This window comes from Acinetobacter sp. (assembly GCF_036666595.1).
Lineage (GTDB): Bacteria > Pseudomonadota > Gammaproteobacteria > Pseudomonadales > Moraxellaceae > Acinetobacter.
Window position 1 is genome coordinate 1 of record NZ_JAVWVO010000013.1, and the last position, 57,202, is coordinate 57,202.

62 protein-coding genes and 1 pseudogene (1 of these 63 cut by a window edge) are annotated in these 57,202 nt (G+C 39.5%); 53 read left to right on the plus strand and 10 right to left on the minus strand.

What is annotated here, in order from left to right; genetic code table 11:
- From RR876_RS14375 to RR876_RS14395, 5 genes and pseudogenes are all read left to right on the plus strand, one after another.
- A pseudogene (locus RR876_RS14375) lies at positions 1-389 on the plus strand (helix-turn-helix domain-containing protein); the annotation flags it as partial.
- Positions 386-643, plus strand: a complete 258-nt coding sequence (locus tag RR876_RS14380; protein WP_332477817.1) for a hypothetical protein — start codon at positions 386-388, stop codon at positions 641-643. The pseudogene RR876_RS14375 and the gene RR876_RS14380, both read left to right, overlap by 4 nt.
- 32 nt (positions 644-675) lie before the next feature.
- On the plus strand, positions 676-1,053 hold the full coding sequence (locus RR876_RS14385) for a DUF559 domain-containing protein (protein ID WP_332477905.1): 378 nt from the start codon (positions 676-678) through the stop codon (positions 1,051-1,053).
- A complete protein-coding gene (locus tag RR876_RS14390; RefSeq protein ID WP_332477818.1) occupies positions 1,050-1,547 on the plus strand; it encodes a hypothetical protein in 498 nt (165 codons plus the stop codon). The genes RR876_RS14385 and RR876_RS14390 overlap by 4 nt, the downstream gene beginning before the upstream one ends.
- 112 nt (positions 1,548-1,659) lie before the next feature.
- Entirely contained in the window at positions 1,660-3,219 is a 1,560-nt protein-coding gene (locus RR876_RS14395) for a DUF3883 domain-containing protein (protein WP_332477819.1), read from the plus strand.
- On the opposite strand, the gene xseB is transcribed toward RR876_RS14395, so the two are convergent.
- Complete coding sequence (xseB, locus tag RR876_RS14400) at positions 3,220-3,414, minus strand: exodeoxyribonuclease VII small subunit (RefSeq protein WP_332477820.1); 195 nt, start codon at positions 3,412-3,414, stop codon at positions 3,220-3,222. It lies immediately after the preceding gene.
- Positions 3,407-4,669, minus strand: a complete 1,263-nt coding sequence (gene xseA, locus RR876_RS14405) for an exodeoxyribonuclease VII large subunit (protein WP_332477821.1) — start codon at positions 4,667-4,669, stop codon at positions 3,407-3,409. The genes xseB and xseA overlap by 8 nt, the downstream gene beginning before the upstream one ends.
- 507 nt (positions 4,670-5,176) lie before the next feature.
- Between xseA and RR876_RS14410 the strand changes: the two genes are divergently transcribed.
- From RR876_RS14410 to RR876_RS14515, 22 genes are all read left to right on the plus strand, one after another.
- Entirely contained in the window at positions 5,177-5,761 is a 585-nt protein-coding gene (locus tag RR876_RS14410; protein ID WP_332477822.1) for a hypothetical protein, read from the plus strand.
- Positions 5,762-5,881: 120 nt separating this feature from the next.
- Positions 5,882-7,153, plus strand: a complete 1,272-nt coding sequence (locus RR876_RS14415) for a hypothetical protein (RefSeq protein ID WP_332477823.1) — start codon at positions 5,882-5,884, stop codon at positions 7,151-7,153.
- A 99-nt stretch (positions 7,154-7,252) separates the two neighbouring features.
- Positions 7,253-7,690, plus strand: coding sequence for a hypothetical protein (locus RR876_RS14420; protein WP_332477824.1), 438 nt, complete (start codon positions 7,253-7,255; stop codon positions 7,688-7,690).
- On the plus strand, positions 7,650-8,291 hold the full coding sequence (locus RR876_RS14425; protein ID WP_332477825.1) for a putative metallopeptidase: 642 nt from the start codon (positions 7,650-7,652) through the stop codon (positions 8,289-8,291). Before RR876_RS14420 ends, RR876_RS14425 begins: the two co-directional genes overlap by 41 nt.
- Positions 8,292-8,886: 595 nt before the next feature.
- A complete protein-coding gene (locus tag RR876_RS14430) occupies positions 8,887-9,393 on the plus strand; it encodes a DUF2280 domain-containing protein (protein WP_332477826.1) in 507 nt (168 codons plus the stop codon).
- The gene (locus RR876_RS14435) at positions 9,390-11,066 is read left to right on the plus strand and encodes a terminase (RefSeq protein WP_332477827.1); all 1,677 of its coding nucleotides are present in this window, start codon (positions 9,390-9,392) and stop codon (positions 11,064-11,066) included. The genes RR876_RS14430 and RR876_RS14435 overlap by 4 nt, the downstream gene beginning before the upstream one ends.
- Before the next feature lie 12 nt (positions 11,067-11,078).
- Positions 11,079-12,545 (plus strand): DUF935 family protein, encoded by a 1,467-nt coding sequence (locus RR876_RS14440; protein WP_332477828.1) that lies wholly within the window; start codon positions 11,079-11,081, stop codon positions 12,543-12,545.
- 26 nt (positions 12,546-12,571) lie between these two features.
- The gene (locus RR876_RS14445; RefSeq protein WP_160362338.1) at positions 12,572-12,808 is read left to right on the plus strand and encodes a hypothetical protein; all 237 of its coding nucleotides are present in this window, start codon (positions 12,572-12,574) and stop codon (positions 12,806-12,808) included.
- Positions 12,809-12,859: 51 nt separating this feature from the next.
- The gene (locus RR876_RS14450) at positions 12,860-14,065 is read left to right on the plus strand and encodes a phage minor head protein (protein WP_332477829.1); all 1,206 of its coding nucleotides are present in this window, start codon (positions 12,860-12,862) and stop codon (positions 14,063-14,065) included.
- Positions 14,066-14,084: 19 nt separating this feature from the next.
- A complete protein-coding gene (locus RR876_RS14455; RefSeq protein ID WP_332477830.1) occupies positions 14,085-14,612 on the plus strand; it encodes a hypothetical protein in 528 nt (175 codons plus the stop codon).
- Between the two features lie 183 nt (positions 14,613-14,795).
- The gene (locus RR876_RS14460; RefSeq protein ID WP_332477831.1) at positions 14,796-15,764 is read left to right on the plus strand and encodes a hypothetical protein; all 969 of its coding nucleotides are present in this window, start codon (positions 14,796-14,798) and stop codon (positions 15,762-15,764) included.
- Positions 15,764-16,147, plus strand: coding sequence for a hypothetical protein (locus tag RR876_RS14465; protein ID WP_332477832.1), 384 nt, complete (start codon positions 15,764-15,766; stop codon positions 16,145-16,147). The genes RR876_RS14460 and RR876_RS14465 overlap by 1 nt, the downstream gene beginning before the upstream one ends.
- 3 nt (positions 16,148-16,150) lie before the next feature.
- Positions 16,151-17,224: a major capsid protein gene (locus RR876_RS14470; protein ID WP_332477833.1), complete on the plus strand. Its 1,074-nt coding sequence runs from the start codon at positions 16,151-16,153 to the stop codon at positions 17,222-17,224.
- 10 nt (positions 17,225-17,234) lie between these two features.
- Positions 17,235-17,591 (plus strand): hypothetical protein, encoded by a 357-nt coding sequence (locus RR876_RS14475; protein ID WP_332477834.1) that lies wholly within the window; start codon positions 17,235-17,237, stop codon positions 17,589-17,591.
- An 8-nt stretch (positions 17,592-17,599) separates the two neighbouring features.
- A complete protein-coding gene (locus tag RR876_RS14480) occupies positions 17,600-18,055 on the plus strand; it encodes a DUF1320 domain-containing protein (RefSeq protein ID WP_332477835.1) in 456 nt (151 codons plus the stop codon).
- A gap of 8 nt (positions 18,056-18,063) precedes the next feature.
- Positions 18,064-18,612 carry a phage virion morphogenesis protein gene (locus RR876_RS14485; protein WP_332477836.1) on the plus strand — a complete coding sequence of 183 codons (549 nt, stop codon included), beginning with the start codon at positions 18,064-18,066 and terminating at the stop codon, positions 18,610-18,612.
- Positions 18,605-19,057 carry a hypothetical protein gene (locus tag RR876_RS14490; RefSeq protein WP_332477837.1) on the plus strand — a complete coding sequence of 151 codons (453 nt, stop codon included), beginning with the start codon at positions 18,605-18,607 and terminating at the stop codon, positions 19,055-19,057. Before RR876_RS14485 ends, RR876_RS14490 begins: the two co-directional genes overlap by 8 nt.
- Before the next feature lie 8 nt (positions 19,058-19,065).
- Positions 19,066-19,245: a hypothetical protein gene (locus RR876_RS14495; RefSeq protein ID WP_332477838.1), complete on the plus strand. Its 180-nt coding sequence runs from the start codon at positions 19,066-19,068 to the stop codon at positions 19,243-19,245.
- Positions 19,238-19,981, plus strand: a complete 744-nt coding sequence (locus RR876_RS14500) for a hypothetical protein (protein ID WP_332477839.1) — start codon at positions 19,238-19,240, stop codon at positions 19,979-19,981. Before RR876_RS14495 ends, RR876_RS14500 begins: the two co-directional genes overlap by 8 nt.
- 70 nt (positions 19,982-20,051) lie before the next feature.
- Entirely contained in the window at positions 20,052-20,618 is a 567-nt protein-coding gene (locus RR876_RS14505) for a hypothetical protein (RefSeq protein WP_332477840.1), read from the plus strand.
- A gap of 70 nt (positions 20,619-20,688) precedes the next feature.
- A complete protein-coding gene (locus tag RR876_RS14510) occupies positions 20,689-20,967 on the plus strand; it encodes a DUF2845 domain-containing protein (RefSeq protein WP_168159651.1) in 279 nt (92 codons plus the stop codon).
- A 9-nt stretch (positions 20,968-20,976) separates the two neighbouring features.
- Positions 20,977-21,555 (plus strand): hypothetical protein, encoded by a 579-nt coding sequence (locus RR876_RS14515; protein WP_332477841.1) that lies wholly within the window; start codon positions 20,977-20,979, stop codon positions 21,553-21,555.
- A gap of 31 nt (positions 21,556-21,586) precedes the next feature.
- Here the strand turns inward: RR876_RS14515 and RR876_RS14520 are convergent, their stop codons facing one another.
- Positions 21,587-22,438, minus strand: a complete 852-nt coding sequence (locus RR876_RS14520) for a hypothetical protein (RefSeq protein ID WP_332477842.1) — start codon at positions 22,436-22,438, stop codon at positions 21,587-21,589.
- Positions 22,439-22,623: 185 nt separating this feature from the next.
- Between RR876_RS14520 and RR876_RS14525 the strand changes: the two genes are divergently transcribed.
- The 11 genes from RR876_RS14525 (at position 22,624) to RR876_RS14575 (ending at position 35,378) form a co-directional block, all read left to right on the plus strand.
- Entirely contained in the window at positions 22,624-25,734 is a 3,111-nt protein-coding gene (locus RR876_RS14525; RefSeq protein WP_332477843.1) for a tape measure protein, read from the plus strand.
- Between the two features lie 2 nt (positions 25,735-25,736).
- Positions 25,737-26,078 carry a hypothetical protein gene (locus RR876_RS14530; RefSeq protein WP_332477844.1) on the plus strand — a complete coding sequence of 114 codons (342 nt, stop codon included), beginning with the start codon at positions 25,737-25,739 and terminating at the stop codon, positions 26,076-26,078.
- 21 nt (positions 26,079-26,099) lie between these two features.
- The gene (locus RR876_RS14535) at positions 26,100-26,513 is read left to right on the plus strand and encodes a hypothetical protein (RefSeq protein WP_332477845.1); all 414 of its coding nucleotides are present in this window, start codon (positions 26,100-26,102) and stop codon (positions 26,511-26,513) included.
- Entirely contained in the window at positions 26,503-30,114 is a 3,612-nt protein-coding gene (locus tag RR876_RS14540; protein ID WP_332477846.1) for a hypothetical protein, read from the plus strand. The genes RR876_RS14535 and RR876_RS14540 overlap by 11 nt, the downstream gene beginning before the upstream one ends.
- Before the next feature lie 52 nt (positions 30,115-30,166).
- Complete coding sequence (locus tag RR876_RS14545; RefSeq protein WP_332477847.1) at positions 30,167-31,420, plus strand: hypothetical protein; 1,254 nt, start codon at positions 30,167-30,169, stop codon at positions 31,418-31,420.
- Positions 31,410-31,718: a carboxypeptidase regulatory-like domain-containing protein gene (locus RR876_RS14550; protein ID WP_332477848.1), complete on the plus strand. Its 309-nt coding sequence runs from the start codon at positions 31,410-31,412 to the stop codon at positions 31,716-31,718. Before RR876_RS14545 ends, RR876_RS14550 begins: the two co-directional genes overlap by 11 nt.
- Positions 31,715-32,107: a hypothetical protein gene (locus tag RR876_RS14555; protein WP_332477849.1), complete on the plus strand. Its 393-nt coding sequence runs from the start codon at positions 31,715-31,717 to the stop codon at positions 32,105-32,107. The genes RR876_RS14550 and RR876_RS14555 overlap by 4 nt, the downstream gene beginning before the upstream one ends.
- Positions 32,108-32,120: 13 nt before the next feature.
- Complete coding sequence (locus RR876_RS14560) at positions 32,121-34,130, plus strand: hypothetical protein (RefSeq protein WP_332477850.1); 2,010 nt, start codon at positions 32,121-32,123, stop codon at positions 34,128-34,130.
- Positions 34,123-34,353: a hypothetical protein gene (locus tag RR876_RS14565; protein ID WP_004980417.1), complete on the plus strand. Its 231-nt coding sequence runs from the start codon at positions 34,123-34,125 to the stop codon at positions 34,351-34,353. The genes RR876_RS14560 and RR876_RS14565 overlap by 8 nt, the downstream gene beginning before the upstream one ends.
- A gap of 63 nt (positions 34,354-34,416) precedes the next feature.
- A complete protein-coding gene (locus RR876_RS14570) occupies positions 34,417-34,788 on the plus strand; it encodes a hypothetical protein (protein ID WP_087010935.1) in 372 nt (123 codons plus the stop codon).
- A gap of 11 nt (positions 34,789-34,799) precedes the next feature.
- Complete coding sequence (locus RR876_RS14575) at positions 34,800-35,378, plus strand: lysozyme (protein ID WP_332477851.1); 579 nt, start codon at positions 34,800-34,802, stop codon at positions 35,376-35,378.
- Between the two features lie 161 nt (positions 35,379-35,539).
- On the opposite strand, the gene RR876_RS14580 is transcribed toward RR876_RS14575, so the two are convergent.
- Together RR876_RS14580 and RR876_RS14585 are read right to left on the minus strand one after the other, a co-directional pair.
- A complete protein-coding gene (locus RR876_RS14580) occupies positions 35,540-36,022 on the minus strand; it encodes a hypothetical protein (RefSeq protein ID WP_332477852.1) in 483 nt (160 codons plus the stop codon).
- Positions 36,019-36,243, minus strand: coding sequence for a hypothetical protein (locus RR876_RS14585; protein ID WP_332477853.1), 225 nt, complete (start codon positions 36,241-36,243; stop codon positions 36,019-36,021). The genes RR876_RS14580 and RR876_RS14585 overlap by 4 nt, the downstream gene beginning before the upstream one ends.
- Before the next feature lie 362 nt (positions 36,244-36,605).
- Between RR876_RS14585 and RR876_RS14590 the strand changes: the two genes are divergently transcribed.
- The 4 genes from RR876_RS14590 to RR876_RS14605 all read left to right on the plus strand — a co-directional run bounded on the left by RR876_RS14590 (position 36,606) and on the right by RR876_RS14605 (position 40,510).
- Positions 36,606-38,354 (plus strand): alginate export family protein, encoded by a 1,749-nt coding sequence (locus RR876_RS14590; RefSeq protein ID WP_332477854.1) that lies wholly within the window; start codon positions 36,606-36,608, stop codon positions 38,352-38,354.
- 25 nt (positions 38,355-38,379) lie between these two features.
- Positions 38,380-39,360, plus strand: coding sequence for an SDR family NAD(P)-dependent oxidoreductase (locus RR876_RS14595; RefSeq protein WP_332477855.1), 981 nt, complete (start codon positions 38,380-38,382; stop codon positions 39,358-39,360).
- Positions 39,361-39,492: 132 nt separating this feature from the next.
- Entirely contained in the window at positions 39,493-39,750 is a 258-nt protein-coding gene (locus RR876_RS14600; RefSeq protein WP_332477856.1) for a hypothetical protein, read from the plus strand.
- Positions 39,751-39,934: 184 nt separating this feature from the next.
- Positions 39,935-40,510: an Ail/Lom family outer membrane beta-barrel protein gene (locus tag RR876_RS14605; protein ID WP_332477857.1), complete on the plus strand. Its 576-nt coding sequence runs from the start codon at positions 39,935-39,937 to the stop codon at positions 40,508-40,510.
- Between the two features lie 78 nt (positions 40,511-40,588).
- Here RR876_RS14605 and RR876_RS14610 read toward each other — a convergent pair whose 3' ends face one another.
- From RR876_RS14610 to RR876_RS14620, 3 genes are all read right to left on the minus strand, one after another.
- The gene (locus tag RR876_RS14610; RefSeq protein ID WP_332477858.1) at positions 40,589-41,089 is read right to left on the minus strand and encodes a ricin-type beta-trefoil lectin domain protein; all 501 of its coding nucleotides are present in this window, start codon (positions 41,087-41,089) and stop codon (positions 40,589-40,591) included.
- A gap of 246 nt (positions 41,090-41,335) precedes the next feature.
- Complete coding sequence (locus RR876_RS14615) at positions 41,336-41,674, minus strand: DUF6616 family protein (RefSeq protein WP_332477859.1); 339 nt, start codon at positions 41,672-41,674, stop codon at positions 41,336-41,338.
- 2 nt (positions 41,675-41,676) lie between these two features.
- Positions 41,677-42,168, minus strand: a complete 492-nt coding sequence (locus RR876_RS14620; protein ID WP_332477860.1) for a MarR family transcriptional regulator — start codon at positions 42,166-42,168, stop codon at positions 41,677-41,679.
- 348 nt (positions 42,169-42,516) lie between these two features.
- On the opposite strand from RR876_RS14620, the gene RR876_RS14625 reads away from it, so the two are divergent.
- The 4 genes from RR876_RS14625 to RR876_RS14640 all read left to right on the plus strand — a co-directional run bounded on the left by RR876_RS14625 (position 42,517) and on the right by RR876_RS14640 (position 46,419).
- On the plus strand, positions 42,517-43,524 hold the full coding sequence (locus RR876_RS14625) for an NAD-dependent epimerase/dehydratase family protein (protein WP_332477861.1): 1,008 nt from the start codon (positions 42,517-42,519) through the stop codon (positions 43,522-43,524).
- 111 nt (positions 43,525-43,635) lie between these two features.
- Entirely contained in the window at positions 43,636-45,030 is a 1,395-nt protein-coding gene (gene fumC, locus RR876_RS14630) for a class II fumarate hydratase (RefSeq protein WP_332477862.1), read from the plus strand.
- 107 nt (positions 45,031-45,137) lie between these two features.
- Positions 45,138-45,629, plus strand: coding sequence for a hypothetical protein (locus RR876_RS14635; RefSeq protein WP_332477863.1), 492 nt, complete (start codon positions 45,138-45,140; stop codon positions 45,627-45,629).
- A gap of 187 nt (positions 45,630-45,816) precedes the next feature.
- On the plus strand, positions 45,817-46,419 hold the full coding sequence (locus RR876_RS14640) for a nitroreductase family protein (RefSeq protein ID WP_332477864.1): 603 nt from the start codon (positions 45,817-45,819) through the stop codon (positions 46,417-46,419).
- 58 nt (positions 46,420-46,477) lie between these two features.
- On the opposite strand, the gene RR876_RS14645 is transcribed toward RR876_RS14640, so the two are convergent.
- A complete protein-coding gene (locus RR876_RS14645; RefSeq protein ID WP_332477865.1) occupies positions 46,478-47,032 on the minus strand; it encodes a thermonuclease family protein in 555 nt (184 codons plus the stop codon).
- Positions 47,033-47,372: 340 nt separating this feature from the next.
- On the opposite strand from RR876_RS14645, the gene RR876_RS14650 reads away from it, so the two are divergent.
- The 5 genes from RR876_RS14650 (at position 47,373) to RR876_RS14670 (ending at position 53,713) form a co-directional block, all read left to right on the plus strand.
- Positions 47,373-50,000, plus strand: a complete 2,628-nt coding sequence (locus RR876_RS14650) for a type VI secretion system Vgr family protein (RefSeq protein ID WP_332477866.1) — start codon at positions 47,373-47,375, stop codon at positions 49,998-50,000.
- A complete protein-coding gene (locus RR876_RS14655) occupies positions 50,001-50,906 on the plus strand; it encodes a DUF4123 domain-containing protein (protein WP_332477867.1) in 906 nt (301 codons plus the stop codon).
- A gap of 159 nt (positions 50,907-51,065) precedes the next feature.
- Complete coding sequence (locus RR876_RS14660; RefSeq protein WP_332477868.1) at positions 51,066-51,494, plus strand: hypothetical protein; 429 nt, start codon at positions 51,066-51,068, stop codon at positions 51,492-51,494.
- Between the two features lie 116 nt (positions 51,495-51,610).
- Positions 51,611-52,027 carry a hypothetical protein gene (locus RR876_RS14665; protein ID WP_332477869.1) on the plus strand — a complete coding sequence of 139 codons (417 nt, stop codon included), beginning with the start codon at positions 51,611-51,613 and terminating at the stop codon, positions 52,025-52,027.
- 12 nt (positions 52,028-52,039) lie between these two features.
- On the plus strand, positions 52,040-53,713 hold the full coding sequence (locus RR876_RS14670; RefSeq protein ID WP_332477870.1) for a DUF2235 domain-containing protein: 1,674 nt from the start codon (positions 52,040-52,042) through the stop codon (positions 53,711-53,713).
- Between the two features lie 296 nt (positions 53,714-54,009).
- Here RR876_RS14670 and RR876_RS14675 read toward each other — a convergent pair whose 3' ends face one another.
- On the minus strand, positions 54,010-54,927 hold the full coding sequence (locus RR876_RS14675; RefSeq protein WP_332477871.1) for a LysR family transcriptional regulator: 918 nt from the start codon (positions 54,925-54,927) through the stop codon (positions 54,010-54,012).
- 94 nt (positions 54,928-55,021) lie between these two features.
- Here RR876_RS14675 and RR876_RS14680 point away from each other — a divergent pair, with 94 nt between their 5' ends.
- Both RR876_RS14680 and RR876_RS14685 read left to right on the plus strand, forming a co-directional pair.
- The gene (locus RR876_RS14680) at positions 55,022-56,263 is read left to right on the plus strand and encodes an acyl-CoA dehydrogenase family protein (RefSeq protein WP_332477872.1); all 1,242 of its coding nucleotides are present in this window, start codon (positions 55,022-55,024) and stop codon (positions 56,261-56,263) included.
- 96 nt (positions 56,264-56,359) lie between these two features.
- Positions 56,360-57,202 carry the 5' portion of a phosphotransferase family protein gene (locus RR876_RS14685; RefSeq protein ID WP_332477873.1) on the plus strand. 279 nt of this gene lie beyond the right edge of the window, so the window shows 843 of its 1,122 coding nt (coding positions 1-843); its start codon is at positions 56,360-56,362; its stop codon lies beyond the right edge, outside the window.

Consider the following 57,202-nt stretch of genomic DNA (forward strand, 5'->3'; position numbering starts at 1 on the left):
TGACAGCGAAATGGCTGGAACGAGAAAAACGCGCTTTTGAGATTTACAACCAAGACAAAACCATTTGCGATGAACTTCTGAATTTCTACTTTGCCGATTGGCTGCTGCATGCATACCGAACTAAGTACTCTCAAGAAACCAAAATGGGATACGGCAAAAAACCTGCAGCAGAACCGAAGCACCTCACTGACAAACAAATCTCGGCGTTTGCATTAAAACTTGCACATCACCCAGAGTTTGCGAGTAAACACAGTGCTCCGGGTGACTCATACGAGCAACTGGCATCAAGAATCAAAATCAAACTGATGAACCCAACTCAAGCGAAGAAATGGGAACCATACCTCAAGCAAGTTGGGTTTACTGGAACGCTTATGGGGGCTACAGCATGAAACAACAAAATTTCAGCGCAAGGCAAGCTGTAAGACAAGGTGAACGAATGATCTTGGTTTTACAGGAGATGCTGGCTAAACGGGGTAAGACCAGTGTTGTTGATGTACAGGGCATGATGGGGATGACTACACGTACAGTCCAACGCTATTTAGATCAATTGGTTCAAGCTGGATACATTTTACGTGATGACGCGACACCTGCAGGTTTTATCCCATCTGAGAAGGCTAAACAGTTGTTTGAGGTAAAAGTGTGAGTAGCAGCTACTCCATTGCTGAATACAAAAGGATGATCGGAGCCAATAAACCCAAAAGAGAATCTAAGCGTCCAAAGGTTAAAGGTGAAAAGGTACAGAGTGAGGGAGAGGTGATATTGGCCACATCTCTTAGAGCCTTAAAGATTGAGTTTGAGCAGGAGTTTAAGTTTCACCCTACACGTAAATGGAGAGCTGATTTCCATTTGAAGGGCAAAAAGATATTGGTCGAGGTAGAAGGTGGGATCTGGAGTAATGGCAGGCATACAAGGGGTAAGGGGTACTTAGGGGATTTAGAGAAATATAACGAAGCAACAATGATGGGTTATCAGGTAATACGGTTTAGCACCGAGCAAGTGAAAAGCGGCAAAGCGATTGAGCAAATAGAGAAGATGGTAGGGGATTTGGGATGACGGCAGCAGTAACGATTATGCAAGTAGTAGATTGGACACGTTTTGATTTAGAGGGATGGTTATATCAGTTTGGTGCTTGGATGAATACCGTATCTGGTACATGTGGGAAAAGTATCAATCCAATCGCTGTAGCAATGGATAGTGCTGTGAAAGCTCAAAAATATAAGAAGCTGACCAAAGAGCAACAACAGCAAATTATTGTGGATTACTTAACAGGTGACTTTGAACCGCCAAAGTCTAGACGTAGCAAGTTGGCCTGTCAGATTGATGATAATGAAGCCCGCGCTGTACAGCGTTTGATTCTAGATATGCAGGGTCAATCTGAAGTTTTAGATGATTGGTTGGATGCCATCATTTGCCGTTATTTTTATAACAATTCATGGGCTGAAATGAAAAACTCAACCCGTACCGAAATGGATGCTAAATTTGATGTTAAGTGTGGTTTGGCAGCTTTGCATGTTCGGTATGGGTTTATTGGATTATTAAACAAATAATGTTTTTGCTCAAATCTTATAATCGTAAATGCTTGTGAATTTAAATCTAAAGCATTGTTTTAAAATAATAATGCACTAAGATAGGGCGACTTTATGATTATAAGAGGGTGTTATGGCAACGATTTTATTCTTATGGAACCCTAAAAAATGGGCTTGGACTAATTTAGAGCTTCAAATAGAAGATTTGAAAGAGGGTAAAATAGTAAAAGAGCCATGGTCTACTGGTAATAGAAAAAAAGGAATTAAGGATGGTGATAGATTTTTAATGATGAGATTGGGACAAGAGCCCAAAGGAATCATGGCTTACGGTACATTTAATAATTTTAGAAACAGACCTCATTGGAATCCAGAAAAGGCAAGTTTAGGCAAGGAGTTGCTTAACGTCGATTTATGTTTTGAATTTTTAAGTTCTCAGCCTTTAATAGGAGAAGAGGAGTTAAATAGGAGATTTGAGGGAGAAGTTTCTGATTGGACTCCAGGTGGAAGTGGAAATACAATTCCAGAACATGTTGCAGATAATATTATACAAATTATTAATTCCAGAAACCTAAATGTAACTAAGCCTATTGAGCAGCCTGTATTATTTGCTCGTATTGGCTATATGGAGTATTACCAAGGCGCAATGAATGGTGATTTTCCTATTGGTGGAGGTAGTTATAATAAAGATAATACAGGCTTTGAGGCATGCAATTTTTTAGATGTCGGTGGAAAAGTATATGGTTATTATCAGCCATCAATGAATTCAGGAAAGATCAACCTTGAAAGAATTAATCCTAAAAAAACAGGGCTGGATAAATTAGAAAATGTATTAGTAATCTTTTTCTCAACCTTGCCTAAAGCCCTAGTGCAACAAAACCTTACTAACGAGATAAATAGCTCATCGGCTGTAATTGTCGGCTGGTATAAAAATGCTACGGTCTTTAGAGATGCACAACAAATAGATAGAGAAATTCATGGAATAGAACAAAATATTTATTTTATTGAAGCGAAAGCAGCTGATTCGTATTTGCTACCAGTTGATAAGCGAGTATACAAAATTGGACATGGAATAAAGGGTGAAAAAGAGGGTAACCCAGGGCAATCTAATAGCTTTTATATTTATGATAAAAATAAAAATATTAAGGACTTAAATACATTACAGAATAATTGGATTAGTAAAGCAATCGAGTATGTGAAAGCGTATTCAGGTGAATTCATTAATTCTGACCAAGAGCGGGCAGTACAGAATGCTATTACAAGCCAATTTAGATCAAATCGTAATGGTGGTGCTGGTTTTCAGAGTAATGCGTTAGTGAGAGTTGCGGTTGAGCAGCATGCAATGAAAAAGGCTGAAGATGCTTTAACTAAAAAAGGTTACGAAGTTAGATTAACTCATAAAAATGGACAAAGTATTTGTGGAAACTCTCCATTTGATATGATTGCCTATAAAGATGGGGTTGAGCATTTTGTTGAAGTAAAAGGAACGCAATCTAATGGTTCATCGGTAATTTTTACCTACAATGAAGTCGAATTGTATAAGGATAAAACCAAGAAGGTAATCTTGTGTGTTGTTCATTCTATTCAGCTGAAAGATGACAAAGTAAATATAAAAACTGGAGATGTGATAATTCACGATCCTTGGATTATAGATACTTCGAAACTCAAAGAAATTTCATACTTTTATTCATTTTAACTAATCCTTAAACGTCTCATTCAGAGCCTGCTGAACTGCATCTACACGTGTTTTACAGGCTTTGTATGCCACCATAGACTCTTCAACGATTTTCATTAAATTATCGATGTCTGGTTCTTCCTGTGACTCCAATAGCTCAGCATTCTTTTTTAGGACTTCATATCCTTCCTTGAAAGAGAGTTCTTTTTTATTCATTACTAATTACCTTCGTTACATTCGCTTGAATGGTACCATCTTGTAATTCGACCTGGATGTTATTACCTGAAATCTGTTTAATAGAGCGCATAGCTTTTCCTTCACTACGAACAATTCCGTAGCCTTTAGCCATCACGTTTCGTGGATTCTGGATTAAGGTTTCACGCATCAGTGATTCGACTTGATTCGTTGCCAGTTTGATCTGTTGCTGGGCTAAGTAATGTAGGGTGCTTCGCATCAAATCTACGCTCTTATTTGCTTCATTGATCTGCCCATGCGCAAGCGTCTTAATCACTCTCATGTATTGATCATTTTGGCTTTGGTACGCCGTGATTTGATGTTGAGATAATAGCTTGATGGTTTGAAATGCATCTAAGACGTCCTGCGTCCGTTCAGCGATAAGATTACGAATACCACCAATCACTTTACTTGGTGTATCAAATGAACGGTTTGCAACTTCATCTAGTATCGTACGGTCTTTTTCGTGACCAATGCCGACCCAAATCGGAACGGTTCGTTTGGCCAACAAGGCAGCCAGTTCGTAATCATTTAAATAGGCAAGATCGTTTACAGCACCACCACCGCGGATAATAACGATGAGATCAGGCGGGGTACTGAAATCAGTAGCCCATTGTCTGAGACCATTACTTAGAGAGGTGATAATACTCTGTGCTGCTGTGTTCCCTTGAAATGTGGCTGAATAGTATTTGAAATGACATACACCAGCTTTTTCTAAAGCATCGGCATCTTTTTTGAAGTCACCTAGACCTGCAGCATTTTCAGGAGCAATTACCAGGACATTCTGAATATCAAAGGGAGCAGGGATGAGCTTATTTTTATTTAATAGGCCTTCAGAGGTAAGTCTTTCTAAAATCTGTTGATAGCGCCGTGCAATATCTCCAAGGGTATAGCTTGAATCAATATCTTCAACATTCACTGAAAAGCCATACTGAGGATCAAACTTGGCTCTGACTTTTACCAAGACATTTAAATCCTTTGAAAGCTCTACGCCGCTTTCTCTTTCAAACTTAAGCACCATTTTCTGAGCTGTAAATTTCCAGATGGTTCCTTTACAACTTGCTATAACTTTGTCGGTGCTTTCATCCTTTTCAGCTAACTCAAGATAGTAATGTCCGCCCTTAATATTAAGATTACGGATCTCAGCTTTCACCCATACAGGATCATTGAAAGTAATTTGAATTACTTCCTGTACGGTGGATAGATAATCACTAAGAGAAAACTGAGGTTCAGACATTAGATCAATTATTTTAAGTGCTTAGGTGAATAGTATTAAAGCAAAGCTATAAGTGCAAATTGAGAATATGCTAACTTGACCTTGATCAAGGTATATGGCATATTTCTGCTATAGTGGACGAAGTTATAGTAATTCACTTTATAAACTTAAAGATTTCTTAGGGAGCTAAGCTTCGGTTTGGGATTCCTTGACATAACCTTATTACTTTTTAAAGCACTTTCATTTTTTTTAGTACTAATTTTTCTTTGTTTATTAAAAGATCCAAATTTCACTAAAAGTTTATTTAATGGAGGTATATTTATGAAAGAGAACTTGTCGAAGGCTATAAGTGCAACAGCTGATGCTATTTTGATTGTGTTGGGCGGTGCTTTGGGTAGTAAGATTGTTGGTTATCTCGCCTAAGAGATTTTTAGTTAAAGCTCATCATATGATGAGCTTTTTTATTGCAATGTATATCAGTTGTTTTTTGATATATAGTTCTTAAACTTTATTTATTTTTGTTAAAAAATGTTTGAAATTGACATTGGATTTGCTGGAACCCTTCTTGGTGCTTTAATTGGAGCTCTTGCTTTATTAGTAACAGTTAGAAAAACTGCTGAAAAAGTACATGATAATTTCAGAGCTGATAAGCTCGCTGAAGCTAAGAGAGATGTTTATTTAGAGCTCGTAGATGCATGGATGATTTTTATATTGGATATAAATAGTTTCCGAATAATGCCTGAGAAAGATTTTCACATAGTTTTTTTTCAATCAAATAAGAGATTAGTTTCCTCTTTACACAAATCTAGTTTTATTTCTGAACCAGTTACAAAGAAAGAAATTATGGATTTTACATTTGAACTAAGTCTCAAGACTAAGTCAATTAGTGTGGCTATAAGAAGTTGGTATGAAAACGATGGACAAGATCGAGTTCCAGAGGAACAGTTATTAATTAATCTGATGGAAGATTTAGGCTTCAAGGCTTTAAATCTTCAAAATAAATTAAGAGAGGAATTGGGTATTATTAACGATCAGAAAATTGATGAGTATATTTTTAATAGGCAAGTAGTCTTTTCAAGACAAATTAAAACCCAACTTTTCAATAGTAGATAAAGAATAATGCTTTCGATTATTGATGTGTAGTCAAAATTAATTATGAATTTTATAATTTATAAGTTTTCAATTGCTTAGATAAATGATAAATTTAAAAAAGCGCAATAATTAAGAATTTTTATGTACACACCGAAAACTGTAGAATATTTATGTACATTTGACTCAAATCTAGGTATTTGTAGCTCAGTAACAAATTTTAAATCGTTGTTGAGTGCGTCTGGGTATATTACTTTCGTTAAACAAAATATTAGATGGAAAGATAAAGTATTTGGTTTTGATGTATCTAAAGGGGAAATTTCTGGTGATACTAATAATAATTTTTATCACCTTACATTTACTAATTCTAATGAAGATGAAAGTAACAGTTTTCAAGAATTACTTAAAGCTGTAAGAACAATTTTAGCCAAAGTTGCAAATGAGAAAGAACCTTTGGTTTTAAGAGATGATATAAGTAGTGACTATGCCATAAAAGCATACCCAATAATTCATGAACTTGAAAATTCAATGCGTAAACTTATTACAAAGTTTATGATAACTAAAGTGGGTAAAAATTCTATAACCTATAATTTACCATTAGAGGTATTAGATTCCGTAAAGAGTGAAACTAAAAAAATAGAAAGTCAGAATATCTTATATAAAACTGATTTTATTCAATTATCTAATTTTTTGTTTAGAGAGTTCTCAACGGATAAATCGAATAGTATTTTTGGTTTTATTAGTCAGGCGGAAGAGATATCTCTAGAGCAGTTAAAAGATTTAAAAAATAAACTTCCGATGTCAAATTGGGATAGGTATTTTAAACCTATAATAAATTGTTCTTCTGAAGAGCTTAAAACCAATTGGGAAGAGTTATATAAAATTAGGTGTACAGTTGCACACAATAATTTTCTTACTAAAGAACAATATGATAATTTATTTAATAAGTCGGAAAAGATTCAGAAAATTATCATGTCTGCTTTAGAGAAATTGAGTGATGTGGAAGTAAAAGAAGAAGAAAAATATGATATTTTAGACAGTGTAAATATAAATATAAATGAAAAATATGGAGAATTTCTGCTGCTATGGAAAAGCATAGAAAGCTCTCTATTTAAAATCACTAAATTATTGAAATATAGTGACAATATGGACTCAAGGCTCATGAATAATATGAGGCTGGCTCGCCATATGCTTTCTAGAAAAATTATTGAACCAAAAGTATATTATTCCCTCCAAGTGCTCAGAGAATATAGGAATCAATTGATACACATTGAAGACTTTGAGCAGAGTGATCTTGAGCAAAATATTTATAAGGCTCATGAAATAGATAGAATTTTAAAATCTTTAATTAGCGATATGCTTAAAGAGGAGTCAGATCAATCTTCTCTCGATGATCAAAATGGTGAGGTAAGTTAATTTAAATTTCCGCTATTATTATAGGAAAAGATGGAATAGTATTAATTTCACAAAACCGCATTAATTATTTTCAGTGCGGTTTTTTTATGGGCGCAATTTATGAACGCAGATGACTATTTCTGGAAAACCAACAAGCGTCCACCTAAAACGAAACTACGCACTAAACCTTTACCGAAAGCAAAAGAAAAATACTTAGAGGCTGAGGAAACCCTATTCCAAGAATTAGAAGAACACCTGATTGGCTATGAGCGCAAATTTCAATTTGAATCCACTAAAAACTGGCGATTCGATTTTTATATTGTGAAGCTGAGGCTTCTTATTGAGATAGCTGGTAGTCCCTGGGCTGTCGGGCGTGGTGGAAAAAAAATAGCGAATGCATTTAATAAATATGATCTGGCTGAAGATATGGGTTACAAGATTCAGCGTTTTGAGCCGCATGCGATTGAGTCGGGTTGTGTGATTCGTTGGATTAAGTCGAAGTTAGAGAGATTAGTAGATGGAACAGATCAGACCATTCCCACCGACGGATCTCATTGATCAGGCTGAGGAAGAAGATGCTATTCGCCTTGCGCCCGCCGTGGAATTAAAAGAATGGGTGATTAAAAACTTTCTAACCATTGGTGGCCAGCTCCACAATCCAGATCATGACCATATCTCAGAGCTACTGCACGATGATGAAACCTTCTTAGCATTTGCTTGGGCATCATCTGCATGCCAGTCAAAAAAACGCATGGTTCTAGGCCAATGTGAAAAAGTGATGTTTAACCAGGGCGGATGGAAGAAAGCCCGGCAGGAACAGCAGATGCGAGATTGGTTTGGTTGTGTACCTGTTTATCTAATTACCATCGATGCATCATTCTGTGAGCAAGCTTCAGATCATGATTTTTGTGCTCTTATAGAACATGAGCTCTACCACATAGGCGTAGAACGTGATCAAGACGACGAGATTATTTACAGCGACAATACTGGCTTACCTAAGTATTATTTAGCTGGTCACGATGTTGAAGAGTTCTATGGTGTAGTCAAGCGTTGGGGTGCAAACGAGACTGTTAAGCGCTTAGTCGATATCACAAAGACTGCGCCGTTTGTATCTGATTTTAATGTGTCTGCGTGTTGTGGGAACTGTGTGATCAATTGAGCCTGAGGGCTCTTTTTATTTGGCTATCTTGTTTGACGCTACCAGCCTTTAAGGGTATAAATAACTCATAACATAATAATATTATGAGAATTCTATGTATAACCCAACGTCGAAAAACCTTCGTAAAGTGATGAGCAAAATAGTGATCTATTTTTTTAATACAAGTTGATCACTATTTTTGTAATTCTAAAAGAGGTTTTTAAAAATGAGTGGAATTCTGAACGTAACTCTAATTAGTGCTACGACAATCTTGGTCGAAGTTTCTTTTCAAACTTTTCAGTTATTAAGTGGACTTGTAGCATCTTCGTATAATGAGCATGGATTTAATTTGCGATTATTTCGAATTTTTTTATTTGAGCACTTACCAGTAGCTGCTAAATTTTTTGTTAAGACATTTTTCAAAAAGCTCAAAGATAGTTTATTTGATGCCTTCATGAATCTTTTCAAAACAAAGTCACTCAAGTATTTACTTGCATAGTCATAAGAATCTAGAAAGAACTCACCTTAGGGTGAGTTTTTTTATTGGATAAAGTTTTTATAAAATGGTGAATTTTTTTGCCCACTTACCTTGATGTACCTTGATGGATAGTGAGTTATGGCAAGGCTTAAAAAAGCAGAAAAAGTCTTTATTGTTCGGTCACTTGCACAGTTTATGACACCTACTGAGGTGGTAGTGTCCATCAAGGAAAACTTTAAGATAGATGTTTCCCCACAACAGGTGGAATCATATGACCCAACAAAGACTGCAGGTGCAGATCTATCGCAAGAGTTAGTGGATTTATTCCATGAGGCTCGGCAGAAATATATTGATCAACCGATCTACAACATTATCGGTGCAAACGACATTATTCAATTGCAAATCTTGAGTGACCTTTTGGTTTCGAAGAAAGGCAATGTGGTGATGTCGATTAAGCTGATTGATCAAATTCAGAAGATCGTGAAAGGCCACTACGAGCGCAAGTTGGAAATTACAGGCAAAGATGGTGGTGCGATTAAAACTGAAACAGAGCACAGCCAGCGCCCCCCTATGTATACCCCTGAGCAGCTTGCTGGGATGTCAGCACAAGAACTATCTCGCTTAGCAATTAATGGCAAATTATGAGTTACGCAATTGAAGAAATAGCGCCCCTCATCAAAGAGTGGACGATTAGCATACGTTTGCCTGAAGTCATTGCTGAGATGACTAGACGTTACTATTACCGAGCCGTAATAGAGCAAAGCGAACTCAGCATTCAGGCTGAGATCTACAAGTGCAAGAATGATCCAGCACATTGGTTTAATCATTGGGTGTGGACCTACGATCCAAGGGGGATGCCTTTTGGATTACCGGCAAATATTCCGTTTGTACTTCGCCCTGGTCAAGTCGAATTGGTCGACTGGTTACTTGAGCGTGAAAGCACTCAAACTCACGGCCTCATTGAGAAGAGTCGTGATGAAGGTATGAGCTATGTTGTACTGGGGTTTTATCTGCACCGGTGGCTATTTGTAGAGGGCTTTGCTGGTGGTGTGGGTAGTCGTAAAGAGGATCTAGTTGATAAGAAGGGCGATCCTAAAACGCTGCTGCACAAGTTTCGAGATATGTTCTCAAAACTTCCTGATTGGATGAAGCCGAAAAGTTTTGTCGAAAAGGTCCACGACAACTACATGCGTATTATCAATCCTGATAATGGTGCAACGGTTACGGGTGAGGCTGGAGACAACATTGGCCGTGGTGGACGTACCACAATGTACTTTCTTGATGAATGGGCATTCGTAGAGCGTCAAGAAGCTGTAGATGCAGCTATATCGCAGAACACAAACGTTCATATCAAGGGATCAACGCCAAACGGTATTGGTGACAAGTTTCACCAAGATCGCTTCAGTGGACGTTACGCCGTGTTTACGATGGCATGGCGCGATAATCCAGATAAAAACTGGACTGTTTCACTCCATGGGAAGTTGATTCATCCATGGTATGAAAAGCAAATTGCGACGCTTGACGATATTGTCTTAGCCCAAGAAGTTGATATTGATTACGCCGCTTCAGTTGAAGGTGTATTGATTCCATCAGCATGGGTTGAAGCTGCAGTAGATTTGCACATAAAACTCGATATACAGCCATCAGGTGAGCGTAATGGTGCACTTGATGTGGCAGATGAGGGTAAGGATAAAAACTCCTTTGCCTCACGTCACGGCATTGTTCTGCAATATTTGGATACGTGGTCAGGCATTGGTGATGACATCTTTGGAACAACCCAAAAGGCGATCGATATCTGCTTGGAGCAAAAACTGAATTTGTTCTTTTACGATGCAGATGGTTTGGGAGCTGGTGTTCGCGGTGATGCCCGAGTCATCAATGAGCAGAACAGCGGAAAAGGAATTGATGAGATCCAAGCAGATCCGTTCAGGGGCTCGGGTGCAGTACATAACCCAGAGCTTGAGATGGTAGAAGCTCGGAAGAATATCGATTTCTTCGCAAATCTAAAGGCTCAAATGTGGTGGAGTTTGCGCATGCGCTTCCAGAACACTTACAGAGCACTACAAGGCATGCAATACGATCCTGACTCACTTATCTCGCTATCGACTGAAGATTTGGATAAGCGCGAACTAGAGCAACTTAAGCGTGAGTTATCACAGCCGACCTACAGTAAAAACGGTGCTGGCAAAATCCTTGTAAATAAGCAACCCGATGGTGCTTTGTCACCTAACCGGGCTGATAGCGTCATGATCTGTTTTAGTGATATCAAACCACCTGCACGATTAAGACCAGGAGGGGGAGGTTCACGAAGTTTCTAAAAGGTTTTTAAGATGGCAAAGAAGTCAGAAAGTAAGAAAATAAAGCCTAAATCAGCTGGTTTAATGACAGAAGTTGCTGTTGAAAACCTTGCATTCACTTTGGGTCGCAAAGCTGATATTGACGAAGTACTTCGTCAGGCTGGGCTAACCCGGCAACGATTATCAGTCCTTATGGTAGATGATGAGATTGCACAGGCCATGGAGACACGCCTTGATGCAGTTCTCAATGCGCCGTGGCGATTTGTTGAAGATCATGGTGAGCAAACGGTCTTCCTAAAGGATTTATTCACTCGCTGGCATGCAGAGATCGTCTCAGGTGCATGGGAAGCTTGCCCATACGGTTATTCGGTTATGGAGGCTAACTACGAACTTACCAGTGATAGTAAATTCACCTTAAATGAGATTGTAGTTAAACCTCTAGAATGGTTTGAGCCTAAGAATGATGGACGCTTAATTTACCGACAAAATGCTACAGAAATTGATGTAAATGCCAAATACCCACTTAAGTTCTTTTTGACACGCCGTAAACCTACATTCAAACAGCCTTATGGTGATCCATTACTGTCGAAGGTTTATTGGCTATGGTTCTTCCGTACCAATACAACAAAGTTTTGGGTCAAGTTCTTAGAACGTTTTGGTACGCCAATCTTATTGGGGAAAGTAGGTGGTAAAGATCGTAAACAGGATGATATTGATGCAATGACATCGGCTTTGCTCAATGCACATGCTCAATCAGTTATGTCTATTGGCGCAGAGGATTCGGTAGAAACTATAGGTGGAAGTTCTTCTAATGGTGGCAGTACAGCATTTGAAGCCTTTGATAATGTTTTAACTCGCCGTATTCAAAAGGTGGTCTTAGGTCAAACGCTCACAAGTAGTACGGATGGTGTTGGTAGTCGGGCTTTAGGCGAAGTACATAATGATGTTCGCTTAGATAAGCGTAATTCAGATCTGCGCATGATCACACCTACAATTCAAGAGCTTATTGACGCACTCTGCCTGCTGAATAACTTTGAGAGGCACACGATCGTTTTAGGTGGTGAGCAGGATCTTAAAGTCGCTGTTGTTGATCGTGATATTAAGCTTAAAACATTAGGTGTTGAGTTTAATGACCAGTATGTGATTGAGACATACGGCATCAAGGCTGAGCATTTCAAGATGAATACCGATGATGCAATCCCTAACACTAAATTCTCAGCATTACCTCATCAAGCATTCAGCTTTAAGGCTTCTGTGCAAAAGCAGTCACCTGAACAGCAGGAAGTGGATGAGCTGACAGATGCTCAGGATGACCTTGAACTATTGAATCAAGATCAGATTAAACAACTAGTGGCTGATTCGACCGATCCACAGGATCTAGCAAGCAATTTAATGCAACTCATTCCTATGGCATCTAAGGCTCAATTTAAAGCGAATTTAGATCAGGCTTTGTATGCAGGGGATGTACTTGGGTATGTCGCAGCGCAAAGTGAGAAGTGAGCTAGCTTTAATTGATATGTGATGGCATGCTTATTTGGCATTTAATAACAAGTGAAACCAAAATGAGCTGTAAATACTGTGGTGGTACTACTTTATTTGGTCAATGCCAGCATTCAAATTGTGGTGCCATGCAACCCAAGCAAAAAGATAGAAAAGCAAAATCTGCAAAGTCTAATAATGGGTGGTTAATACTAGTTGGTATTGCTGTGTTTTTGGCAGTATTGCAATGGACAGTTAATACCGTAGCAAGTTTTTTTAAATAGTCTTTTTACTTTAGAAAGCCTCCGAAAGGAGGTTTTTTTGTGGGTGTTGAAATGCAACCAGTCACGTTTCTTGAAGCGCTGCAGTATGCGCATAGTAAGAAAGTGGTGCTGCCTAATGAGTTTTACTCAATGGATCTTAAGACACGGCAAATGGCGACTACGGTTAGCTTTCTGTCGAGCCTAGAACAAGCTGAGTCGGTGATTAAGTCACTCAATAAAACCTTAGCATCGGGTGGTACCTTCAACGATTTTCAGAAGCTTGTAGCTGAATCAGAAATCGTTTTACCTAAGCATTACCTGGACAACGTCTTTCGCACCAATATACAAAGCGCATATGGTCATGGACGTTGGCAACAACAACAACGGAATAAAGATAAACGTCAGTATCTGATGTATTCGGCTATCAATGATTCACGTGTGCGTCCTGCACATTTGGCATTGAATCGAATTGTACTGCCGATTGACCACCCATTTTGGCTAACGCATTACCCTCCATTGGGTTTTCGTTGCAGATGCACCGTTATTGCTTTGACTGAGAAGCAAGCATTGAAATACGGCATCACACCTGATGACAAGTTGCCCGAAGTTGCAGAAGCATTGGACTGGAGTTCACATCCTTTGCAATTTGGAGAGTTTGAGGCATTAGTGGATCAGAAGATTTCTAAATCATTACTTGATAAGGAATATCTGCTTGAGCAGAAAGAGGCAATTAAGGCTGAATGGACTGCATCTAAAAAGCTGACCAGTCTTTTAGCCCCGATGGATGATAAATCGAGAGATCTATTTAACACGGTGGCCAATAAAGTTATTCCTTTAGATCCATCCATTAGACCGAGTGCGATTAAGACTTTCTTGGATTATGTGCAAGGTAATGATACTGCAATCACGAACTACCTAAATTCTTCTGTAAGCTCGAAAGCGGACGATGTTTTAAAGCAGTGGCTCAGACAGGACATGCAAGCCTTAAGCGCCGTGGCGAGTAATTCTGCTGCAATCGTGACAGGTGGTGTGACCTTGCAGCATGTAGTGGCTTATGAGGTTGGGCAAACGATTCAATTTAATTCGCCATTATTGTTAGCCGAGAATGCTTCCGATGTGGTTTTGCAAATTGAGAATGCGAAAGGCTTAGGCATTGATCTAAACGAGTTGAATGCTGGTCATGGCGTATTGATGCCAATGGGTTTGTCATTTGAAGTAGTTTCGGTCGACATTGTCGACGGGAAGTTGTTATATACTCTGAATGTGATTATGCAATAACAACAATTTGGTGTGTATTTTGATTGATTTGGAAAAAGAAAAACGAGCAATTGAAAAGCAAAAGGTATTATTTGAATTTTATAAGAGTGAACTGGATGTCATAAAAGGTGATTTTTATAAACTTGAAGATAAAGCATCCAAATACCTCACAGCATTAACATTACTAACAACTGTCTTAGTCGTTTTAGTTAAAGATGTTTTTGAGGGTATTGGATTTAACCTAATGTCGTTCAGCATGTTAAGTATCTTTGTTCTAATTATTTTATCTAGCGCCGCATCATGGCGCTTTGTGTTTATGATTTTGAGGCCAATGGATGTGAAGGAACTTCCATCTGATATGCGAATTGTAGATTATTTCAATAACACCCGTTTGGAAGAGTTTTACTATGGAATAACACATAGTTATATCGGTGTAATTGAAAGTTATAAGGCTTGTACAAATGAAAAATCAGATTACTTAAAACGGGCTTTTAGTGAAATTAAAACTACGGGATTGCTTATCATTGTTTTGATAATTTTAATTATGCTTGATAAAGTGTTTTTTTAATCAATTCAGAATCCAAGTGAAGGAAAAATAATGTTAATTAATTTTAATGATAAGCCACCTGAATATGTTCCACCTCCTAATTTAGATGTAATCACAAGATCTGATGATCGAAAAATTAAGAAATGATACTTTATTTTTCTTTAGACCGCTCCTTATGGGGCGGTTTTTTTATGGAGCATGAAAATGCCTGAACTTAATAAAGAACAAGGCAAGTACTTATTCTCACTATCCGCCGTGGACATTGTTCCTCAGGTTGAAGGGGATAAAAAGCGAACCTTTAAAGGCACGGCTTATGGTGGTGGTCGTGTTGATGGTCACTGGTTTTGGGGGCGAAATGGTGTTGTTTTCGATCTTGAAGGAATTGAGATTCCAACCCCAACCCCTTTACTAGAAGAGCACTTCAGTACTAGCAGAGTCGGTGTGGTGAAAGAAGTCGGTATCAATCAAAACATTACAGTGACTGGCGACTTTCTCCGCAATGCAAAAGCACGTGAAGTAGTAGATGACGCAGATGATGGTTATCCGTTTCAAATGTCCATGTTCATTGATCCTGGTTCTGTAGAGGAGGTAGGGCAAGGGGTAAGCGTTGTCGTAAATGGACAGACATTCACTGGACCTGTCGCAGTATTCCGAAATAACCGAATCCGTGAATTTACGATCTGCTCAACTGGTGCAGATCGAACAACGTCGGTAAATGCATTCTCGGCAAAACCCGGTACAACAAATCAACCCACAGAGGACACAGACGTGACCGAATTAGAAAAGGCGCAAGCCGCGCAGAAACAGGCTGAAAAAGAGCGTGATGATGCTTTAGCAGATCTTAAAAAGTTTAAAGCTGATAAGCGTGAAGAAGATATCAAAGGGCTTGAGGCAGCTTTAAATAAGCAGTTTAGCGCTGAAGAGAAGACCTCTTATACCAATATGGATGACACCTCATTTGCATTCATGTCTCAGCAATTAACGCAATTCTCAGCTGGCAGCCAGCCACCAGCTGGTCAACAACAGCAGCAAAAAATTCCATCGCACTTTCAGCATTTGTTTACTCACCAAGCCACAGGTGGTCAGGGTGGGCAACAAGGGCAAGGTAGTGATCAAGGTTCAGCACTAGATCAGGCTTTCAATAAATTCGCAGCTTCTATGGAGCAAAAATAATGGGAACGATTACTCAAACGATCACATCAGAACAATTGGTCGTTGGAAATGGTGTACGCACTGAAAATACAAAGGTCACCACCAATACAGCTTATAAGCGTGGTGATTTGCTTAACATCGATGCAGCTAACGTGGCTGGTCATCCAGTAGTGACGGGTGGCGTAATTGGTGATTGGAATGCTATCGCTGTCGCTGATTTCACAGCGGAGCAAGCAACCTACCATGCAGCGAATGACCTAGAAATGCCGATCTATGTACAAGGTCCTTTTGATGTGGCTGTGGTTACTGTCAATGGTGTGAAGCTAACAGCAGGTCAGATCGATGCTGTTCGTGCACAAGGTTTAAACAACAAAATTGAACTACGAAAAGTAGTGGGGAATTAAGACATGGGTCAAATTTTTACGTTTCAGGAAGCACCTGTAGAGCTCCTAGATGTACCGCAGTTGGTGTTACTAACAGATACCACACAGAAAGTAGATACCTGGTTAATCGATCGCTTTTTTCCGCAGCGCGTGTCATATAACAAAAATGTAGTGCCAGTTGGAGAGTTGAATACAGCCACTCCGCTTGCTCCATTTGTAACCCCGAATGCTGGTGCTCGACCGATTAAAGTTGAAGAATCAGGTCAAGTGCAATTTGTAAAACCAGCTTATTTAAAGCCTATGATGACAGTAACGCCTGCAGATGTTCAAAATGCTGCATTAGTTACCCAATTGCGTAAACATGGTGTTATTGCAACTGGTTCAAACCGTCTAAGTGATGCTGATCTTCTTTTGATTGACCAAGCGCAAAAGGCTCTATATCTGCGTCAGTCTATTGATAACCGAAAATTGCTAATTGCACGTGATGTCTTGTTGTATGGTAAGACTACGTTTGCTTCTGCTGACTTCCCGAAATATGAAGTGGACTACCGTCGAAACCCTGCCTGCAATTATTCTCCACTGATTAAATGGGGGCAATCGGGTGCAAAAGTGCTTGATGATTGGCAGGCGATGATTGATCTTTCGATTGAACATGGTGGCTCATCGCCAAACATGGTTTTGACGAGTTCAAAAGTCTTTAATGCAATGAAACAAGATGCAACGTTTGTGGCTAAGTTCGTAGCTCCATATGCAGGTATTAGCGTCCCATTAACACCGACTTTTGATCATAAAGATAAGCCGCAGTTCCGTGGTGTGGTTGATAATATTGAAATTTGGACATATGACGTAAAACACAACATGGATGGTGCAGCAGGTCGCTTCATTCCAGAAGACTTCTTTGGCTTGATTAATGATGCTAATGGTTGGATCGCGCACTGTGCTATTCAAAACCTAGAGGCATTTGGGCAAGCTTTGGAATTCTTCTTAACCCAAGATCAGAAAAAGAACCCGTCTAGCATTGAGCTGTTAGCTGAATCATCACCACTCGCAATCCCTAACAACAAGAACGGTCTTGTTGGTGGTCGTGGGTTTGTATAAGGAATAAAACATGCCAAAGTACATTGCAAAACAGTCCCTAGGTCACTTTCGACCAGGGCAAGAAGTTAAAGGGCTTGAAGATAAACAACTTCAGGCCCTTTTAGCATCTGGAGCAATTGAAGAAGAAAAAGCTCCAGAACAACCTAAAGCTGATGGTGCCGCTGCCCAGATTGCAAGCCTTACTGCAGAAGTGGCAGAACTGAAAGCAAATGAGGCAATCCTTATTGAGGGTAAAGATAAAGCCGATGCAGAAGTGGCGGAGCTTCAAAAGCAAGTTGAAGGCTTGGAAAAATCATTAGCCACAACCGAAGCCGCTCTAAAGAAAGCCACCGCCGAAGCCAAGAAAGCACCGCCAGCTGATAAATAAGGTGATCTATGTACGCGACTGAAGCAGATTTAAAAACACGGTTTGGTGGACAGGTGATTGAAGAGCTTAAGTTGGGGCGTGAAGGCGGGGCAGATCCTGTCGATATCGTGCAAGTAGCGTTACAGGATGCTGAGGAAGAAATTAACGGTTACATCGGTAGCCGTTACTCTTTGCCACTTGCAAGCGTACCCTCCAACTTAAAACGTATAGCGTGTGATATCGCACGTTATCGTCTTTACACTGAAGATCCTCTGGAGCATATCACCAAGCTTTATGACGATGCGATTGCTTTCTTAAAACGTGTCCAGGACAAGAAAGCAGATCTGCAAATCATCAATGAGCAGAGTAAAGAAATTATCGACGATGCACCTAAAAACAAACCATCCACAGCACCAATTGGTACGACTTATACAGGTGGTATCTTTGGTGACGATGTCCTTGGAAAAATGCCCAGCATTAAGTGAGGTGACGCATGCCAGGCGCATTAATTGAAATCCGTGCCGATGGTGACTCAGCGATCTCAAAAGCTCTAAGTTTGTATGCTGACGTTGAAAAGCGTCAGTCCAGACTTTATGAGCGTATGGGTGCAGCCTTGGTGGAGAATATTCGCGATCGCTGGTCTCGTGGAGAGGGCTTATACGGTAAGTGGCCATTATCAGTCAGAGTGATGCGCCAAGGCGGTACCACGCTTCGAGATACATCACGTCTAATGAACTCAATTACCAACAACACTATCAGCAATGGTTTTGAAGTTGGAACGGACGTTGAGTATGGCGCGATCCATCACTTTGGCGGTGAGATTAAACATGAGGCTCGTCAAAGCACGGTTTACTTCCGACAGAACAAAAAGACCGGTGTTGTCGGTAATCGTTTTGTTCGTCAAACGCGATCTAACTTTGCTCAAGACGTGACCGTTGGTGCTTATACCGTGAAAATGCCTGCACGTGCGTGGTTGGGTTTAACGTCAAATGACGAGCAGGATCTCTTAAACATTGTTGAGGATGTTTTACTAGATGAGTGATGAAAATCTATATGCGGTACGAGATGAAATAGTAGCGCGTCTCGAGCAGTTCATGGGTGAGTGGGGTGTAAAGAAAATCTATACCCCTAAAAATCTAGGTGTGACGACTGAACTGTCGCAAATCACCCCCAACATCCAAGTTAATTTCCGTCGTACCAAAAGTGCAGGAGTGGTAAGCAAAGGCGATGCGCTAAAGCTGAAAGTGGTCTGGGAAGTGACAGCTTGTTGTAAACATGCCGCATCGCAGGTGACAGATGGTTCTAAAGCATTTGATATGGCTGGTGATCTAACCATTAAGATCATCAAAAAATTGAGTGGCTGGGAACCTGAATCCAGTGCGGAACCACTGATTTATATGAATACGGAGGAAGACATTTCTAAAAGCTGTGTCTACTCAACAGTGGTTCTAGAATCTGAGCTATTCATTCAAACCGAACCTGATTAAGGAACCTTATGAAAACGCAATACAAAGCGCTAAAGCCCATTGGTCCTTGGGTGAAAGATCAAATTGTGGGTGATTTACCACAAGAAAAAATTAAACAGCTTTTAGAGGATGGCGTGATTGAAGTAATCAAGCTTGAGGTAAAAGCAGAAGTTAAACCAAAAACAAAAGAGGTGTCTGCGAATGGCTAAGAAGTACATTTCATTGCGTGGTAAGTTCTCCCTTGCCCCGATTACTGAAGGAGTTGTGGGGGCAATGCGAGAGTTGGGAAACATTCCTGACTTTACGCTGGAAATCACCGCTGACAAGATTGAGCATACCGAGTCAATGTCAGGTGATGATACGACAGATTTGGTGTTATACAACACCACAGCAGTTTCATTCAGTGGCACACTTGAACAGATTGATGCTGATAACCTAGCATATATCCTGTCGGGTAAAAATGTCGCAGTTGCGACCAAAGCTGTAACTGACCGTGATTTAGGTGCGGTCACTAAAGGCCAGAAAATCAAACTAGATGGTTTTAATTTGACTCTACCAACAGTGACTGATGGAGCATCAACACCAGTTCCTATTGAATCAACGAAATATAAGCTAGATGCAATTTACGGCACGATCGAGTTTCTTGATGATTTGCCAAAGGTTGTTATTGGATACACGACTGGCGCCGTGACACATACTACGATCGCATCTGACTTTGGCAAAGAGTATGCATTGTTCTTTGAAGGTGTTGATAAGATCAGCAAAGACAAAGTGTTCTTAGCTTTACATCGTACAGTGAAGACACCTGATTCAAGCTTTGGCCTAATTCATGAAGAATTTGGTTCTTACGAAATCAGCGGTGATGCCTTAGGTGATCTGACCAAAGACAAAGATGGTGCGCTTGGCTTATACGGCTATTACACTCAAATCCCTAAAGCTGCATAAACACATACAGGCACTTAAACAGGATGCAATAGGCATCTTTTTTTGTGCCTGTACTTTTTGAGATTTCATCATGAATGATTTTTTTATGGCTTCAAATCGACCTGTCAAAGTTGGTGAGCTATCTGTGCACCAGCTGCAGATGCATAACTTTGATGAGTGGTCGGGTGCAGCGCAGGTTATTAAAGACTTTTTGAATCATCATCCAGATGAAACCGCACAAAAGATCTTTGATTCTCATCCATTTGAATCGACGCAATTGATAGCTCATTGTTTGAAATACAGTATTGAACAGCTCATCGATCTATTCAAAAAAGAGGGTGAACTCAATATCTTGTTATTGGATGCTGTGATTAAAGTGAATGACGCATTCTTTTCAGAGCCGAAACCTAAACACCGGGACGATGTGGATCCACGTAAAAAGAGCAGTTGGTTTGATGTATTTCAGCTTCTCGTATCCAATGGCCACTCACATGAAAGTATCATGCAAATGAGCTACGGTTCATTCCGACACTACCTTAAAGCAGCTCAAAAAGCTGAGCGCATTAAAATGCGTAATTTAGCGATCGCAACCAGGGCGCAGAACGCAATCAATAAGAAGTTCAATGAATTCATTAAGAGTCTTGAGAAGGAACAGTAACTTTCACATTGTGATGTGAATTTGAGCACGTTATGATTTAGCCGTTAAATATAAATAACTGGGTAAATTCATGAAAAAATTATTAATTACAGCTGCTTTGATGTCTGTTTTTACATTAGCAAATGCAAATTTAGCAGGGGCAAGCATTAACGGTAAACAAGTTCGTAAAGGCCAAAGCTATGGCGAAGTCGTTGCAGCTGCAGGCCAGCCAGTATCACATTTTGATTATGTTAAAAACGTGGGTGGTAAAGACGTTTCAGTGCGTGAATTAAGCTATGTAGATGGTAGTAAAACTTTCACTGTTGTAATTGAAGATGGCAAAGTTACTACGATTCGTAGTGGTCGTTGAGGGTAAGAAATGAAGTACGGATTAATTGCAGCCATAATAGCTGTTGTAGCACTTTTTTATTTTATGTCTCAAAGCAATAAGGCTGATGCCGAGCGTTTAAAGCAGGCTGAGATTGCTCACCAACAAAAACTGGGCGAAGCTCAGGCGCTTGAAGATAAAAAAGCTAGTGATAAAGTAAAGAAAGGTGAGACAGATAAAATGGTCCAAGAGTTGCAGAGTAAATACATGATGGATTATTTGGAGGCCAAAAAAGTTGTTGAATCACCAGAAATGAGTGTTGCGGGTAGAAAGTTTTATGCAGACTTGGCAGGAAAGTGGGGCGATGCTTTTAAGGTAGCGAGTTCCACATCTAGAGTAGCATTATCGCAACCCGTAAAGGATATGCAGCAAATCAAACGTGAATTAGAATCTAGAAAAATAGAAACAGCCTGTGAGGCAAAATTAAAAGATGAGTTGCTAAAATCTTATGATTTTGCGATTGATGGTTTTTTGAACTTTATGCAACAAAATGAAGCTATCTCCAGTGCTTTTATAAATATTGGTTTAGATCACCAAAAAAATGCGAATGCTTTGGTGGATTACTGTTAGCTTTAAAGTAAATAAAGCACCTTATGGTGCTTTATTTTACTGGACCATTCTGTATAACTATTTCTTTAATTTCTACAAGTTTTACATTTCTTGCAATATCAACTGCAAAGCAAGAATTTTGATTACATATATTAGTAAGGCGATACCCTGAATGTAAATTTTTTTCTTTCCCAATAAATTTTGGAAAAACAGTTGGAATTGGTAGTTCACTAGGTTTTATTTGGAAATTTAATTCGTAATAGTTTTGAGCAGCATCCCATCCATTTTTTTGTAGTGTCCAGCCTACATAAAACATGAAATAGATTAAACCGACAAAAATTAAAAGGAGTGCATAAAATGCTAGTACATTGAATGCGGTTTTTTCTGTATTACCTGGTTGATTATTTCCATAAATATCTTCTGATAGTTCCTTTAGTGTCATTTTATTTTTTTTAAGGTAATTTTTTGCAAAGGCAATAGATTTGCTTTTAGTGATGAAGTTTTGTTTTTTTTGTTTTATACGGAATTGGGGAAATAAGGGTAATTGGGATTGGGGTGGAATTATTTTATATTTTGAAGGTTTAGATTTAAATATCTTAAAGCGAATGACCATCACTACAAATGCAAAGAAAGCAGCGATCAGGCCTAGTACAAATTCAAAATCTTTTCGCGAGTATGTGGTAATAAACAAGAAGCTAGTGATAATAACAAGAAAAGTTAGAAGTTTATCAACACCAACCAATAAGCCATCAATTATCGTGGTGGATACAGCTAAATCAAAAAAACTAATAGATACACCAAAAAATTCAGCATACCCATAGCTATACCAATAGCCACACCAAAATAAAAAAGTAGTAAATATAGTAATGAGTAGAGCTATATCAATATTAAAAGAAAATTTCATAATTCTATAAGTCGTTGTTATAAAAGCCCTTCAAATGAAGGGCTAGAAAGTTGATATGTAATTGGTACAAAACAATGTTTGATCAGCTTAACTTTTAATTAAGCACCAGCCAAGTGCAAGAGTATTCATTTACGAACAAATGCCACCGAAAGGTGGTTTTTTAATGCCTACAATTTGAGGTCTCAATGTCAAAAAATCTAACTTTTAAACTCATCATGGATGGTGATAGCAAGGGGCTTGTTGCTGCTGCCAAGCAATCTGAAAGCGTTACTAAAAAGGTTTTTGAAACGATTAAGACTGAGGCAGATCAATTGAAGCAGTCCAGTGCTGCTACAGCTCTTGCTCTTGGGAATATTGTTCCAGAGAAAAGTAAAGAATTGGCAGATGGTCTAACCAAGTCACTAAGCGGTGCAACTCAGATCATTCGTGATGCTGGAGACAATGCCAAAAGCGCTGCAAGTAACTTCACGGATTTTGGCAATAAGTCTGTAAAAGCTTTGGCATTTTTAAAATCAGATTTAGAAAAAGCAAAGATTAGACTTGAGGCCTTTTCAAAAACAAAAGCTACTCCTGCAGATATTGAGATTGCTCAAAAAGAAGTAGATCAACTTGAGAGAGAGGTTCAACAAGCTGAAAGTGCATTTATTGATTTTCACACAGAAGTAGGTAAGGCAAATAATTCTTTAAAGCATACGGATACAGCAGCGCAAACCGCACAGAAAGGATTGAGTGGCGCAAAGTTTGCTGTAAATGCTCTTGCTGGAGCTATGGCTACGCTAGGTGTTGGGCTTGGAATACGTGAATTAAGCCAAGTATCAGACTCCTACACCAACCTTTCTGCAAGAATCAATATTGCGACTAAGGATGGTGGTGACTTTAGATCTGCAATGGCTGGCGTGCACCAAGTTGCTTTGATGACAAACTCAAGCTTGAGTGCAACAGGTGATTTATTCACGAGATTGAACGCTGTTGGCAAAGACTTGGGAATGACCCAGCAGAGTTCCCTTGATTTAACCAAGACCATCAATCAAGCAATTCAAATCAGTGGTGTATCTGCACAAGCTAGCGAGGCATTTACACAGCAATTCATCCAGAGCATGCAGCAAGGTACGCTTCGAGGTGAAGAATACAATTCCATGATGGAAAATGGTTTTGGGGTTGCAGAAGCGTTAGCCAAGGGTTTGGGTGTCACCACAGGTGAACTTAAGAATATGGCTGACAATGGGGAGCTTGGTGCAGAGCGTGTCTATAAAGCTCTCCTCAGTCAGAAGGATGCAGTTCAACAAACCTTTGATCAGTTCCCAACAACTATTGGCAATGCGTTACAGCGTATCTCCACTAGCTGGGAGATCCTGATTGGTAGGATGGATCAGTCTAATGGCGCGAGTGCAACCGTTGCTGATTGGCTGGTTACGATTGCATCCAACATGGATGTTGTAGAAACCTTATTAAATGATATTGGGGAAGGCTTGATTTGGGTTGGTGACCAATTTAAGAGAATTGATACAACAACGATTATTGCCTTAAAAATTGCCCTAACCAGTATTTATGATGCAATTAAAACACTTGGTGAAACCTTGGGCGAAGCTTTTGTCATCACCCTTGATGTCTTAAATGATGTACTAAGTGGCTTATATGATTTCAATAACGGAATTGATGAGGCAAATTCTAAAACGAATGGCTTCACCAAGGTGCTACAAACTTTTAATGTTGCCATTGGTTTTGTTAGTGATGGGTTTAAAGGAATTCAAATTGCTGCAAATCTATTCGTTGGCATTATTTATGATTTAGCAGCCGCATGGGTGCAACTGGTTTCAAAATTCACATGGGGTGATGTTAAGCAGCAAGCCATTGCCGATATGGATGCAATGGCAACAAAAGCTCAGGAGTACTACAAGAAAGCTTCAGATGGTGCCTTAGAGTTTAAATCCAAAGGTGTGCAAGCTCTTGATGAGATCGGTAAAACCCAAGATCAGAAAAATGCAGAAAGTCTGGCTCAATCTAAAGCAACCTTGGACCAAATGCTTGCTAATCAGCAGTCCGAGTTGAATGGCAAGAAAATCACCGAGGATGAAAAGTTAAAGGCTGTTACGGCTTATGCTGAAGCTGCTATTGCTGCAAATAAAGGTGTCATGGATGGCGTGATGCAGGCTGATCTAATAGTGAAAGGCTATATGGTTACCATGGATCAAGCTGGAAAAGTTTCAGTACAAGCATTCAACCAAGCCACTGATAGTGTGAATAACACTGGTAAAGCACTCGTACAAGCACGTAAAGGTGCTGAGGCTTTGGGAGTTGATCTTGATATTGCCCTCAACCGTGTTTCTGAAAAATTTTCTGCTAACCAAAATCACTTGACCAATTACGCTAATGGCCTTGATGAGCTGGGCTTAAAGGGAGAGCAAGCTGCTAATGCATTGTATATGGGGTGGGAGAAATGGTTAGCATCAGCAAAGTCTGAAGTAGAGATAGAGGCAGCAAAAGCCAAGCTTAAATTGTTTGGTGAACAAGGTAAATTATCAACATCACAAGTTGAGATGGGAATGCAGGCTGTAAAACGCGCCGTGCAAGAAATTCCCGATAGCTTATCACCAGTCGAAGCTGCTTTTGAGCGGTTAGGGATTAAAACCAAAGAGCAACTTAAACTTGCAGCAGATCTCGCTTTGAATGACTTCAATACCATTTTAAAAAGTGGTGAGGCCACTCAAGATGCTCTGCAACAAGCATATGAGGAAACCATTCGTTTAGCTTATGCCTCGGGCGATGCTCAAGTCATTGCTGCAGCTAACGCCAAGGCCGCTTATTTGGGACTTGAAGTGCAACTGGATGCCACAGGCAAAGCCACGGTCACTAAACTTGGTGAGATCCAGCAAGCAGCAATCGAGACTCAGCGTACTGTGAGCCAAGTCAGCCAGGCGACTTCTCGTGAGCAACCGGAAATCAGTGCTGAGCAAAAGGCTACTAATGACCATTGGGATGACTTTAAAGCCAAAATGAAAGCGCGTACTGATGCAATGAATGCGAAATCACAAGCACGTAGTTCTGGTGGTGGAAATGCTTCATTACTGTCGAATGGTGGGGATTCAACTCAGCAAATTTCCGCCGTTCCTGATGCTCCACTTATCGCGACTAGTCTTGATATTCAACCGATTGAAGGTATGGAGACAAAAGAAACAGTAGAGATTAAAATCGATATGGGGATGGGGCAAACAGCTACAGTATCAGCTATGCCAGATCAATCTGATGCTCTTCAAAATATGCTAGAACAACTTGAAAGACTTAAACGGAGTACATAGACGTGGAAAATATCGTCCGCTTTCCAACTAAACAAAAGCTACCAGATTACGTAGAAAAAGCATGGCTAGATGAGGTTAGTTATTTTGAAGACAGGTTTGTTAATACGAATTTTCCAATCCATTTAAGATCTAAGTTTCTAAATCAATATCGTGATGTGTTCAAGAACCTCGTGCAAATGGACATAGAGGTAATCGTATTTGATGAAGATAACCCTGATCATTATGAGTTTTTGGAGACTCAACAGAAGATGATTGAGCAAATATTTGCATACTGCACGAAAGTTGTTCAGGAGCGCCGTCTCTTAGAATTGCGGTTATTTGTGAATGCACATACAGGAAGATAGTAGGCTTTCTCGGAGCAGTTAATGCAACTTAAACGTAAAACAACATCGGAAACCATCCAACTTGAGGATGGTTTTTTTTGGTCTGATGAAAACTGGTCTGAGATTGAACAGGACCAGGAGTATGCCATTAGTGGGGCCTTGATTATTCAAGAGGGGCGCAAGCAAGCAGGTCGACCAATCACATTGCAGCCAGCCAATAAAACTAAAGGCTGGATCAAGCTGAGTGACCTTAACACCCTTCGTTTATGGCAGAACCTGCAGGAGCAATTCACGCTTCAGTTTGAATGGCCACACGACCAGCGTGAGTTCAATGTGATTTGGAATCATAAGGACGGTGCGCTGGAAAGCTCTACAGTTAAAGGCACTCCAGCAACATCACTTGATACTTATTTTAACGTCACCATGCGTTTTACAGAGGTAAGCGATGACAATTGAAACTCATAATTTAAAGCTCCTTGAGTCACAGCGCATTCGTACGGATGCTGATGATGGTGGGGGTAAATACTCAGGCCGTGAAATTGTCGACGGTCAGAGTAATAATCTGTTCAATGATATTTCTGAGATGGATCGCACCACGGGTCGTACTTCTATCCAAAAGATTTATGCTGCAGTCGATACCGCCGATACCGATGCTTTGATGGGTGCGACAGTATTCATCTCTCAGAATGCACAAGATCCGAATGTCTCCGCCGTGTTATTCAGTACCGATAGTTGGACAGATGAGCGTAAAGAAGCGCAGAACCGCATTGAAAACTATAATGCCAAAGGCGCACAGATTGCTGGCACACCGTTGGACACGCATTGGAAAGGCATGAAGTCTCTACAAGTGGCCATGTTTCCCCAAGAGTCTGAAACATCGATCGGCAAATCGATTGTATTGATCTCGAATGAAGGTAAAACTTTAGAGATTGAGCAATTCCTACGGATCACTGAGGTGTCAACACGTACAGCATTTATGGTTGTTGACCAAAAACAAGTGGAATATAAGATTGCCACTTATGGCCTCAGTGATGCGTTGAAAGCTGATTTTGTGGGCTTGTCTGCGAAGCAATGGTATAGCGGTGAAAAAAGTACCACCATTATTCGTGACACCATTGTGGCGGATACTGGTAAGTATTACTCCAGTGCGAATTTAAAAGAAGCTGCACAAGTGGGTGACTATTCTGTGGTTGCAGAGGATGTCTATACGCAGTTGGTTCCCTCAGCCCAGACAGAAACCCCCATGGTGAATATCAATGCTGCAGGTGATTCTGTGGCGTTTGTTAAAGCTAAAGATGGGGTGCTATCCAAGACTTTTAACAATGTCACCATTAATACTGTGTCGAGCTTATATCTCGGCTCATCTGTCATGCCGAAGTCAGTAGAGTTTACTTTATTTGGCTCAGCGATTACCGACGTCGGCGGTGAGCTTAAAAATGCTGCAGGTACTTCTATCGGCACAATCAACTATCAAAACGGTTCGATTGCGTGGAATGCAAGCGCGGGGACAGGTACAACAAACTTAACAATTAACTTTATGCCTGCAGCTGCGGTGACAGCACCAGTTGAATCTGAGCTGATCTATGTCAATCAAGAGAACATCGGTTTTAACTGGATCCGTAATTTGGTCCCGTTGCCATCACCGGGCAGTTTGCAAGTCTCATACTTGGTGCAGAATCAGGTCTACACGCTTCGAGACAATGGTGCAGGCCAATTACGCGGTGCTGATTCATCATTTGGTTCAGGCAGTATTGATTACGATACTGGGACCATGGCACTTACAACGGGTGAACTCGCCGATGTCGGCAGCGCAATCTTGCTGACGTGGAGCAATATGATCACGGCTCAGGAGCGCTCAGGATTAACCATCAATAAAGCCTATGTCGAAATCCCTGTAAACGATTCGATTGTGGCAGGTACCTTAACCGTTGACTGGTTATTGAATGGCATTACCAAGTCAGCAACCGATAACGGCCAAGGGCAATTTACAGGGGATGCCACAGGTACCATTGATTATGCGGATGGTGTAGCGAAGTTGATGCCGACCTTATTACCCAATGGCGGTACCACGTTTAATGTATCAGGTCAGAAAGGTACCAAGTCCGCTGTTAGTCTTACGGCAATACCTTCTGGTGGATCAATTACAGTTGAACTGGATAATGGATCTGCGGCACTCATTCCTAAATCAGTGAAAGTCCGTGTACCGGTCAAGTATATGAATTACATGGGTGAGGTTGAGCTGCGCGATATGCCGGTTGATGCCACTACAGGGCGTTTAATCAATGGTGCAGGTCAGCAACAAGGCACGATCAACTATGTGTCTCGCACGATGAATATCACCCCAAGCACCACACTTGAAGCGATCGAACGCGAGAAGATTATGCAGCCGTTTTATGGCAAATATAATACCTCTCAAGAAGCGATTGCTGCAGGTATGCTGGGGATGACCATTAAGTATGAAAATACCAGTGAAACGCACACCTTAAGCCTAAATGAAGTAGCAACTGCCGTGACTGTTAGCGTCTCGTATCGAGATAGTTCTGCGGCTCAATCCTGGTCGGATACAGTGATTGGTTCTGTGCTAAAAACGGATTTAACGGAAGGCTTTGCTGAGCAGATTCTTGCAGGTTCGGTTCGCTTTACTTTAGCCAGCTCAACCTATGTCGATAAACTCGGATCGCTTTACCGCAACCCATCAGTGACCACGGGTGCAGGAACGGTAGCGGGTCAGATCCATTACGGGAATGGGGCAGTAGAGCTATCTGCATGGGATGTGGGTGGGGCAAATAATCCAACCTTAGAGACCTTGGTGACACAACTGGAAAGCGTGCAAACCAACCAAGTGTCATACCGTGCACCCATGATCCCTATCCGGGCACAGTCCTTAACCTTATCAGCAACCAAGGTGGAGGGCGGGGTATTAAATATCACGCCTGATGGTTCGGGTACGATCGATACAGCAGAGTGCGATGGCTTCTTTAACTTTGATCAAGGCTATGGTCAGTTTGTTTTTCGTCAAAAGATTGAAGTGACTTCTGCCAACCGTGCTGAAATTATGGCGCAGGATTGGTATGTAGCTGAGCTGGAATATAGCAAGGATGGCAAGCAGTGGATTCACAAGCCGATTATGGTCCTGCCTGAAACCATCAAATACAGTGCGGTGGGTTATAGCTATATCCCGATTGATGCTGAGTTGTTGGGCTTGTCTGCAGTACGTTTACCGATTGATGGTCGAGTTCCAATTTTCCGATCGGGTGAAATTGGGATCGTGAGTGCAAGTAAATCACAAGAGTTACCTGATTATATTGCTGGCCAAACCTACCCATTGAATGATGCACGGATCTCCTGGTGTGAACTTGAAGATGCCGACGGTATTAAAATTCCATTTGATATGTACACAGTGGACTATGACTACGGCAAAGTGACTTTAAATGGTGATTTTGCCTTAGGTAATTTAACTGAACCTGTCTCAGCTAAGTACCGCTATCAAGACATGGGTTTAGTGCGTGATGTCAAAATCAATGGCCAAGTGACTTTCACCAAGCCACTGACGCACAACTATGATCCAGCTCATACCATTGTTGGCTCAGCACTGGTGATTGGTGACATGCAAGCGCGTTACACCCGTAAGTTTGTACAGTCGTCGTGGGATAGTATTTGGAAAGATGAGGCGGTGGGTGCAGCCATCTCAGCCAATTACAACGACACACTGTATCCGATTGCTGTCACTAATAAGGGCAACATGCAAGAACGTTGGGCGATTGTTTTTACAGGTAATATTTCATTTCGAATCATTGGTGAAACTTCTGGCCAGATTGGAACGGGCGTGACGACGGATGATTGCTCCCCCATGAATCCAGACACCAATGCGCCTTATTTCACCATTAAAAAAGAAGGTTGGGGCAATGGTTGGGCAAGTGGCAACGTGCTGCGTTTTAACTCCATTGCAGCCAATCATCCGATTTGGGTGATTCGTACCGTGAAGCAATCAGAACCTACCGTATTGTCTGATTCATTCCAAATCATGCTACGCGGTGACATTGACCGAGTTGCCTAATCTTAAATTCAAATATGACCGCTTCGGCGGTCTTTTTTATGGGTAAAACATAATGGCAATGAAGCAAACACAGACCAAGATGTTTGATTTTGCAGATGTAGGTTTGGACTTTTGTTCGGGTTCTAAAAATCTGTTTCCTGATCGCTTTAAAAAAATGCTGTCACAAGGCTATAACGAGCAGACTGTAGCCAGTGTTTCGGTGACTGGGAATCAAGTAACACTAAACTACGGTGTGGCCCATGGTTATGCTGCAGATCGGGTGCTTAAGATCAATTCAGGGCCATTGGCTGCAATTAATGGTGGTGAGTTTTGGGTTGATGCCGTCACAGCAACCTCACTCACCATGACCATTGATGCTGCGCCAATTTCGATTACAGGTGGCTTTGTCACCAAGATTGCACCACTTGGATGGCAGTTGGTTTATGAGCAATCAAATATTCATGTTTATAAATTCAAGCACATTGATAATACTGATATGTATCTTAGACTATGCTTTCAAGATCAAGCTGCACGACGAAATTGCATTAGTCCATGTATCGGAAAAACATTCGATAGCACATCCGGTGCGATTACAGATAGTAATGCACTGAGCGATAACACTACTTTAATCAGCCCGGGCGATAAATTTAAATGGGAATTCCAAAATTCAGCAACCAGTTCATTTAATAACTCCACATACTCAGCAGGTGTGTTGACATTCGGTAAGGGGTTTGTTGTTGGTAGTCTTTATCACTTAATGCTCTTGACTAATCGAGGGAATGCTACTCACTTTGGTTCGATAAACGGCCTTCTTCCAGTTTCTGTATTTGATTACAGTAATTTAGATTATCCGATGATTGTGGGTTGTGTGGATCCAGCTGCGATCACAGGAAGTGGAACCAATGCTGGGCAAGACTATTCAACAGCGCTGAGTAATGGAGGTGCTGCATATATTGGAAATATTCGAGTAAATTTTCAAACAAGCACAACCACATTATACTCAGCCTCAAAAGAACTATTTCTAAAAACAAACTCTGTGGTTTCTTATCTACCTGCAAATATTGATTCATTTAATACGACAACAGCGCATCCGCTTCAGATTTATGATTATTCAACAAGTCAATTTTTAGGATTTAGTGCTGGTGGTGTTTTTGAGTGTCATTATGCTGTTTCAACAAAGCCATCTCAAGCTGTTTCCGACTCACCAAGCCTTATTACAGAAATTGATTTTAATCATAAAGCACTAATACACTCAATTTGCAATGGTAATACTGCAGCATCAGTATTCCTTGCATTTCCAGTAGAAGAGATAAGAAATGGCACTTAAAATCTATAGAACACAGCCGGCTCAATCTGAATGTAGTCGATACATCTCTGTAACGAATTTAAACCAGGGGCTGGGTCGAATTACTGGAACCACAAAAAAACTAGGCCAAAATTATTCACCTGTCCCTGTGTGCTGCTTTAAACGCAGTACACGTGAACTACTTTGGGAAACGCTATCAAAGCCTGATGGTACCTACTTCTTTAGAAATATTGCGGTAGGGCTTGAATGCTTTGTGGTGGCCTTTGATCCTAATGGACAATATAACGCAGTCATCTCAGACAAACTGGTGGCCAAATGATTCAACCCTCCTTAAAAGCAAGTCTTGCACAACTGCAAGCGCTGGCTACATTTCTCGACCAAGGAAGCTCAAATGCTTCCTTTGTTTTTTATGATGATGCAAAACCCGCCTCGGTGTCAGTGGCTGCCAATAATGCTGCAAAACTGGTGATCCTGACTTTGCCAAAGCCTTGCTTAAAGACCATGCATGCTGACCGCATTGAGCTCAATCAAACCGATGCAGCAGTAGTGACTAAAGATGGAATCGCAACATGGGCACGCTTACTCAATGGTGCAGGTGAAGCTGTTGCAGACTTTACTGTGGGTGCCAACATTACAATTGCTAATCCAGAATTAAAGGCGGGTGGCACCTTGATGATGAACTCATTGATCCTAAAACCATCTACATAAAAGAGGTGGACATGTGGCGAACTATATTCCACCTGATGCACATCATGTAAATCTCAATTTTAAAGACATTGTAACGGGCTCTACCGATCTTAATTTTGGTGCGGATGAACAAAACCTTGCATCACTTGAAGCAACGATTGATACCTCATTTTTAGCTTTGTTTCAGGCACTGAGTTTTGATTTCAATGCACTTGAAGCAGAAATTGATGTTTCATTTAATGCCAAGTTTCATGCTGTATCAGGACAAACAGCAACACTTGAAGCCACTATCAATACAGGATTTACCCCTGAACTGCACGTGGTGGGGATTAATGCATATTGTTCCCTTGATGCAGTGATCAATACATCATTTAATCCCGTCTTTGATGCCTTGTTTGATATCAACCATCAGCTCGGGGTTGAACTGAGATTCAGTGCTGTATTTGAACGTGCAATCACTCAGCTTGGCTCAACGGAAATACCCTGGGCGAAACCAATCTTAAGGGTGTCAAATGACACCTTTTTTTATGACCGTGGATTGTTGGTGAATCATGGCAATGACATTGGCTTTCAGCGTGGACGGACGTTATCTGAATCAATTCGTATGGCATTTGATCAAGGCGCGAAGCTTAGTCGTAACCAAGGCGTACGTTGGCAAGAAAACCTGAAGATCCGGATTGCACGTGATGTGTATTTTGATGAATCGATCAAGCTTCGATTGAATCGTGAATTCGACCATCAGGAGATGATCCGAAAGCGGCGCAACATCTCATTTTCACACCAAGTCGCGCATGTCTTTGAGAAGCGCTTTAGCTTTGATTGGGATAAAGGGCTAGAGCTGGTCACACAAGATGAGATCCCTTGGGATAAAGCCAAATCCATTCATTATCGCAAACATCCGATTGAACCATGGCCAGAGCCTGAGATTCCTCAATATGAAGGTACGGGCGATCTTGAGTTTGTATGTCTATGCCATGAAGTGGATTCGCATGATGTTGTTCTCAACTTTGGTGAGGATGATTGCATACCTGGTATACCAAATCGTAATTGGTGGTACATATTGAATAGTTTATCTGTGACACGCCTCGACAATGGCGTAGTGATTGAAGTCTATGACGGGAATTACAGTACCGATCGTAGCTGTTGGTGTTGGTCCTATACTTTGACCGTACCAGCATCCCAGATTGGCAAACTTGAACCGATCAATGGCCGACCTGTGATTTTGAAAATTATCGTGAATGGTACCGAGCATCAAATGTTGCTTGAGAACCGTCGACGTTCTCGTAAGTTTGCCCAAGATACCTATACCTTGATTGGTCGCAGTCAAACCGCGCTGCTTGCTGCACCGACAGCACCTTTACGCTCATTCTTACAAGAGAACGATCGAACCTCAGTCCAGTTATGTCAGGCGGAGCTGGATCGCGTTTTTAGCGATACGGTACTGAATTGGCAGTTGATCGATGCGTTGGGCTGGATTGTTGAGCGTGAATGCTTAAGTTATTCCAACTTAGCACCGATGGATGCCATCAAGATGGTGGTTGAAAGCGGTGGTGGGTTTATTTATAGCGAAAAGGGTAGCAATACACTCACTATTAAACCGCTGTATAAAAAGACCTTTTGGGATGTGCTATCGATCGCTGAGTATGATCGCATGTTGCCTGAGTCTGCGGTGGTGAGTCAATCGACTGATTATCAGATCTATCCTGATTACAACGGCATTACGCTGACCAATGATCGAAAGGCGCTGGTCGCTCAAGTGAAACGCACTGGAACCAGTGCCGATACCTTACTTCAGCCTGAAAACAACCCACTGTTTAACCATGTCAGCATGGGGGCTTATGGTAAAGCCAAACTTGCCAAAGCAGGAATGGTCGAAACCCATACCTACAGTATGCCAATTTCGCCTGAAGTGGGTGAATGTGTGCCGGGAGAAATCCTTGCCTTTAATGCTGAATGGTGGGGCATTGTAGAAAGTGTCAGCGTCTCGTTCAGCCATGCGCTGGTCAATCAAACCGTAAAAGTGGAGCGCGTCAATCGTGAGTAATGCTTTACAGCGTTTAATTGATTTACTTCCTACGGCTGCAGAGTTTGTAGGAACGATTACCAGTGTGGACCATCCCAATTACAAAGTGTTGGTGGTGGGTGGTTCAGGGTTGAATCTGGTCACCAGTTCAACACGTTACAACTTAGGAGCAACCGTATTCGTATCTGATGGTGAGATCAAACGACTCGCACCATTGGGGGAAGTGATTCAAATCGAAGTTTAAGTTTAGAAAAGTGTATGGCGCTCATTAGGGCGCTTTTTTATTGCCAAAAATTAGGAGTGGTCTATGAATGACCCTTTAAGCATCAAGGGCCTACCATGGCTTTTTAAAATTATAGCTGCAGTGGTTGGGGCAATCTTTGCCTTGACATTATCGGGAGATATCGACACTGAAGGACGCATTAAAATCACCATGGGTGTGATTATGAAATTCACCTTTAGCGTAGCAATTAGTCTGTATGGTGGTTCAGCATTCATTGAATACTATGGTTGGCATGTCTATTCACATATGACGCAAGGCTTTGTAATGTTGATCTTTGCGATTTTCGGAATGTTGTTAATTGGCATCTGGTATCAAGCTATTCAGCTATTACGTGGTAAAACCATTGGTGAATTAATCTTTGAAATTCGATCAGCTTTTAAAGCGATGTTTAAGTGAGTAAGTGAAAAATGAAACAAATATTTGATTTTTTAAGAAAGATCAGCGGTGGAACACTTACTCAAAAACAAGTTGATGCTGCTAATCAAGTCATTGCTACAGCCACAGATGCATCAGTGGCTGATATGTTGGGTGTTGAGATCGACCAAATGACCGTTAGTCCTTTTGGTGTGGATCTCATCTGTAGTTTTGAGGGAAAGCGACTTACTGCTTATGACGATGGAGTGGGAGTGTGGACGATTGGATTCGGTACCACGGTTTATCCGAACGGCATTAAAGTTAAGAAAGGTGATACCTGCACAGAAGCACAGGCAAAAGCTTATATGGCCCATGATTTAAAGAAATTTGAATCTGCTGTAAATAAGGCCGTCACGGTTACGCTTAATCAAAATCAATTCGATGCACTGGTATCACTTGCCTACAACATTGGGACTGGAGCATTTAGCAAATCGACTTTAGTTAAAAAGTTAAATGACAATGACATTCAAGGGGCAGCGGATCAGTTTGATGTATGGGTAAATGCTGGCGGTAAACGCATGCAAGGGCTTGTTAATCGTCGTGCTAAAGAAAAGGGCTTGTTTCTATTATGATCAAAGTCTTAATGCTGAGCATCTTGTTATCAGGTTGTACAGCACATTCGATTTCGACGAAGGTTCATGTCACAGTATGTGTGCAGTGTGTGAATTGAGAAAGCCCTCTGAGTGAGGGCAGTTTCAAATAAGCTTTATTATGCTAATAGTGGGGTGTTTAATTAATTTGAGTTTGCAAAATTGCTAAATTTTTTCTTAATTCTTCTCATGTCATGAAGTGTGTAACCATAATTTCCGAAACATTGTTGTAGTATTTTGGGATCGCTTATTGGGCTATCTAATACATTAAAGAACTCATTAATAGTATTTATATTTGATAAGTTAGCTTCATACATTTTTGTATGTTGGTTGGTTTTAATTAATTGATTTTTACTAAAATCATAAGTTGTAATTAAATCTGGTAGTTTTTTTTCTTGAGGATTTAGTTTTCTGAAATGAGCATTATAAAGAGGGATACAGCTTTCTATTATTTGTGATAAAGCCGGATCATTTAAGAATTCATCTAAGTTGGATTCTATATCCCCAGTAGGTTTAGAATTACTAATATTTGAAGTTTTTACTGGAAAACCATGAAACATCCACTGTATTCCCCAAAGAATGGTAATCACTAAAATTACTGTAAAAACAACTTCTAACTTTTTCATTTCCCAACAACCTTAGCACCTTTCCAAAACTCCCCTCGTCGTCTTACTAGAAATGAACTAGCGATACTCTCTGCATGAAAAACTTTTGCATCATCTTTGTTGTCGACCCAAAACCATTCAGGTTGATAAACTTGCTGAACATCTGAAAAATCGTCATATTCATGTTCTTCACTTGCATCTCTATAGGCAAGCCATTTGCCATCTTTAGTGATATAGGCCATTAGATTTCGCTTCCTATTTTTTTGAAGTTTAAGTACGTGAGCAACGTATCCATTTTATATTTGAACTATTTATGGACTAAAAAAAATACTTATTTACTAAAATATATATTGTTTATGAAAAACACTAAAGTTATAAATAAAGATGAAATATTTTTTTAATTAATGATAAAACTAAACAATTGGAATTAAGAACTAAAAATAGAAAAAACTAGAAGAATAACTCAAATTGCTCTAAAGCATATGTTTTTACTAGGTTTTTATTTTATAGAAAAATGTTTAGGATTACATAACGAAATGTTATTGGTGTAAGGATCAGTCGATAGCTTTTTTTATTTTTATAAATTCTTTATCAGGATACAGCCATGATGTCAAAAGGTGGGTTGGGAAAAAAATATCTACTTATTAATGGCTTAATTATAGTCATGGCTTCTACTTGTTTGTTGCCAAGCATTGCTCAAGCAGAAAATGCATTATTAGAAACTACGAATGGTCGAATTGATGAATTAAGAATAGAGATCCTCAACCCAACACAAGATGATGCTTATAATCATAAACTTACAGATCAGGTTCGAAAAACCTTAGGTATGTATCCTGGGGATCATGTTACAGAAGAAAAAATAGATTTTAATTTGATGAGAATCAAAAGGAATCCTTACTTAATTAACGCCACATATATAGTAGAAAGTGGGGTGTATGGTGGGATTAACATTAAAATACAGTTACAGCTCAAACCTGAGACAGAGCAAAATTTAGAAAAAGGCATCTTACTTGATAAGGAAAAGAAAAGCTTTCCTGTGCTTTATGATGCTAATGGAAAATTTCTAAAAGCCAAACTCGACTTATTAGGCATGTACTATGCCAACCAGAATGCGTGGTATGGAAATCCGGATACCATGCTTCAAGGTAATCCACTTGTAGATGGTAAACCGTCTGGATCAGGTTTTGATAGCTGGGTTGAAAGTTTTGTACATAGCGGTTTATATGGAATGTACCCGCTTAATGAAACTACATATAGCTATGGAGGTGTGAGTGCGATTGGTTCATTTTCTACTGGGCAAGAGATATTTACAAATAAAACTAGGAGCCATCTAGCCGTTGAAGATGCATTCGTTGGGCTGGTCACAGGAAGAACGACGCTCGCAGGCAATAGAACCCTTTTAAACATCTCTGCAGGCCGTGAAAAATTTACCCTTGGTGATGGAATGCTAATTGTAAATACGGCTTCAAATGGTGGCGAAAGAGCCGCACTACAATCCAATGCAAGATGGTCGGCAGACTTTGTGGGGAAAGTCCAACTGCAATATAACCGTCATCGCTTGGAACTATTTAGTGTTGATCCAGATGAACTCCCTACACTTGATACAAAGACCGTAATTAATGGTATCAATGCTCAAACAAACTTTCAAAATACTGATTTAGGCTTTAGTTACTTAACCGTACCTAAATCCAATGCTGGTTATTACATGCCTGATGGTCAGAAGCACACACGAGAAGGCTTAAATGTTTGGGATGTGCGTGCACACTGGAAGAATACTGTTGCAAATCAATCAGGAGTTTTCCTCGCAGGTGAATACGCGCAGCAAACTCACGATAATATTGATATGAAGGCTGAGGGATATAGTGCAGAAGCGGGTTATAGCTGGCCAGCCTTAAAATATTCCCCAAGTTTTAGTTATCGTTATGCAAAATTTACAGGAGATAATCCTAAAACTGAACGTTATGAACGTTGGGATCCATTGCTGTCAGGTGGAAATGGAGAGCAATGGGTGCAAGGTATTAATCACTTTAAAGTTGTTCAAGATTCAAATTTGATTTCGCATCGTTTTCAGGCTCGTTTTAAACCACATCAAAAAATTGAGTTGGTTCCTCAGTACTGGATATTCAAAGCAGATTCCGATTTAAATTTAGGTGGTAACCCAGCACTTTCATTCCTACAGTCTAAAGACTACGGGCAAGAGCTAAACCTAACGCTGAAATATTTTTACTCCAAAAAATTGTACGTGCATGGACATATTGCTTATACACAACCTGGAGATGCAGTAAAGCTAGCTCTAAACGGTCAAGAGAAAGATTGGTGGAGCAGCATGGTGTTTGTACGTTATGCATTTTAATTTTATAAAGAAGGATAATTACGAAATGAAAAAATTAGCACTTAGTGTTGCAACTTCAGTTGCTTTAATCACAGGAATTAGCCCAACTGCATTTGCGCTAGACATTGAAGCTATACCAGACAGTTACTATGTCCCAGGACGTTTTGAGGGAAAAACTATTCTTATAACAGGTGGCGCACGTGGCATTGGTAAGGCATCAGCAGTCCGTGCAGCAAAAGAAGGTGCAAATATTGTTATTGCAGATGTTCTAAAAAAAGAAGGTGAACAGACAGCGCAAGAGATTATAAAATTAGGTGGAAAAGCAGTATTTATACATACAGATGTTAGTAAGACACCTGAATGTGATCGAATGGTGGATGTTGCAGTCAGCAAATTTGGACAGATTGATGGAGTGCTAAACGCCGCTGGTGTAATGGATGGAATACCGCCAGATGCAAAAATTAATGTTGAAAAGCAGAGAAATCAGCTATTTGCTCCAATTCATCAGGCCACCGATGAATATTGGAATAAAACAATTGCAGTTAATGCGACAGGTATGTTTTGTTCATTGAGATCAGAATTACGTCAGATGGTAAAACAGAATAAAGGTGGATCAATTGTTAATATTGGTTCCATTGCTGGTTTAACTGGCCTTGGTGGGAATCCTGCGTATGTAGCAAGTAAACATGCAGTGACAGGATTAACAAAGAATGCCGCAGTAGATTATGCACCATATGGTATTCGCGTGAATTCGGTAAATATGGCGGCTACAAAAACAGCCATGACAGAAGCTGCATTTAAAAAAGTTTCTGAATTGCAAAAGGATCGTGCAAAAGATCCTGAACTAGCAAAAATTCCAAATACATCATTTATTAAAAGTCAGGGCTTATTACAGTATTCAGACTCAAAACACCGTGAAGCAACTCCGGCAGAACAGGCAAGTGTTATTTTATTCTTGTTGTCCCAAGAGTCATCAAACATAACTGGAGCTACATGGGCAACTGATGGCGGTTGGACAGCCTTCTAAATACCTTTATAGTAAAAAAGACTTCTAAACAGAGGTCTTTTTTCTTAAGAGTGTTGCAGTTTGCGCACATAGACTTATCCCCGTTTATTCTTTATGATCATCGCTCAAATAATAACCCAATAAAGAATAAAAATGATTTCAAAACAGTTTAGGATCGTCAACGCGGTACTCGCAGTCATCGGCATAGCTGCATTCATCTTTTTCCAATATCAAATGAGACCTGACACGCTTGGTGGCTTCACCGAAGGCACAGAAGAGTATTACGGCTATCAATACGCACGTGATAACAACCTAAAAAATGCAGATCAATGTGATGATGAAAAGGATAATCCTGAAATGAATATTAATGAAACTTTCTTGAAAGGCTGTAGGAAGTTTTTTGATAAATAATATGAAAAAACTAATCAATATTAAATTTAAAAATAAAAAGATCAAATGTATAAAGTCGCACAAGTGGTTAATAAATATGCTAAACGGTGGGTTTTTATGTAATTTTACAATACCTTTTTTGTATTGATAATGAAATAATATTGGTAGTGAATTTATTCACTTAATAGTCATTGCAAATTAGAAAATGACTAATAATCAATATAAAGGGTATAAGATGATTCAAAATATTATTCGTGGCGCTATTTTTACTTGCGCACTGGGTGTTTCTATTAATGCTGTTGCGGCTCAACACACAGTTTCTGTTGGCTATGCACAAACAAAAGCAGAAGATTTTAAAGATTTAAAAGGTGTGAATGCACAATACCGCTTTGAAAATGAATCTCCAGTAGGTGTGGTGGTTTCTACATCATATGTATCTGGTGATGATAAATCTAATTATGGTGATGGTATAGAAGAAGCTGAAGTTAAATCATTTTCACTTTTAGCTGGTCCTGCATACCGCTTTAACGAATATGTAAGTGCATATGCCTTAGCTGGTTTTGCTAACGTTAAGAGCGATTATAGCGATCATGAATTTGATGGTGGTTACAGTTATTCAAGTAGCCTTACTAAAACTGGGTTTGCATACGGTGTAGGTGTTGCAGTTAATCCAGTACAAAATGTATCTGTACATGTAGGTTATGAAGGCACTAAAGTTAAATTTGAAGGCGAGAGTGTTAAATTAAATGGCTTTAACATCGGTGTTGGTTACCGCTTCTAAGCTAATTTAGTTTTAATAGTCTTATCGACAAACAAAAAAAGCCCTATTACTGAGGGCTTTTTTTGTAGGTAAACTCCCTTATATTAAGGGAATAATTGTGAACTTCTGGCCGCGATTATTATTGCAGGCATACATCTTCATTTTGCCATTATAGATATCCAGGCACTTTCCGCTATCTTGACTACGAATACGGTAACCATCAAAAAACCATTTTTGATTGGCTTGGTTATTACATTGATATGCAATAACTTGGGCGCCATCATTTTTATTCGCTCCAGATACATCTAAGCATTTTCCTTGTACAGTTATGCTTTTATTTTGATGGTAAACGAACTTCTGATTTGACGTATTTTTGCAACGTGAAGCTAAAAGCTCTCTTTGATTAAAAGGACTGAGCTCTAAACAGCGATTATCATAGGTACGAATTTGAACTTCTTTAAAGCGATCATTAGCAGGTTTACTTGGATAATCTGAAGTGGTGGTTACTTCTTTATTTACAACTATTGGTACAGGATATTCAACAACAATACATGCTGTTAAAAGAGCACATGAACTAATTAAAAGTATAGGTTTAAGCATTTGATTTTAAAATTTATCTAACAATTAAATATAATATATTTTAAAAATATGTATTAAAGATGGATTAAAAAAATATATTACTCTTGTGTATATTAATTGAACGTTTACTACTGCAGGTAAAAGTGCTTTCAAATGTTGGATCATATGAGGGGATCTAATTAAACCACTAATAAGAACTAAGTGATCAATCAAAGTCATCCTAGTTTTATGTAAAGGATGACTCTGATATTTAATAATTTTGTAATTTCAAATATTAGAGAGCGCATTTAGGTGCTCATTGAAATCGCATTCAGCTCCAACAGCATTTACATGGTCGAAGTAGTTATACCAACCGCTTGCTTTGATACCTGCAAGTAGAGCATTGCAAACTTCTTGATTTGGGAAGTGCCAAACGGCTAAGAATTGATGTTCACTACTTTGATCAATTTTAGAGTTGATTTGAGTTAGGGTTAGCGCTTGAACTCCAGCATCAGACAGTCCCGCCATTGCAGCTCCAACATTATTTAAATAATTTTTGCGCTCATCGAATGATAAGGCTTTCCAAGCAGAATTTGGAGTATAAAGCTCGACAAGATAGTGGTTCATATTTATTCCTTTTTGGTGAGGTTGTTTGAGACTTTTTCTAATAATTGGGTCAATTGATCACGCTCTTCAAAAGAAAGATTGCCAAATAAGCCTGAAATCCAGCGGCTATGTTGGTCAAAAACTTCTTTAGCTATTAACTTTCCTTTTGAAGTGAGTTGTATTTTTAAAGCACGACGATCCTTTGTGTCTGCTTGTCGTTCTAGTAATCCTTCACGTTCAAGGCCATCAAGCAAGCCTGTTACTGTCGCGCGAGTGATTCCAGCTTGTTCTGCAAGAGTTTTAGGGGCAATTCCTTCACCAGCTGCTTCAAGTAAAAATAGAAGAATGAATCGTCCTTCAGATAGACCATGAACAGAGAGTTGATTTGCACAATCACGATCTATACTGGAAGCAAGTGAAAGAGTCATAAAACAAAGTTGTATTCCTTCGATATCAGGTAATTTTCGTTTTTTTGCTTCACCCAAAAGAGCTTTGTATTTTTGATCAATGTTCATTTGATTAGTTACAATATAGTAAGTTGCCTAACTATATAGAAAGGGAAAAATATTGTCAAATCAATTGCAGACTCTTTGAACAAAATCACGTAGCAAGATTTCGAGCTACACAATTCCTTCAATAAGTATTTTCCTTTTCATAAACGATATACAGTACATAGCTATAACTGTAACACATGCGATATTCCGAACCTTTAAAATGGTGATATAGTGCTCTTGCAGATTGGCCGACTCAAGAGAATTTTGAGTCGGTTTTTTGCGTTTAATATCTGTGGATAAGTCATTTGAAACACCATAAATACACCAATAAAACGCAACTTGCTGATTATTATAGGGAGTATGTATACAATGATTTTAGTGACTGGTGGTTTAGGCTTTATAGGCTCTCATATTGCTTTGAGCTTTATGGCGCATGGGCAAGAGGTCATTATTGTAGACAATTTATCCAATGCGAACTTACAAACTCTTGAACGATTAGAATTTATTAGCGGCATGTACGTGCCTTTTGTCAAAATTGATATTCGAAATACGCCTGCTTTGAACAAAGTTTTTGAGCAGTATTCCATCGATGCGGTGGTGCATGCAGCAAGTTTCAAATCGCTTGAAGAATCTGTACTGAAGCCTTTGGAATACTATAATGACAATGTCAGTTGTATCATGAGTTTGCTGCGTGCCATGCAGCGCACAGGTGTCCGCACTTTGGTTCATCTTTCAAGTCTTGCGGTCTATGGTGAATCGAGCCTACACCTAGAAGAAGATTTAGAGCTGAATTACGGCTATCCAAATCCGTATATCAAATCACAGCAAATGGTCGAGGAAATTATTCGAGATACAGCAAAAACGGATAATGAATGGAAAATTGCAATTTTAAGAATGGGCAATGTTGCAGGTGCATTTGAAAATGCGATGCTCGGAGAACTGTTCCCACCTTTACCGAAAAATATTATTCCACTGTTGATGCAAGTCGCTGCAAAACAGCGTGATCACATTGAGCTCAGAAAAAGTGCACAAACCACAGATCATACCGTAGAGCGTAGTTTTTTACATATCCTCGATGCCTGTGATGCGATTGCCGCTTCGTTACAATGGTTAAGCACTCAACAGTTTGCTTGTGAAGCTTTTAATATCGCAGGTCAAAGTGTGTCGATACAGCAGTTGGTTGAAAAAGTTGAAAACGTGACACAAAGTGACATTGCTACAGTCGATGTTGTGGATTCGCACATCGTGGAATTAGATCAGGTCGCAGCAGAGTGTAGTAAAGCGAAAAACGTTTTATACTGGGAAGCGAAGCGCAGTTTAGAACAAACCATTGAAGATGGATGGCGTTTCTACCGACAAAGTTTAGATGGCCGTTAATTAATTTACTGATAACAATTATCATTTACATATTTTTGCTTAATCATTAAGATAAGGAAAACAAGCGCAAAATAATCATTTTGCAATTCACTTAAAAAGGAAGAGGTTAAAATGCAAATACGTATTGAACATGACACGATGGGCGAAGTTGAAGTACCGAGTGAAGCACTTTGGGGTGCTCAGACTCAGCGTAGTTTGCAAAACTTTAAAATTGGCAGTGAACGTCTACCACGTCCAATGATTCGTGCTATGGGCTTAGTGAAAAAAGCAGCAGCGCAGACCAATGCTGAACTTAACCAAATTCCACAAGAATTGGCGCAATACATCGTTGGCGCTGCGGATGAAGTGATTGCAGGGCAGTGGGATAGTCAGTTTCCTTTGGTAGTATGGCAAACTGGTTCAGGCACGCAAAGTAACATGAACTGTAATGAAGTAATTGCGAATATCGCCAATCAGAAACTCGGCAATCCTTTAGGCGCACAAAAACCTGTACACCCGAACGATCACGTGAACCGTGCTCAGTCAACCAATGACTCATTTCCAACGGCGATTCATGTCGCAGCAAGCATTCAAATTAATGAATTATTAATTCCTGCAGTTACCCAGCTTCGAGATACTTTAGATGCAAAGTCTCAAGCATTTTCAGACATTGTCAAAATTGGTCGAACTCATTTACAAGATGCAACACCATTAACATTAGGTCAAGAATTTAGTGGTTATGTTTCTCAGCTCGATCACGGCTTAAAGCGTTTACAACAAGCACTTTTAGGTTTGTATGAACTACCTTTAGGTGGAACGGCTGTAGGAACAGGGCTGAATGCTCATCCTGATTATGCAGAAAAATCAGCGGAGCAACTGGCACAGTTGACCGGACTGCCTTTTGTGACTGCACCGAATAAATTTGAAGCATTGGCTGGACGTGATGCAGCAGTGTTTGCATCAGGTGCATTGAAAACACTTGCGGTAAGTTTGAATAAGATTGCCAATGACATACGCTGGTTGGCAAGTGGCCCACGTTGTGGTTTTGGCGAGTTACGTATTCCTGAAAATGAACCAGGTTCAAGTATTATGCCAGGGAAAGTGAATCCGACTCAAAGTGAAGCGATGACCATGGTGGTGGCTCAAGTCTTAGGCAATGACACCACGATTAATGTTGCAGGCGCATCGGGTAACTTTGAGTTGAATGTGTTCATGCCTGTGATTGCATTCAATTTGTTGCAGTCGATTCAGCTTTTGGGTGACGCATGTAATAGCTTCAATGATCACTGTGCAGTAGGCATTGAACCGAACCGTGAAAAAATTGATCATTTCTTACATGACTCATTGATGTTAGTTACAGCCTTAAATCCAGTGATTGGCTATGAAAATGCAGCGAAAGTTGCCAAAACAGCTTATAAAGAAGGGAAAGCCTTAAAACAGGTGGCCGTAGAGTTGAACTTAGTCACTGCTGAGCAGTTTGATGAAGTGGTACGTCCAGAGCAAATGATTTCCCCAAATGTAAAATAGCCCTTGGTCCAGATGCTCAACTAAAGAGCAAATGAACATCAGCGGTTTTTATCTTTGGGCGAAGTCGGTACAATGGACGACTAAAGATAAACTGCTGATGAGTTACCATGCTTTATATTTATTTGACAGATGTTCAGAAAAACGTGCAATTTAACGATTATCCGGGTGAACATCCTGTTAAATTTGTTTTAAATTTCAAAAAGATTTTCCCAAGTGTTATGGAGTTATTACTTCCAGTTCTACCTGAAAATGAAAATCTTGAAGAAATGACATGGGAATCAACTACGGCTGACTTTGAACTTTTCAAACTGTTGTTGAGTGGTTGGGGCGTGATTGAGCTACGCTTAAACGCGATCAAACAGTTTAAAGATAAAGATTTTGCCGATGCTCTAGTGAAACGTGCACAACAAAAACGCAAAGAATTTGCAAAAGCACAGCAACAGTTGAAAACAGTTGAACTCGATTATTTATTTATGCATGAGATTCATGCATTGATCGATGCAGAATTGGTTGAACTGGGTGAAAAGTTCTATTTACCCGTTCTTCGTGACTTATGGAAAAATAAAATTCCAACTCAAGTCTTAGAAGCCAAATTTTAAGTCATTCAAAAAATCCTCCAAATGGAGGATTTTTTATATCGATAGCAAAACTATGTATTTGCGAGCACAAGAAAGTATTTAAACTGCATCTAAAGCACTGAATTTTATTATTTGGTCAAATATTGGAATTAATATTGCTTGATACATCGCGTCATCATTCACCGTATAACCGTAAGGATTTTATAATATGTCAAATCAGTTCATCGACTTAATTACAAAGCGTCGTACCATTTATGCCATTGGTAAAAAGGTCGAGTACAGCCCTGAATTTTTAACTGATTTGATTCAAACTGCCATTAAACAAAGCCCATCATCGTTCAATTCACAGTCATCTCGGGCGGTAATTTTATTTAATGCGGAACATGAAAAGTTCTGGACTTTTGTGGCTGAAAAACTGAAGTCTTATGCTAAAGATGAAGAAAGCGCGGCTAAAACAACTGCAAAAATGGCCAGTTTTGCAGCAGGTGTAGGAACAGTTTTATTTTTTGAAGATTTAGATGTAATTCAGAACCTACAAGAGCAATTTCCATCTTATGCTGAAAATTTCCCAGTATGGGCAGAGCATTCAACAGCAATAGCGCAGTTTTCAACTTGGACTACATTACATACTTTAGGTTTAGGTGCATCTTTACAGCATTACAATCCAATTGTAGATGAAGAAGTCCATGCTGAGTGGGATGTGCCTGCAAGTTGGAAACTGCGTGCACAACTGGTCTTTGGTTCGGTTGAGGGCGAAGCTAAAGAAAAAGGCTTTGTGGATGATGCTGTACGCTTTAAGGTCTTCAAATAATCAATCAAGAAGCCGCTTTATATGGAGCGGCTTTTTAGACTTAGTCTTTACAGATCGACTACTTCTTCATTTTGCGGTAGTCACTCGGGCGAATAGGGCGGGTGCCGCGCCATAAACCTTTCTTGTGCTTTTTCGCATGACTTTGTAAAGCATTCATATGTTTCAAATGCTTTTTATCCTTAATATAGTCCTCATAGACCCATGCTGCACCACGTTTGACCATCTCCTCATTCATACTTCTCCGAAAACGGTAGATTTCACCTACACAACGACCGTAACGGTCAATGTCTGTAATGCGAACACGAACCACTTTCCGATAAACCATTTTTTTGATTAAGCGTTTGGATTCAGGCCCATAGCTTTGAGTCGACTCAGGCGCATCAATATAGGCAAAGCGTAATTTGGTTTCTGAGCGTCGAAAGTTAAAGCGATAGCATGTCAGTGTATCACCATCACTTATCGCCGTAATCCGGCACCAATAGGTTTTACCTTTTTTAAAGGGATGGAGAAATTGGCTGAGAGCATTTTGTATTTTATAAAAAGTAAATACCAGTATCAGGCAAAGGGCGAAGCCAATACCGATGAGCCAGCTATTGGACAGGTGATCAAACATAGAGGAGAGCAATGGAAAATAAAAATATCAAAAAGACATTGTATGGCAGATACACTATTTAAAATGCTATAAGTAATCTCAAGTGTTTATTTTTCATAAGAAAATAGATGTTTAATTAAACAAGTAAACTGGAACAAATTTTTAACGAAATAAAAAAAGCCAATAGCAAGTTTAACTGAGGGAGTTTGTATGATTCTTTTAAATCATTTGAATGCTATTTAAGCTGATGTTTTCATAAGACAAATAATTATTTATCCCTGATAACAAAAAATATACCGAATAGTTTTGAGAACAATACATTGTTTTGTTAGCATATTTTTGTAAAATTAAGGTCATAATAATGATAAATAACATTTCCAGTATTTTGGATAAGCTTGGTTTTGGACTGCAAAAACGAGCAATTAATATTCAACTTTCAAATACAGCAGTTAATTCTCAAATCATGCTGCAACGCCTCGAAGGTTATCATGGTATTAATGATGGATTATCCTTAGAACTGATCTGCTTATCTACAAATCCATATATTGAATTAAAACAATTTATTGGATGCCAAGTTGCCGTTGATCAGGTGACTGATTCAGGCCAACTATTTAGAGCTACAGGCGTTATTACAGGTGCAAGCCAAGGGCAAAGTGATGGTGCTTTGAGCATCTATCGGCTTACAATGCAGGATGCCACGAGTTTACTGCACAAACGGTGTAATAGCCGTGTATTTATGAATAAAAGTGCGGTGGAAATTTGTGAAATTATTTTCAAAGAATGGCAAAGTAAAAGCCCTTTGTTTACTGCTAGCCTAAAATTAGATACCAGTTGTTTAAGCAGAAATTACGATATACGCCCTTTCTCCATGCAGTCGAATGAAAGTGATTATGCTTATTTAACTCGGCTGTTACGCGAAGAGTCGATTAATTGGTTGGTTGGTGAGTCTCATCTTTTTGTCTCAAGTAACGATGACAGTATTGAACCACAAATACTTAAGTTAATAGATAATAATGCTCAATTTGAAGCAATTGAGCGAAGAAGCATTCGTTATCATCGTTCAGATGCCACAGAACAATCAGATAGCATTACAAGCTTTATTGCGCAGCGTCAATTACAACCGACAGCCATTCACGTACAACGTTGGCAAGCGGATCGTTTGAGGCAAGAAGATGCAAGTGGTTCAGTGATCAGTTCACATCAACACAGTGCCCAGCACGATAATGAAAGCTTAACTTTGGAGCAAGCTTGGAATATCTCACCTGCTTGGATTGGTGATTTAAAAGGGGAAGATCAGGCTACTGCTTCAGGAAATGCTCAATTAGATAAACTCAATAAACAACTGAATCAATATCAGGTTTTGCAGGCAAAATATTTTATAGCAAATAGTAGTGTACGTGATACTCAAGTTGGCTATTGGTTTCAGTTGAATGATCATCCAGAGTTAGAGAAGAACCATAGCCCAAAGGATAAAGAATTTTTAATCTTAACGAAGCATTTTTATAATCAAAATAACCTTCCAAAAGATATCAAAGATCAAGTTGAAAAGTTGTTAAGTTTAAGTCATTGGGCAACGAGTAAAGACAGTGATCAAGAACGCCAAGCAAATGAGCTAACTGTCGTACGTCATACGATAGAGGTTGTTCCTGAATATGATCCATTGACTCACCGTCCGACTGCACATGTACAACGCGCTAAAGTTGTGAGTGATGGTGAAGAAATCCATGTTGATGAATGGGGGCGAATCAAGGTCCGTTTCTTATTCACACGTACAGAAGACCATGCACACGATGGTGGTGCAGGATCAAATGACACTGATACCGATTCGGCATGGATAGATGTTCTCACCCCTTGGGCAGGCGAAGGTTATGGTGCACGTTTTTTACCACGTAAGGATGAAATGGTTGTTATCGATTTCTTTGATGGCAATATTGACCGTCCATTTGTGACTGGCCGGATTCACGAAGCGCAGCGTTCGCCAACCAAATTTGATATTAAAGGGCAACTCCCTGATACCAAAAAACTCAGTGGGATTCGTTCAAAAGAAGTCGGTGGCGAAGGCTATAACCAACTGCGTTTTGATGATACAACAGGGCAAATCAGTGCCCAATTACATAGCAGTCACGGTGCAAGCCAACTGAACTTAGGGAATTTAAGTCATCCAAAAGACAAAGCTGAAAGTGATGGTCGTGGTGAAGGCTTTGAACTCAGAACTGATCATGCAGGTGCTATCCGAAGTAAAGGGCTATATCTTTCAACGTTTGTTCAAGACAAAGCAACCGATATACACTTAGAGACAAAAGAAGCAATCCAAAACTTCACTGAAAGTTTGGAAAGTATGAAAGCACTATCTGAATATGCAGTTAAGCAAAAAGCTGAAGCTGCAGATATGCTCGAAAATATTGATCAATATATTAAAACGATTGAATCACAATGGTCTGACTTAAAAGCAACGAAAGATGCTCTGATGCTCTTGGCATCACCAGAAAGTATTTCTCTGGTTTCAGGGAAAGACATTCATATGAATGCTTTGGATAGTATTACCGTTGGCGGTGGTCAATCGATCAATGTTAGTACAAATGAACACCTCATCTTGAATGCCAAGAAAAAAGTTAGTGTTTTTGCAGGTGAAGAAGATCTAAAAATTTATGCAGCAAAAGGCAAATTTGATCTGCAATCACAAGACAATGTATTAGATGTTTCAGCACGACTAGACGTCAAAATAACCTCATCTGAAGGCAAAGTAGAAATTCACAGCCCGACCGAAATTGTATTTAAAGCAAAAGACAGTGCCTTAAAAATCAATGGTGATGGGGTTACCGTCATTACACCAAATAAATTTACTGCCAAAGCCAGTCAACATCTCTTTACAGCAGGTGCGAGTGAAAGTCCTACACTTCCTCTTTTCCCTAACAATATTTGTTGGGAATGTCTCGCTCGACGGGCAGCACAACGTAGTGCTTTTATTAACAAAGGAGATGGAATGTAAATGATAGGCAACCAAAGTCTCCAAATTTTCTTTAAAACATTTGAAAAGTATCCGCTTGATCAAGTTGGATTAAACGTTTATGCATTAGCCGATGCAGCCCAAGATAAAACATTCTTAAAAGTTTTAGAGCACTTAAGGCAAAAATGCCTCTTGAAAGAAGCAGGTGGCGAAAAGGCTAGAGAAATCTCTCCACATTTACTGCAATTACCAAAAGACTTTACTGCACTCGAATGGGAGTGGATAGAAAAGAATATCGCTGGCACGACCAAAATGACGATTATTATTTCACCCTTGTCATTTGATTACTTATATAAACACTTACGCCAATTCTTAGATGTCGAATTCGATGGTGGTCTAGAAATGATGTTGGCATTTTGGGATCCGACTATCTTAGCAACATTGGTTGGCCACAAAGCCGATAAAACATTGTATGTACAAGGACCTGTATTCAATCCACAACAAATTGAAACCTTGCTTAAACCGATTCAAAGTTGGTGGTACTGGGATCGTTCAGGTAATTTGCAGGGCATATTTGGCTTGAATGTGCGTGTTGAATTACTTCCATCCATAGAAACACCACTATATTTTTCTAGTGAACAAGAAGAAATGATGGTTGAGGCAACCTTTCCCGATAATTTGATGTATTACCTCAAACTCAATAACTCATTTTTAGTCGATAAAATTGATGATGATACATTGTATCAGTCGGTGGTTAAGAGTATCCCTGAAGCAAGAACGTACAATTTATCTGGTACACGTGATATTTTAAATTTCATCTGTTTAAAGCTGATTTACAAAGATCAATTTGAGTCAGACGATAATTTACAGTATCAATTGATTCATTTGAAAGATAAAAAGTTCACAATGGATCAAGTGATGAATAATGTAATGGCTAAAATTGAATAATACAATTTTAGTTTTTTATACACCTTATTAAAATGAATAAACATAAATTCTCAAGAGAGAGTAAATATGAATTACAAAGTATTATTTTTCTTGCTTATCATTATACCAGTGGCGTTATCTGGCTGTATCGGAAATTGGGCATATGGACAGATTTAAGCAATGACACTGATTTATCCTAAAAAAGAAATTTTAATACCAGTACTTATCTTTGCATTAATTGGATGTGCCAGTGTTGGACCAAATGCAACCTATTATATGGCTACTACGTCATTTAAATATGATCCAACATATGTAAGCTACATGGTTGAATTAAATAGTCATGAAATAGGAGCTGGTTTTGGTAGTGGAGTGAATACATCTCTTGTAAAAGTTGGACCGCAAACTATTACATGGAAAGATGCAAAAACAGGTGAAATACACTCTGCTAAAAATCAAGTAATCATTACTAAAGAACATTTAAAAGGTAAGAAATATTTAGCAGCACATTTATATCCAGATGATACTGTAGAAATTACTACGTCAAACAATTGGCCAAATCCAACCGAAAAGGGGCTAAAATGGCAAGATGAAATGAGAAAGAATAAATAATGGGGTTAAATAATGTTTAAAAAATGATTATCAAACGAACTACAAAGCTATTTAAACCATATAAATTAGACATGTTTATATAGATTAAATATTTTTAAAGAAAACAAGGAACTACTATGAATATAAAGAAGTTACTTCTACTACCTATCAGTTTGGTTTTCAGTGCTGCAGGTTGTGCAGGCATTGGAGCAAATGCAACTTATTATATGGGGACGGTATCTTTTAATTATAATCCAGCATATGCAAGTTATATGGTTAAATTAAATGGTACAGAAATAGGTGGTGGATATGGGCGATCTATGAATACCTCTCCCGTAAAAGTTGGAACTCAAATTGTCACTTGGAGAGATGCAAAAACTGGGCAAACGCATAATGCTAAGAATGAGGTAAGCCTAACGAAAGAAGATATCAAAGGAATGAAATATTTGGCTGTACACTTATATCCAGATGATAGTATTGAAATTACCACATCCAACAATTGGCCAAATCCTACTGCAAAAGGTGATGCTTGGTATGACAGGCTAAATAAATAATGGGGTTAAATAATGTTTACAAAGACTATTATAAAAAGGACTGTAGAAACCAATAGTGATGTTTCTAACACTCCACCTACCGCAAAACAGGATTGTTCAGATGTGGTACATATTTCGGTTTTTTTTGATGGTACGGGTAACAATAAGGATGCCGATGAAGAAAAAAAGAAATGGTCTAATCCGGCTCGATTATGGCGTAATGCTGATTTACTTACAAAAGATAAAGACAAACCTAACTATGCAATCTATGTATCAGGCGTAGGCACACGTTTTAACGGAGAGTTAAATATTTTTCAACGTGCACTCGCTATACTGCAAGACCACAGTGGTTTTGGCCTTGGTGTGGGGACAGGTGGTACCCGACGCCTAGATTATGGTGAGGCTCAGCTGAATGATGCTTTAAAGCAAGTTATGATCATCAATGCGAAAAAAGCAGAAATAGACACGAGTAAATATGCCAATGAAAAAAAAGTTTATAGTTTTTCAGAGGTTGATAATAGTTTAAAGGAACATCGTCTGATTAAAAAAATTAATATTTCTACATTCGGCTTCTCTCGTGGTGCCGCTTTAGCACGTGCTTTTACCAATCAATTTATGTGGCAATGCGAATCTGATTGCGATGGTTTAACCTACGGTACAGGAAAATCCCCCATTGAATTTAAATTTATGGGAATCTTTGATACCGTTGCCTCATTTGGCTTACCTGCGACCAACTTAAATAATAATTTAACCTTTGACGGTCGTGATATGGTCATTGATGAACGTATCAAAATGTGTGTGCACCATGTAGCAGGAAATGAGCTGCGCTTTGCTTTCCCTGTGGATTTAATTCATAAAGAAAATGGTCAAATTTCCAATCCAAATTGGAAAGAACTCGTTTATCCAGGCATGCATTCCGATGTGGGTGGTGGCTATACACCTGGCAGCCAGAATGTAAACGATAACTTTGCCCGTATCCCATTGAAAGATATGTTGGAAGATGCTGTCAGTGCAGGTGTTCGAATGTTTGACTATAACCAATTAAAAGAAAAATATGGGGCATTATTTACTGAACAGTTTGAAATTCAAAACGAAACACAGCGTTTATATAATGCGGTAAAAGCACAAATACCGTCTACAGGAAAAGTTCAAGATCAAATTACTGCTGCTATGAAAGTTTATTATAGTGCGTATGGGACACTGTCGAGAAGTAAGACAGCCTCTGTTAGTCAAAATGTGCGTAAAGATAATAAATTTCGTGAATTATTACCGATCGGCCCATCAGATATGGCAACTGAAATTAGCCGCTTAGAAAAATTACAAAACCTAACAGCACCTAATAAATCTGGTGGAATGAATATTTTTAGAATATTGTCACCGGTTTCAAAAGCATATGAGTTTTTCTTAGACGTAGATGATTGGGAGTTCGCGAGTTGGCATAAAGAATCAACACCAGAAGTTATGAGCTTTTATCAAAACTATATTCATGACTCTAAATACGGTTTTATGAGTAATGCTGAACCATTTAGTTATTTCCGTCAAAGGACGGTATATGAGTCCCGTCGTAGTGGCAAGGGCGAAGAGGTAGATCAAAAAACTGTAGAAGATAAAGCGGTATGCATTGTGGTAAATAGGGAAGTACAACAAGAAGAGTTTTTTGATGCATTTGAACGAGCTAAACAAGAAGAGTTACCGTTAGCTATGTAAAAAGAATAAATTCTTGGTACGGTCGCTAAGTTCTAAACGGCTTTAATTCCTTATAAGTGCTATTAAGAAATAAACATTTACTCCATATTTTAAGCATCTTGAGATGAGATGCTTATTGTTTACTTTCATATTGAGTGCCCTACAAATGGTTATGGTGCAAATAACAAAGATAGGGAATTAGGAAAACAAGGATTAATTTGTAAGACTGGTGCGTTGGTTGTTTAGAGGTTCCAAATGACAGTCAAGATAAGAAGCTGAGTTCAAGCTTCGAGTTTTTTTAAATTTTATAAAATAGCCTAAGCAAAAATTTTATAAATTTCGTTCCTCAAGAAAAAGTGTCTTTTATTTTCAGTTAAATTTTTATGCCAATAAATTCCAATATTCATCTGCGGCAGTTTCTCAGGAACATCAAAAATATTGAGCAGAGGGGAAACATGCAAATGGCTCAAAATATTTTGTGGAATCGTTAAAATTGCATTGGGATATTGCTCTAGAATTTGTAGCGCAGTGGAATAGTGCTGACAACGCAAAAAAACCTGCCTAGACAGTTGCTTACGATTTAAATGAACATCTTCAACTAAAACACCAGTACGCCGCGAAGATACACCAATATGCGGTGCAGCCAAATACAATTCAGCATTGATTTGCTGGAGCTGAGTACAAGCCACAAACTGGTCTTTGACCAAGCTCTCAAATTGAATTTTATCGCCAAAGTTTTGTTCCAAATCAATCACAAAATCAATTTGTTGAGAAACTAAATCAGCATCTACTGTTTTACGGTCCAGCTTACTACTCATGAACTGAATACTTAGTCCAAGTTTCTGAAAGTGAGCAACTAATTTTGGGAAAACAATAGGCTCGATTTCATCATGAATCGCAATTTTTAGGCTTTGAACCATGTTCGGGTCGAAGCTTTGTTGCTGCATAGAAATACTTTGAATCGCAATTAAAGCATTTTTAACAAGCAGGTAATTTTGTTCTGCAAAAGGTGTTGGAAGCATTTGGCTGCCAGAGCGAACAAATAAATCATCCTTTAAATGGCTACGTAAACGTTGCAAGGCATGACTTGCAGCAGACTGCGTAATCGACAAGATTTGAGCTGCTTTTGAAATACTTTTTTGCTCATAAATCGCAATAAAAAGTGGGTATAAATTGATATCGATGCGATGAAAAATCCCCATATCAATGGGTGATTTACTATGAATATTGTTCATGCTGATCTATAAAATAAAATCATTTTGTTCATATTAGTTTTCAGGTTATGTTGATGTAAAGCGAAAATATCAAAATAGATCGAAGGAAGCAGCCATGTTTGAACTTTCAGCACGTGCTCAAGATTATGTAGAACGTACCAAACAATTTATTCAAAATGAAATTGAGCCCATCGAAACTGACTTTTGGCATGAGGTACATGAACTGAACCAAGGTGGTGACTGGACCAAATGGCAGTGGCCTGCACAACTTGAAACGCTAAAAGCTAAAGCAAAAGCTGCGGGTTTATGGAATATGTTTTTGCCGTGTCTTGAATTGGGTCAAGGTCTATCGGTTCAAGAGTATGCTCATATTGCAGAACTCACAGGCCGGAGTCTTCTTGCGCCGACCGTATTTAACTGTAATGCACCTGACAGTGGCAACATGGAAGTATTGTGGCGTTATGGCTCTGAAGCTCAAAAGCAAGAGTGGCTTACGCAACTTTTAGATGGAAAAATTCGCTCTGTTTTCTGCATGACAGAACCTGCTGTTGCTTCATCCGATGCAACCAATATGCAAGCAACAGCCGTGATAGAAGGCGATGAAATTGTCTTAAATGGCCGTAAATGGTGGTCTTCAGGCTTAGGTGATCCCAATGCCAAAATAATTATTTTTATGGCGCATACACCTGATGAAACCAAAGATCGTCATCATCAACACTCGATGGTTTTAGTGCCTGTTGAAACAGCTGGAGTCAAAATTGAACGTATGTTACCAGTCTTTGGTGACTACGATGCACCCCATGGTCACGGCGAAATTAGCTTTAGCAATGTTCGTGTACCAGTTTCCAACTTTATTGGTGGTGCAGGTCAAGGCTTTGAAATTGCTCAAGGTCGTTTAGGCCCGGGTCGTATTCATCACTGTATGCGCTGTATTGGTGCTGCGGAAAAATCTTTAGAGTTGATGATCGATCGTGGCATGAGTCGTACAGCATTTGGTAAAGAAATTTTAAAATTAGGTGGAAACCTAGAGCGCGTGGCTGATGCACGTGTTGCAATTGATCAAGCACGTTTATTAACCTTGTATGCTGCGTATAAAATGGATACTTTAGGGAATATGGCCGCGTTAACTGAAATCTCTGCCATTAAAGTCGTTGCGCCAAGTGTGCTTGAAAAAGTGGTCGATATGGCGATTCAAATTCACGGCGGAGCAGGTGTGTCGCGTGATACGCCTTTGACAGGTTTCTTCGCTCAAGCACGTTCACTGCGTTTGGCCGATGGGCCGGATGAAGTGCATAAAGGTATGATTGCAAAATTAGAATTGGCAAAACGCGGCTATAGTACGCGTCGTAAAAAATAATAGAGGAGAAGATCATCTCTTTAATTCATCGTGTTGAAATAAGAATAGATGATCTTCTAAGTTATAAAGAAAAGATTGATAGTTTGGGAAAAAAGAATGTCAGCGATTGATGTAGGTGGAACAGTTCGGGCGGGCGAAGAACTGGATGCTGTAGCCGTAGAAAACTGGCTCAAAGCACAAGGTGTCGATCTACAAGGGCAGGTTGAAGTCACGCAATACTCAGGCGGTGCATCTAACTGGACGTATAGATTGAAATACGACAATGTCGATCTAATTCTACGCCGCCCACCCAAAGGTACCAAAGCTAAATCTGCACATGACATGGCACGTGAATATCATGTGCAAAAGAATTTAACCCCTTTTTATCCTGTACTTCCCGAAATGGTTGCATTATGTCAGGACGAATCTGTTCTTGGCTGTGACTTCTACGTGATGAAACGTGTAGAAGGCATTATTCCACGTGCCAATTTACCGAGAGAGCTAGATTTTAAAGAAGCCCAAGTTCGTGAGTTGTGTATCAATGTGATTGATAAACTGATCGAACTTCATCAAGTCCCGTACCAAGGCACAGAGCTTGAGAACCTTGGTAAAGGTGAGGGTTACTGCCGTCGTCAAGTGGAAGGTTGGGACGTTCGTTTTGAAAAAGCCAAAACCATTAACGTCCCTTCATTTAAATATGTGCGAAAGTGGCTGAAGGATAATATTCCAGCAGACTCAAAAACTTGTGTAATTCATAACGATTGGCGTTTTGATAATGTTATTTTAGATCCGAATCATCCGACACAAATTATTGGCGTCTTGGATTGGGAAATGGCAACGCTTGGGGATCCGCTGATGGATTTAGGTTCGGCTTTGGCATATTGGGTTGAAGAGTCGGATAGTGCACTTTTTAAAGCGACACGTCGTCAACCGACAAATCTTAAAGGCATGTTCACACGT

Excerpts from the sequence above, each read along its gene's own strand:
- xseB (WP_332477820.1), bottom strand. The coding sequence starts at position 3,414 with ATGAATAAAAAAGAACTCTCTTTCAAGGAAGGATATGAAGTCCTAAAA.
- RR876_RS14380 (WP_332477817.1), top strand. The coding sequence starts at position 386 with ATGAAACAACAAAATTTCAGCGCAAGGCAAGCTGTAAGACAAGGTGAA.
- RR876_RS14640 (WP_332477864.1), top strand. The coding sequence starts at position 45,817 with ATGTCAAATCAGTTCATCGACTTAATTACAAAGCGTCGTACCATTTAT.
- RR876_RS14475 (WP_332477834.1), top strand. The coding sequence starts at position 17,235 with ATGCCAAAGTACATTGCAAAACAGTCCCTAGGTCACTTTCGACCAGGG.
- fumC (WP_332477862.1), top strand. The coding sequence starts at position 43,636 with ATGCAAATACGTATTGAACATGACACGATGGGCGAAGTTGAAGTACCG.
- RR876_RS14470 (WP_332477833.1), top strand. The coding sequence starts at position 16,151 with ATGGGTCAAATTTTTACGTTTCAGGAAGCACCTGTAGAGCTCCTAGAT.
- RR876_RS14650 (WP_332477866.1), top strand. The coding sequence starts at position 47,373 with ATGATAAATAACATTTCCAGTATTTTGGATAAGCTTGGTTTTGGACTG.
- RR876_RS14490 (WP_332477837.1), top strand. The coding sequence starts at position 18,605 with ATGAGTGATGAAAATCTATATGCGGTACGAGATGAAATAGTAGCGCGT.
- RR876_RS14395 (WP_332477819.1), top strand. The coding sequence starts at position 1,660 with ATGGCAACGATTTTATTCTTATGGAACCCTAAAAAATGGGCTTGGACT.
- RR876_RS14680 (WP_332477872.1), top strand. The coding sequence starts at position 55,022 with ATGTTTGAACTTTCAGCACGTGCTCAAGATTATGTAGAACGTACCAAA.
- RR876_RS14620 (WP_332477860.1), bottom strand. The coding sequence starts at position 42,168 with ATGAACATTGATCAAAAATACAAAGCTCTTTTGGGTGAAGCAAAAAAA.
- RR876_RS14390 (WP_332477818.1), top strand. The coding sequence starts at position 1,050 with ATGACGGCAGCAGTAACGATTATGCAAGTAGTAGATTGGACACGTTTT.
- RR876_RS14670 (WP_332477870.1), top strand. The coding sequence starts at position 52,040 with ATGTTTACAAAGACTATTATAAAAAGGACTGTAGAAACCAATAGTGAT.
- RR876_RS14410 (WP_332477822.1), top strand. The coding sequence starts at position 5,177 with ATGTTTGAAATTGACATTGGATTTGCTGGAACCCTTCTTGGTGCTTTA.
- RR876_RS14465 (WP_332477832.1), top strand. The coding sequence starts at position 15,764 with ATGGGAACGATTACTCAAACGATCACATCAGAACAATTGGTCGTTGGA.
- RR876_RS14575 (WP_332477851.1), top strand. The coding sequence starts at position 34,800 with ATGAAACAAATATTTGATTTTTTAAGAAAGATCAGCGGTGGAACACTT.
- RR876_RS14645 (WP_332477865.1), bottom strand. The coding sequence starts at position 47,032 with ATGTTTGATCACCTGTCCAATAGCTGGCTCATCGGTATTGGCTTCGCC.
- RR876_RS14425 (WP_332477825.1), top strand. The coding sequence starts at position 7,650 with ATGGAACAGATCAGACCATTCCCACCGACGGATCTCATTGATCAGGCT.
- RR876_RS14415 (WP_332477823.1), top strand. The coding sequence starts at position 5,882 with ATGTACACACCGAAAACTGTAGAATATTTATGTACATTTGACTCAAAT.
- RR876_RS14665 (WP_332477869.1), top strand. The coding sequence starts at position 51,611 with ATGAATATAAAGAAGTTACTTCTACTACCTATCAGTTTGGTTTTCAGT.
- RR876_RS14555 (WP_332477849.1), top strand. The coding sequence starts at position 31,715 with ATGATTCAACCCTCCTTAAAAGCAAGTCTTGCACAACTGCAAGCGCTG.
- RR876_RS14570 (WP_087010935.1), top strand. The coding sequence starts at position 34,417 with ATGAATGACCCTTTAAGCATCAAGGGCCTACCATGGCTTTTTAAAATT.
- RR876_RS14540 (WP_332477846.1), top strand. The coding sequence starts at position 26,503 with ATGACAATTGAAACTCATAATTTAAAGCTCCTTGAGTCACAGCGCATT.
- RR876_RS14385 (WP_332477905.1), top strand. The coding sequence starts at position 676 with ATGATCGGAGCCAATAAACCCAAAAGAGAATCTAAGCGTCCAAAGGTT.
- RR876_RS14440 (WP_332477828.1), top strand. The coding sequence starts at position 11,079 with ATGGCAAAGAAGTCAGAAAGTAAGAAAATAAAGCCTAAATCAGCTGGT.
- RR876_RS14460 (WP_332477831.1), top strand. The coding sequence starts at position 14,796 with ATGCCTGAACTTAATAAAGAACAAGGCAAGTACTTATTCTCACTATCC.
- RR876_RS14590 (WP_332477854.1), top strand. The coding sequence starts at position 36,606 with ATGATGTCAAAAGGTGGGTTGGGAAAAAAATATCTACTTATTAATGGC.
- RR876_RS14625 (WP_332477861.1), top strand. The coding sequence starts at position 42,517 with ATGATTTTAGTGACTGGTGGTTTAGGCTTTATAGGCTCTCATATTGCT.
- RR876_RS14605 (WP_332477857.1), top strand. The coding sequence starts at position 39,935 with ATGACTAATAATCAATATAAAGGGTATAAGATGATTCAAAATATTATT.
- RR876_RS14600 (WP_332477856.1), top strand. The coding sequence starts at position 39,493 with ATGATTTCAAAACAGTTTAGGATCGTCAACGCGGTACTCGCAGTCATC.
- RR876_RS14675 (WP_332477871.1), bottom strand. The coding sequence starts at position 54,927 with ATGAACAATATTCATAGTAAATCACCCATTGATATGGGGATTTTTCAT.
- RR876_RS14510 (WP_168159651.1), top strand. The coding sequence starts at position 20,689 with ATGAAAAAATTATTAATTACAGCTGCTTTGATGTCTGTTTTTACATTA.
- RR876_RS14580 (WP_332477852.1), bottom strand. The coding sequence starts at position 36,022 with ATGAAAAAGTTAGAAGTTGTTTTTACAGTAATTTTAGTGATTACCATT.
- RR876_RS14435 (WP_332477827.1), top strand. The coding sequence starts at position 9,390 with ATGAGTTACGCAATTGAAGAAATAGCGCCCCTCATCAAAGAGTGGACG.
- RR876_RS14480 (WP_332477835.1), top strand. The coding sequence starts at position 17,600 with ATGTACGCGACTGAAGCAGATTTAAAAACACGGTTTGGTGGACAGGTG.
- RR876_RS14585 (WP_332477853.1), bottom strand. The coding sequence starts at position 36,243 with ATGGCCTATATCACTAAAGATGGCAAATGGCTTGCCTATAGAGATGCA.
- RR876_RS14495 (WP_332477838.1), top strand. The coding sequence starts at position 19,066 with ATGAAAACGCAATACAAAGCGCTAAAGCCCATTGGTCCTTGGGTGAAA.
- RR876_RS14420 (WP_332477824.1), top strand. The coding sequence starts at position 7,253 with ATGAACGCAGATGACTATTTCTGGAAAACCAACAAGCGTCCACCTAAA.
- RR876_RS14505 (WP_332477840.1), top strand. The coding sequence starts at position 20,052 with ATGAATGATTTTTTTATGGCTTCAAATCGACCTGTCAAAGTTGGTGAG.
- RR876_RS14430 (WP_332477826.1), top strand. The coding sequence starts at position 8,887 with ATGGCAAGGCTTAAAAAAGCAGAAAAAGTCTTTATTGTTCGGTCACTT.
- RR876_RS14660 (WP_332477868.1), top strand. The coding sequence starts at position 51,066 with ATGACACTGATTTATCCTAAAAAAGAAATTTTAATACCAGTACTTATC.
- RR876_RS14485 (WP_332477836.1), top strand. The coding sequence starts at position 18,064 with ATGCCAGGCGCATTAATTGAAATCCGTGCCGATGGTGACTCAGCGATC.
- RR876_RS14520 (WP_332477842.1), bottom strand. The coding sequence starts at position 22,438 with ATGAAATTTTCTTTTAATATTGATATAGCTCTACTCATTACTATATTT.
- RR876_RS14655 (WP_332477867.1), top strand. The coding sequence starts at position 50,001 with ATGATAGGCAACCAAAGTCTCCAAATTTTCTTTAAAACATTTGAAAAG.
- RR876_RS14545 (WP_332477847.1), top strand. The coding sequence starts at position 30,167 with ATGGCAATGAAGCAAACACAGACCAAGATGTTTGATTTTGCAGATGTA.
- RR876_RS14635 (WP_332477863.1), top strand. The coding sequence starts at position 45,138 with ATGCTTTATATTTATTTGACAGATGTTCAGAAAAACGTGCAATTTAAC.
- RR876_RS14550 (WP_332477848.1), top strand. The coding sequence starts at position 31,410 with ATGGCACTTAAAATCTATAGAACACAGCCGGCTCAATCTGAATGTAGT.
- xseA (WP_332477821.1), bottom strand. The coding sequence starts at position 4,669 with ATGTCTGAACCTCAGTTTTCTCTTAGTGATTATCTATCCACCGTACAG.
- RR876_RS14615 (WP_332477859.1), bottom strand. The coding sequence starts at position 41,674 with ATGAACCACTATCTTGTCGAGCTTTATACTCCAAATTCTGCTTGGAAA.
- RR876_RS14515 (WP_332477841.1), top strand. The coding sequence starts at position 20,977 with ATGAAGTACGGATTAATTGCAGCCATAATAGCTGTTGTAGCACTTTTT.
- RR876_RS14595 (WP_332477855.1), top strand. The coding sequence starts at position 38,380 with ATGAAAAAATTAGCACTTAGTGTTGCAACTTCAGTTGCTTTAATCACA.
- RR876_RS14445 (WP_160362338.1), top strand. The coding sequence starts at position 12,572 with ATGCTTATTTGGCATTTAATAACAAGTGAAACCAAAATGAGCTGTAAA.
- RR876_RS14610 (WP_332477858.1), bottom strand. The coding sequence starts at position 41,089 with ATGCTTAAACCTATACTTTTAATTAGTTCATGTGCTCTTTTAACAGCA.
- RR876_RS14500 (WP_332477839.1), top strand. The coding sequence starts at position 19,238 with ATGGCTAAGAAGTACATTTCATTGCGTGGTAAGTTCTCCCTTGCCCCG.
- RR876_RS14525 (WP_332477843.1), top strand. The coding sequence starts at position 22,624 with ATGTCAAAAAATCTAACTTTTAAACTCATCATGGATGGTGATAGCAAG.
- RR876_RS14535 (WP_332477845.1), top strand. The coding sequence starts at position 26,100 with ATGCAACTTAAACGTAAAACAACATCGGAAACCATCCAACTTGAGGAT.
- RR876_RS14450 (WP_332477829.1), top strand. The coding sequence starts at position 12,860 with ATGCAACCAGTCACGTTTCTTGAAGCGCTGCAGTATGCGCATAGTAAG.